This is a genomic window from Mycobacterium innocens, assembly GCF_900566055.1.
In the GTDB taxonomy this organism is placed as follows: Bacteria; Actinomycetota; Actinomycetes; order Mycobacteriales; family Mycobacteriaceae; genus Mycobacterium; species Mycobacterium innocens.
The window spans coordinates 1-50,097 of sequence record NZ_UPHQ01000070.1; the positions used below are offsets into that span (position 1 = coordinate 1).

Here is a 50,097-nt window from a genome sequence, read left to right on the forward strand (position 1 = left end):
GGATAGGCGCCGCCATTGCCGAACAGGCCGATAGCGTGGCCGCCCGCCCCGCCGTTGCCGCCCAGGGCGGCGCCTATCCCTGCGGGACCTCCGTCGCCGCCGGCCCCGCCGGAGCCGAAGATCACCCCACCGGTACCGCCGACGCCCCCGGCGCCGCCGGCGTTGTGGCCGGCCCCACCGGCGCCGCCACTACCGCCGGAGCCGAACAGCCCGCCGGCGCCACCGGCGCCACCGGCCCCGCCCGTCTGGGCCAGCGAGGCTCCACCGGTGCCGCCGGCACCACCGGGACCGAACAATCCGCCGGCGCCGCCGGCGCCGCCGGCCCCACTGTTGCCCGGGGAGCCGACCACTCCGAGGCCACCGGCACCGCCGGACCCGGCGGTGCCGAAGAGGCCGGCCGCCCCGCCGGCGCCGCCGGCACCTCCGTTGAGGCCGAAGCCGCCGGTGCCGCCGGTCCCGCCGGTGCCGAACAGCCCGCCGGCTCCGCCGTTTCCGCCGTCACCGGCGATGACGGTTGCCGAGCCGCCGCCGTTGCCGCCGTTGCCGCCATTGCCGAACAACAGCCCGGCGGCCCCGCCGTTGCCGCCTCGCTGGCCGACGGCGCCGGAGCCGCCGGCGCCGCCGCTGCCGACCAGCAGTCCGCCGTCCTGTCCGTTTGCCCCGGAGCCCGGGGCGCCGGCGGCCCCGTTACCGATCAGCGGGCGGCCCAACAGGGTCAGCGTGGGCGCATTGATGACGCCGAGCAGGTTCTGTTGAACGTTGGCGGCCTCAGCAGCGGCATACGCGGCGCCGCCCGTCGTCAAGGCGCGGACGAACTGGTCGTGAAACGTCGCCGCGTGGGCGCTGAGCGTCTGATAGGCGCGGGCGTGCGCGGAAAACAGGGCCGCAACGCCGGCCGACACCTCGTCGGCGCCCGCAGCCAGCACCTCGAGGGTGGCGGGCGCGGCCGCCGCGTTGGCAGACGTGATCGTCGAGCCGATGCCGGATACGCTCGAGGCTGCGGCGAGGATCGTGTCCGGAGCGACGATCAGGTAGGACATGTGCACCTCGCGTTGCGTCGTGGCGATCTGCAGATTCGCCGCACCCAAGCCGCACCCAAGCCTCACCTAAGCCGCACCGATAAAGCCGAAGCCGCGACCGATGGATCGTATCGCGATCGCGTTGGCGGGACCGGGTGTTTGCCGACGATGCAGCCGGCTCGCCGGGCCGCACCGGCCCGGTAACGGAGGTAAGTTGCGAGGGTGAGGCGACGACAGAACGATCAGGAAAGGTCATGACGGACAGCGGTGGGGACATGGTGGCTCCAATGACACTGCGGGTGTCGGACGCCGACCGCAACGGCACCATGCGGCGGTTGCACAACGCCGTCGCGCTCGGGTTGATCGATATCAACGAATTCGAGCAACGCTCGTCTCGCGTGTCCTTCGCGCGTACCCACAGCGAACTGGAGGGGCTGGTCTGCGACCTGCCCGGGCCAGGCGCGATCGTCACGTCCGCAGCCGACCGGGTGCAACTGCGCGGCTGGGCCGGGTCGTTGAAGCGCCATGGCGAATGGATGGTGCCCACCCGGCTGGCGCTGGTGCGCCGCTTGGGTTCGATCGATCTCGATCTCACCAAGGCCCGTTTCGCCGGGCCGGTGGTGGTCATCGAGCTCGACATGAAGTTCGGTTCACTGGACCTGCGGCTGCCCGAGGGCGCCAGCGCCTCGATCGACGACGTCGAGGTATATGTGGGCAGCGCCAGCGACCGCCGCAAAGAGGCACCGGCGGAGGGAACGCCGCATGTGGTGTTGACCGGCCGGGTGGTCTGCGGTTCGGTGGTGATTCGGGGCCCACGCCGGGCGTTGCTGCGCCGCCATCAGGCTTGATCGCGCCACGTTGGGTCACAGTGGCAGCGGCTGTTCCGGTTGGTGCACCGCACGCCTCGCCGGTGTCGCTGAGATGTGGGCACGTCCCTGGGGCGGCGGCCGGTGCGGCGCAAGTGACGGGCTCGTCGCACGGCCCCGACTAAGCTAGCGGGATGCCTGCTCGCACCGCGCTTTCTCCCGGCGCCCTGTCCCCGACGCGGCCGGTGCCCAAGTGGATCGCGCGCCCCGAATACGTCGGCAAGCCGACGGCCAAGGAGGGGACCGAACCGTGGGTGCAAACGCCGGAGGTAATCGAGAAGATGCACGTCGCCGGCCGGATCGCGGCCGGCGCCCTCGCCGAGGCCGGTAAGGCCGTGGCGCCGGGGGTGGCCACCGATGAACTGGACCGGATCGCCCACGAGTACATGGTCGACCACGGTGCATATCCGTCGACGCTGGGCTACAAGGGGTTCCCGAAGTCGTGCTGCACATCGCTCAACGAGGTCATCTGCCACGGAATCCCCGACTCGACGGTGATCGCCGACGGCGACATCGTCAACATCGATGTCACCGCTTACTTCGACGGTGTCCACGGCGACACCAATGCGACCTTCCTGGCCGGCGACGTCACCGAAGAACACCGCCTGCTCGTGGAGCGGACCCGCGAGGCGACGATGCGGGCGATCAACGCCGTCAAACCCGGACGCGCGTTGTCGATCATCGGGCGGGTTATCGAGTCCTACGCAAATCGGTTCGGCTACAACGTGGTTCGCGACTTTACCGGTCACGGCATCGGTACCACGTTCCACAACGGGTTGGTCGTGCTGCATTACGACCAGCCCGCGGTGGAAACGATCATGCAGCCGGGCATGACCTTCACCATCGAGCCGATGATCAACCTGGGCGCCCTCGACTACGAGATTTGGGACGACGGCTGGACGGTGGTCACCAAAGACCGCAAGTGGACCGCGCAGTTCGAGCACACGCTGCTGGTCACCGACACCGGCGTCGAAATCCTCACGTTGCCGTGAACTTTCCGGCGCGAGCAGTCGCAAACTCGCATGATCGCCGCCGCAACGGTGCGAGTCTGTGTCTGCTCGCCACCACACGGTGAGTGGCGCGCTGCTGGTCGCCGGGACCAGTTCCGATGCCGGCAAGTCCGTGGTGGTCGCGGGCCTGTGCCGGTTGCTGGCCCGCAGCGGTGTCCGGGTGGCGCCGTTCAAGGCGCAGAACATGTCCAACAATTCAGCCGTCGCCGTGGAAGGCGGTGAGATCGGCCGTGTCCAGGCCATCCAGGCTCGCGCGGCGGGGTTGGAGCCCAGCGTGCGATTCAACCCCATCCTGCTCAAGCCGGGCAGCGACCGGACCTCGCAACTGGTCATCCGGGGCCGAGTCGCCGATAGCGTCACGGCGGCCGGCTACCTGCAGCATCGCGATCGGCTAGCCGGTGTCGTGCTCGATGAATTAGCAAGTCTGCGAGCCGAGTTCGACGCAGTGATCTGCGAGGGAGCCGGATCTGCAGCCGAAACAAACTTGCGGGCAACGGATTTGGCAAATATGGGGCTGGCGCGCGCGGCCAACCTACCGGTGGTCGTGGTCGGCGACATCGACCGCGGCGGCTTGCTGGCCCATCTGTTCGGGACGGTCGCGGTGCTCGACCCCGACGACCAGGCACACATTGCGGGCTTCATTGTCAACAAGTTTCGCGGTGACCCCGCGCTGCTGGAGCCGGGGCTGCAGCAGCTGCTGGAGTCGACGGGCCGGCCGACCTACGGAGTGTTGCCCTACACCGACGAGCTCTGGCTCGACGCCGAGGACTCGCTGTCGGTGGTGGCGCACCGCGTCGTCGGCACGCCCGAGCCGCCCCGCGGCGACCAGTGGCTGCGGGTGGCGGCGGTGCGGATGCCGCGGATCTCCAACTCCACCGATGTCGAGGCGCTGGCGTGTGAGCCCGGCGTGCTGGTGCGCTGGATCACCGACCCCGCCGACCTGGCCGACGCCGACCTGATCGTGCTGCCCGGCAGCAAGGCCACGGTCGCAGATCTGTCGTGGCTACGCGACCGTGGCCTGGCCGGCGGCATCGTCGACCACGCGCGGGCCGGCAGGCCGGTGCTGGGAATCTGCGGCGGCTTCCAAATGCTGTGCCGCAGCATCGAAGACACCGTTGAGTCGGGGGCCGGGGCGGTGGCCGGGCTGGGATTGCTGGACGCCGACATCGTGTTCGCCGCGGACAAGAGGCTGCGGCGCTGGCAGTCGCCGTTGACCGGTTATGAAATCCATCACGGGCGACTGGCCCGCTGCGCCGAGACGGGTTGGTTCGACATCGACTCCGAGGTACAGGGCGTGCGGTGCGGCGCGGTTTTCGGCACCCACTGGCACGGCCTGCTCGACAACGACGACTTCCGTCGCGCCTGGCTCAACCAGGTGGCCGCCGCCGCCGGCCGGAGCGGATTCGTCATCGCCGACGGCGTCAACGTGACGGCGCGACGCGACGCTCAGCTGGATCTGATGGCTGATCTGTTGGCGTCGCATGTCGACGTGAAGGCGGTGCTCGGCCTGCTTGCCGGGCCGCCGCCGCAGCGGCCCTATCTGGTCAGCGAACTGCGGGTTTAGGCCGAGACCGGGGTCTGCACCACTCCGGCGGAGCCGTCGACAGAGCCGGGCATACCGGCTGGGCCGTCATTTGCTGAAGTGCCGATATCGCGGGGGCGTTTGCTGTAGCTTTCTGGGATCACGACGATTGCCGGTGCTTGGTGCTTGGAGGCGCGCATGTGCGTGGCGGCGCGAATCTTGCTGCCGAAAGGGGTGCGGGGGGTCGGCGGCCTGCGGCCGCGCGGGTAAGGCTGGAAGAAGGCCCTCGATGAATTTCTTGGTGTTGCCGCCAGAAGTCAACTCGGCGCGGATGTTTTCCGGCGTCGGGTCGGGCCCAATGCTGGCGGCGGCGGCGGCCTGGGACGGGTTGGCCTTCGAATTGGCCTCGGCGGCAGCGGCTTTCGGTTCGGTGACGTCAGGACTGGCGAACGAATCGTGGCAGGGCCCTGCGGCGGCGGCGATGGCCGGAGCGGCCGCCCCCTATCTGGGTTGGCTGAATGCGGCTGCGTCACAGGCCGAGGAGGCCGCGGGCCAGGCCCGCGTCGCAGCCGGCGCATTCGAGGCGGCTAAGGCCGCGACGGTACATCCGGCTGCGTTGGTGGCCAACCGGGGTCGGCTGCTGTCGCTGGTGTTCTCAAACCTGTTCGGGCAGAACGCCCCGGCGATCGCGGCCGCCGAGGCCGACTACGAGCGGATGTGGGCCCAGGATGCGGCGGCCATGTCGGGCTACTATTCCGGGGTCTCGGCCGCGGCTGGCCAGCTGACGCCGTGGCAACGTTCGCTGCACAACCTGGCCGGCCCACTACGCGGCCTTCTCGGCGGCCCCGGACGTGCCCCGGCTGCCGGCGCTGCGGGTAACGGCGACGCCGTCACCACGAAGGCCGCCTCTTCCGGTGCTACCGCGATGACCGGCAATTCCGCCCAGGCCGTCACCCCGGCTGGCGATCCGGCCACGGCAGCACGCGCGACAAGCGTGAATGCTGCTGCGGCGCTGGCGCTTCCGGGCAGCGGCAACCAGGGCAGCGGAAACACCGGCAACGGCAACATCGGCAACAACAACTCCGGCAGCGGCAACCAGGGCAACGGCAACCAGGGCAACGGCAACCTGGGCAGCGGCAACCAGGGCAGCGGCAACCAGGGCGACAACAACCCCGGCAACGGCAACATCGGCAACAACAACCCGGGCAACGGCAACCAGGGCAGCGGCAACCAGGGCGACGGCAACATCGGCGCCAACAACGTCGGTAGCGGTAACACCGGCAGCGGTAACCAGGGTAACGGCAACCAGGGCACCGGCAACCCCGGCGACGGCAACCGAGGCAGCAACAATCCGGGCAGCGGCAACACCGGCAACTTCAACGCCGGTGACGGCAACCGGGGCAACGGAAACCAGGGCGACGGCAACATCGGCGCCAATAACCCGGGTAGCGGCAACACCGGTGACGGCAACGGCGGCAACGGTAATCAGGGCACCGGTAATGCCGGCGACGGCAACCGCGGCAACAACAACGTGGGCAGTGGCAACACGGGCAACAACAACGACGGTGACGGAAATATCGGCAACAACAACTCCGGCGATGGCAACAACAACAGCGGCAACCCAGCCGTCGGCAACCCGGGCGACGGCAACATCGGCAGCGGCAACTCCGGCGACGGGAACAAGGGCGACAACAACTCCGGCAATGGAAACCTCGGCAACGGAAATATCGGCGACGGCAACAAAGGCTTCAACAACTCCGGCGACGGCAACCTGGGGCTGGCCAACAGCGGAGACGGCAACAAGGGCGACAACAACTCCGGTGACGGCAACCTGGGCAGCGGCAACACCGGCAACGCCAACAACGGCGACACCAATTCCGGCAATGGCAATCTGGGCAGCACCAACGTCGGCGACGGCAACAAGGGCGACACGAACACCGGCGACGGCAACCTGGGCAACACCAACGCCGGCGACGGCAACAAGGGCGACAACAACCGCGGCACCGGCAACGTAGGCAGCGGGAATACCGGTGACGGCAACAAAGGCGACACCAACTCCGGCTTCGGCAACGCGGGCCACAACAACACCGGCGACGGAAACCTCGGCAACGGCAACTGCGGCTTCGGCAACAAGGGCGATAACAACCAGGGCAACGGGAATTCCGGCAACAACAACACCGGCAACGGAAACTTCGGCGACACCAATTCCGGACTGGGCAACCGCGGCAACAACAACACCGGCGACGGCAACTTCGGCAGCGGCAACTCCGGCTACGGCAACAGGGGCGACAACAACCCGGGCTCCGGAAACCTGGGTAGCGGCAACATCGGCAGCGGCAACATCGGCAACAACAACATCGGTAGCGGCAACATCGGCAGCGGTAATTCCGGTAGCGGCAACCAGAATCCCTTCGGCGGCGGTGCGACCAACAACTCCGGCAGCGGCAACATCGGCAACGACAACTCCGGTAACGGCAACATCGGCAGCGGCAACTCCGGCAGCGGCAATCGGGGCATCGGACTGCTCTCGACCGGCGACAACAACCAGGGCAGCGGCAACCAGGGCAGCAATAACGTCGGTCATGGCAACATCGGCAACAACAACTCGGGCAGCGGCAATACCGGGACCGGCAACTCCGGCAGCGGCAACCTCGGCAACACCAACCAGGGCGCCGGTAACTACGGCACCGGAAATACCGGCCAGGGAAACCGGGGTGACGGCAATACCGGCAGCGGCAACCTGGGCAACAACAATCCCGGCATGGGTAACATCGGCAACGCCAATCAGGGCGGTGGAAACAACGGCAGCAACAACGTTGGCTGGGGCAACACCGGAAACAACGACATCGGCTTCGGCAACCGCGGCAACAACAACTTCGGTCTGGGGCTTACCGGCGACAACCAGGTGGGTATCGGCGGGCTGAATTCAGGATGGTTCAACCTCGGCCTCGGGAATTCCGGAAACTTCAACATCGGGTTCGGTAACTCGGGCAGCGGAAACATCGGCTTCGGGAATTCAGGTAATTACAACATCGGCTTCGGTAACTCGGGTAACGGGAACACCGGCTGGTGGAATTCCGGCGTCGGGAACACGCTGGCGTCGAACTCCGGCAACTACAACACGGGTTTCTGGAACTCCGGCAACTTCAACACCGGTTTATTGAATTCGGGCAACACCAACACCGGTCTGTACAACTCGGGCCACACGAACACCGGCCTGTTCAACTCCGGCAACACCAACACCGGCCTGTACAACTCCGGCAGCACCAACACCGGCCTGTTCAACTCCGGCAGCACAAACACCGGCAACTTCAATTCGGGTGGCACCAACACCGGCAGCTACAACTCGGGCGGCACCAACACCGGCAGCTACAACGCCGGCGGCACCAACACCGGTGACTACAACGCCGGCGGCACCAACACCGGCAGCTACAACGCCGGCGGCACCAACACCGGTGACTACAACGCCGGCGGCACCAACTACGGCAATTACAACGCCGGCGGCACCAACACCGGTGACTACAACGCCGGCGGCACCAACACCGGCAACTACAACTCGGGCGGCACCAACTACGGTGACTACAACTCCGGTGGCACCAACACCGGCAGCTACAACTCGGGCGGCACCAACACGGGCCTGTACAATTCCGGCGGTACCAATACCGGCAATTACAACTCGGGTGGCACCAACACCGGCAATTACAATTCCGGTGGCACCAACACCGGCAACTACAACTCGGGTGGCACCAATACCGGCGACCTCAACTCGGGCAACACCAACACCGGTAACCAGAACTCCGGCAACACCAACACCGGTAACCAGAACTCCGGCAACACCAACACCGGCAATCAAAACTCCGGCAACACCAACACCGGCAATCAAAACTCCGGCAATACCAACACCGGCAATCTGAACTCCGGGAATACCAACACGTACGGGGACGCAAGTCGCCCCGACGGATACAACTCGGGCAACACCAATACCGGCAGCTACAACTCGGGCAACACCAACACCGGCAATCAAAATTCGGGTAACACCAACACCGGCAACCTGAACTCCGGCAACACCAACACCGGAAACCTGAACTCCGGCAACACCAACACTTACGGTGATCCCAGCCGGCCCGATGGGTACAACTCCGGCAACACCAACACCGGCAGTTACAACTCGGGCAACACCAATACCGGCGACTACAACTCGGGCAACACCAACACCGGCAACCACAACTCGGGCAAGACCAATACCGGCAACTTCAATTCGGGCAACACCAACACCTATGGTGATCCCAGCCGGCCGGATGGGTACAACTCGGGCAACACCAACACCGGCAGCTACAACTCGGGCAACACCAATACCGGCAACTACAACTCGGGCTTCACCGACACCGGCGACCGCAACTCGGGCAACACCAACACCGGCAACGCCAACTCGGGCAACACCAACACCGGCGACAAGAACTCGGGCTTCACCAACACCGGTAATGCGAACTCCGGCAACACCAACCGATTCGACTTCAACTCAGGTAACACCAACACCGGCAGCAAGAACTCCGGCTTCACCAACACCGGCGACGGCAACTCGGGAAACACCAACACCGGGAACAACAACAGCGGCAACACCAACACCGGCAGCGGGAACAGCGGCAGGACGAACACCGGTGATAACAACTCCGGCGCCACCAATACCGGCAACGGAAACCGGGGTAACACCAACACCGGCGACTTCAACTCCGGAAACACCAACACCGGCAACGGAAACAGCGGTAGCACCAACACCGGCAATAACAACTCGGGCAGCACCAACACGGGTGACGGAAACACCGGTAGCACCAACACCGGCAACAATAATTCCGGGAACTTGAACACCGGCGACAACAATTCGGGCAACTACAACGTCGGTAACGGCAACAGCGGCGATGGCCCCCTGGTGCTGGCTTCGGGTACGGGCAACCTCGCAGGTTCGTCCGGCTTGAACAACCTATCCTTCGGCTCATCGGGTCAGGACAACAATGGCCTGGGCGGCGGGTGGTCCGGCTCGAACAACGGTGGCGCGGGCGGAGGGAACTCGGGGTCCGACAACGGTGGCGTAGGCGGCGGAAACTCGGGGTCCAACAACGGTGGTGCCGGCAGTTCTGGCAATTCCGGCAAAAACAATGGCGGCTTCGCCAACGGCGGAAACTCAGGTGAAAACAACAGCAGTCCCGGTGGTGGTAACTCCGGTTTCAGCAATAACGTTGCCGGCGGCGGGAATTCAGGTTCCTTCAACGGCGGCGCCGGCGGCGGAAATTCGGGTGACCACAACGGTACGGCCGGTGGTGGCAACGCCGGTAGCAACAACACCGGCGGCAATGGAACTTCGGGTGTTGGCAACTCGGCGGCCGGCGGGAACTCGGGCTTCGGCAACAGCGGTAGCGCCGGCCAGTCGGGTACCGGCAACAGCGGAGGCGCCGGGAATTCGGGCACCAACAACAACGGGTCCTCCGGAAGTTCTGGGCGCAACAACGGTGGGGCCGGCGGAAACTCCGGCAACGGCAACAGCGGCAGCGCGGGCAACTCGGGCAGCGGCAACTCCGGAAGTGCCGGCAACTCCGGCCAAAACAACAGCGGGAGCGCGGGTAACTCGGGCAGCAACAACACCGGAGTCACCTTCGGAAGCTCTGGCTCCGGCAATTTCGCGGCCGGCGGCAATTCGGGCACCGGCAATTCGGGCAGCGGCGGCAACTCGGGTTTCGGCAACGCCGGAAGCGCGGGCAACTCCGGCCAGAGCAACAGCGGCAGCGGCGGCAACTCGGGCAGCAACAACACCGGGGCCTCCTTCGGAAGCTCGGGCAGCGCCAATGCCGCGGCCGGGGGAAGTTCGGGCACCGGCAACAACGGCAGCGCCGGCAACTCGGGCTTCAACAACACCGGCAGCGGCGGGCAGTCGGGCACCGGAAACAACGGTGGCGCAGGGACTTCGGGCTCGGACAACAACGCCTCCGGCGGCAGCTCCGGCTCGGGCAACAACGGAACCGCCGGCAATTCCGGCAGGAACAACAACGGCAGCGGCGGCAACTCGGGCACCGGCAACAACGGCAGCGCGGGCAACTCGGGCACCGGCAACAATGCGGTGACGTTCGGCAGCTCGGGGACCGGCAACATCGCGGCGCAGGGCAGCTCGGGTTCGGGCAACTCGGGTACCGGCGGGGACTCGGGCAAGGACAACGCGGGAAGCGCGGGAAGTTCGGGCTTCAACAACAACGGGTCGGCCGGCAGCTCGGGCCGCAGCAACATCGGCGGCGGTAATGCCGGCACTGGCAACATCGGCTTCGGCAGTTCCGGCACGACCAACATCGGGGCCGGCAGTTCGGGCACCAACAATCCGGGTGCCGGTAACGCGGGCACCGGCAATGTCGGCGCCGGCAGCTCGGGCACCAACAACCCGGGCGCGGGCAGCTCCGGCAACCAGAACCTGGGCTTCGGCAGTTCCGGGAGCTACAACCCCGGCGCCGGAAACTCGGGGACGCTGAACCCGGGCGCGGGCAGCTCGGGGCTGCTCAACATCTACGCCGGGGACTCCGGCTACCTGGCGTTCGGCCTGGGCAACTCGGGCTTGCTGACGCCGGGTGCGGGGAACTCGGGCCTGTTGACACCGGGCGCGGGAAACTCGGGTGGCCTGCTGGCCGGTTTCGGGAACTCCGGAGCGCTGAATCTCGGCGCAGGGGTTTCGGGCTTGCTGGACTTCGGTGCGACCAACTCCGGCCTGCTCAACTTCGGCACCTTGTTGTCCGGGGTCAAGAACCTGGGGATCTACACCTCGGGAACCGAGGACATCGGTTATGTGCCGCGCGCGCTCTACGTCGCCAACCTCATCTTCGGTGCGCTGACGGGTCTGTGAACAGGCCGCACAAGCGTCTGGAACCGGTGCGCACCCAGCCCAAACCCCTGTACTTTGGCGTAAGTGTCCGCGATGATGACCACACTCGACGGATTTCCGGTTCCGGTAGCGGTATCGGGTCCGGCAACGGGCGTCGTCGTCACCATTTTGGGTGCCGAACAGCGGGCAGTCGCTGCCTACGGCGCCATTTCTGAGCGCCTGCACACCGCATCGCTTCGGACCGTTGTTATCGGCGCTGACCCGCGGCTGACCGCCAAGTCCGTGATGGGCATCCTCGACGTCCTGGCGATCGGTTGGGCGGTGGTGGTCGGTGACCGCGCCGGCGGCGAGCTCGCCTGGGAACTGGCGGCGACCAGGCTGGGGCGATTCGCCGGTCTGGTGGCCATAGATCGCGGGCATCCGCGCGTGGCAGATGTCAACGGCGTGGTCCGCGACGACCACTGCCCGCCGGTGGAGATCAGCACCACCGTGCTGGTGAGTTCTCCGGCCGCGCGCAAAGTTGCCCGCGACAGCCAGCGACTGGTCTACGCCGATTGCCGCGTCGTGGACCTTCCGGCGAGGCGCAACGCACACGACTCGACCGCGCAGCTGGCCACCGAGATCGTCCTGCGCACCAGCGGCTGGTAGCGCGGCGTCGGCCAGCATGCCTTGACGTCGAGTTCGACGAAGGTGGACGTGCCCGGTGCAGCGGTCCGCGTTCGGCCCGGTTATCATGTCCCACAATGCTTTCCGCCTACTGCTCGCCACCGGCAGCCGAGCGAGCGGTTGCAGCGGTGCCTGCGGTGCCTGCGGTACCCGCGGCGCCGGCCGCCGGCGACACAGCAGGCCGGCGAGGATCCGTCGTGCACCACAATTCTCGGGTGAAGCTCGCCGCGTTCAAAGCGGCGGTGATCGATTGGGGAGCCAGCGTGGTTTCGAACACCTCTAGGGGCCGGCGGCCGGTGATCGGTCTGACGACGTATCGGGAGCAGGTGCAGACCGGCATCTGGGACGTACCCGCGAGCTACCTGCCTGCCGACTACTCCGACGCCATCATCATGGCCGGTGGTAACGCGGTACTGCTGCCGCCGCAGCCGGTGGACCCGGAGAATGCCGACCGGGTGCTGGATGGCCTGCATGCTTTGGTGATCACCGGCGGCTATGACGTCGATCCCGCCACATACGGCCAGCACCCGCATCCGGTCACCGACCGGCCGCGAGCCGACCGCGACGCCTGGGAATTCGCGCTGCTGAAGGGTGCGCTGGCCCGCGAGCTGCCGGTGTTCGGGATCTGTCGTGGCGTGCAGCTGCTCAACGTCGCGCTCGGCGGCACGCTGCATCAGCACCTTCCCGACGTCATCGGCCACGGCGGGCATTGCGCGGGCAACGCCGTTTTCACGCCGTTGCCGGTCCGCACCGTGCCGGGCACTCGACTGGCCGGGCTGATCGGCGAGTCCGCCGACGTACCGTGCTATCACCACCAAGCGGTCGGCGAAGTCGCTGCGGGCCTGGTGGTCAGCGCGACGGACGCCGACGGTGTGGTCGAAGCGCTGGAATTGCCGGGAAACGGGTTTGTGCTTGCGGTGCAATGGCATCCGGAGAAGTCCCTGGACGACTTGCGGTTGTTCGCCGGACTGGTAGCGGCGGCCCGCGCGTACGCGGACCGGTAGCTGCCGGTGCAGCTGGGCACGCGACAGTGCCGTTGGGCCCGCTTTCGGCTTGTGAAGATTTGAACCGGTTTTCGCCCGCTGTCCGGCTGCTATCCGGCGGCCGGGGGATGCACCATCACGATTGGCCGGAACCCGTAGCGGGGGGCTTCGGCAAAGCTGCGCGCGCCCAGGCCGCTCAACGGCATCCCGCCGAGCATGCTGGGCGTTGCTCCCGTAATCGCCGGTGCGGTCGCGGCGGCGTTCGACGGCAACGCCGACGCAGCGGCACCGAGCGACGACGTCGCGGTCCAGGCCGGCGGCACTGACAGCGGGCCGATCGTCGCCGCATTCCCCACTCCCGCCGACACCGCGCCACCGACTCTGCCCGCGGCGGCGCCGAGCTCGCTCGCGGCGGCTTCGGCGGCGCCGGTAGCCGCCTCCTCGACCGCCTCGGCGCCATGCAATCCGACAGCGTCGGCCAGCGTCCCCAAGAAGTTGCCGGGCGTATAGAAACCGGACGACAGGGCGTTGAAGTAGACGCTGCTGAGGGCGACGCCAAGTGGCGAGCCATCGGTTCCGGACAAGAAAGCGAGAATTCCTGCGGGGCTGGATAGGTCGGCTCCGCTGAGGCCGATCCAATCCTGGATGCCGGACCCCAGCAATCCGAACAGATCGGCACCGGTGGTGCTTGCCCCGGCGGGGGAGGCCAGGCCCTGCAGTGCGACGGGGACTGTCTGCATGACTTGCGACAGCGCGCCCTGGCTCGCCGTGCTGGTAGCCGAGCCAGCCTGGACAAGGGCGCCCGCGTCGCCGCTGGTGGTCATGGGTGCATCGGCGAGCAGGTCCAATTGTGTTGCCGCGGCTGAGGAGGCGGCGTAGCCGTACATGGCTGCGGCATCTTGAGCCCACATCTGGCCGTAGAGCGCCTCGGTGGCAGCGATCGCCGGAGTGTTTTGGCCGAACAGATTGGTTGCGACCAGGGATGGCAACTGGGCACGGTTGGCCGCGATCACCGCCGGGGGCACCGTCATGGCGAACGCAACTTCGTATGCCGCCGCGGCGGCTTTGGCTTGGGCCGACGCCTGAAGTGCCTGCGAAGCGGTGGTCGCCAGCCACGCGATATAGGGTCCGACGGCCGCGGCCATGGCTGACGATGCCGGCCCCCGCCACGGGCCGCTTGTCATACCGGCGATAACTGTCCCGTATTCCTGTGCGGCGGCGCTTAATTCACTGGACAAGCTGTCCCAGGCCAGGGCGGCGGCCAGCATCGGGCCGCAGCCCGGACCGGTGTACATGCGTGCCGAGTTGACTTCCGGTGGCAGCGCTGCGTAATCCATTGCGACACCTCCTCATGCGGCGACGGCTGCGTTGGCCCCGAGTGATTGCGCTGCCGCGGGCAGTGTTTCAGGTAGTATGTGGACGAATGGCATGGGTTGCTTCCTTCCGATGTGGTTGCGGTTCGTGGGGCGCCGGCGTCTGCGCGCACGGCCGCAGCGCACGACAACGACAGGTTGACGCGCGTGAAAGATGGCGCACTGAAAGATGTTTCAGCTCAGCAGGCAGATGAGGCCAACTCATCCCGCAGCGGGTCAACGTGTCCGTTCAGCGGGTTCCTGCCTGAAGGGTCCTGGTGTGCAACGGTTGCCAGGTCAACGTGTCGTCAAACCGGCGACAGCGCGGTGGTGATCGCGGCTTGAGACATACCCAAGCCGTTTGGTCGACACCGGTCAGCCGAGGCATCCGGACGGGGCCGCCCACTGCTCTAGGATCTGGCCGTCGTTGCGGATTGGCAACCGGCGCAGCGGGTTACCCAAGGACCCTGGCAAGCGCCGGCGCGGCGGGCGCCGGCGAAACCAAGCACCGGCCATGACTTCACCTCAAGTCTCGGAAGCATGTTCTTAGAAATCACATAACTACAGTCGCCGTCCAGATGCAATCAGTTCGCAGGAAAAATTTGGCGAATGGTTGTCGGCAGGGAGTCAGACCCCGAAGGCAATCAGCGGGATGGCCATCTCGGCGTCCGTGGCCGCACCGTGAAAACCGATGAGCCGGGCCGCTTCCGGAGGCTCGTGGCCGGTTGCCAGCACGGCCGTTTCGCCGCCGCAGATCACCACGACGTCGCCGATCCGCGGCAGGTGCCGCGGGGTCACCGGGCCGAACAGTCCCGTCGCCACCGCATCCTCGCGGCTGTGCACATCCGCCCGGCCGGCCAGCAGTTCTCTCCAGGTGGCCAGCACATCGGCGGTGGCGCCGGGTTGGGTGTGCAGGTAGCGTGCCCGCGGTTCGCCGGCCACCACCCGGATTCCCGCCGTCAGCCGCGGGTCGGCATCGAGGTCGAGCCGCGCACCCGCGGGCACGTTGAGGCCGCCGTGGTCGGCGGTCACCAGCAGCGCCGCATCCGTGGGCAGCGCCTCCACCAGCCGGGTCAGCAGGTTGTCGACGATACTCGCCGCGGCGTGCCATTGCTTCGAACCGATGCCGAATAGGTGCGCCGCAGTGTCGAGTTCGGCGGTGTAGCCGTAGACCAGCCCGGGCGCCAAAGCCAGCTCGTCGGCTATCTGCTCGACGTAGTCCTGGTCCTGATACGCGGCGCGAAGTTGCGCCCCCCGGTACGCCGCGGCGGTCAGCCCGCTGCCGAGTAACCACTGCGGCAGCACCGCGCGCACCTTGACGCCGGCTCCGGTGAGGCGCTCGAACCAGGTGGGCAGCGGTTGCCATTGGGTGTGCGGCGGATCATCGCGCCACCGGATGTGATTGAGCACCGTGTCGGTGCCCGGGATGTTGAGCGTGAAGCCCAGGATGCCATGCTCGCCGGGCTGGGCCGCGGTGGTCAACGAGACCAGGTTGGTGGGTGTGGTGGACGGGAACGCGCAGACGAGCTGGCGAAGCCGCCCGGTGGCACCGGCCAGGACGGCGGCGAGAAGCGGTGCGTCGCCGGCCAATTCGGGCAGCAGGTGCCAGCCCAACCCGTCGACGAGGATCACCAGGACGCGATCGACACGGCCGGCGCGGTCCGCAATGCCCAGCTTGTCGATCGCTCCGGAGACCCCGAGCAGCGCGGCCGCGGCGGGCAGCACGTCGCAGATCGAACCGGGCAGCACGCTACACACGCGCCAGGCGCCGGCTGGTCACCCGCAGTTGTCGGTCGGTGCTGTCGGCCAGCGCGCGCACCTGGTGCGGCCGTAGCCGCCCGCACAGCCGGCCCCAGTGCACGGCGACGTCCTCGCCGGCGGCGACGTCGGGAACGGCGCTGTACCCGTCGGCCCAGACGTCGAGCACCCGTGCCGAGGGCTCGGACAAACCCAGCGTCGCGCCGTCCCAAACCAGCCTTCGGCAGCGGATTTCGACGGCATCGCCGGTGCGGGAAAGGACTGTGCCCCAGGTGATCCGGCAGTTGTCCAAGACACTCAACGGGTGCTCGTCCATGCCCCGGCCCAGAAACCGGGTCCATGGATATACGCCGAAGACATGAAAGCAGTGATTGGCGGCGGCCTCGTCGGCCAGCTGCGGTGTGAGGTGCGTCCAGTAGCGTCCCGCTTGCGGCCCGATGATGGCCAGCAGTTCCTCGAAGAGCCGGCCGGGATCGAGGTCGGCGCCCACGCCGCCGCCGAGCCAATACGATTCGACCAGCCGGTAGTCCAGCGGGTCGGTGATGCCGGTCAGACGTGACAGCAGCCGCAGGTACGGCCAGGCCCCGGAGAACTTCGTCGCCGCGACACGCACGTCGTCGGCCGAGCCGTCGCGCAGGGTGGCTCCCAGCGGGGGACCGCAATAGCCCAGCGCGTTGGGGGCATAGGCATACCGGGCGAACATCTCGATGCCCGGCTCGAGATCGTGGCTGATCGCGTCGGCCACCGTCACCCCCGCCCCGAAGACCCCACCAGCTTGACGGCGTCACGGTGCATACGGCCGAAGTTGTAGTAGGCCGCACATGCTCCCTCCGGGGACACCATGCAGGTCCCGATCGGTGTCTCCGGAGTGCACGCGGTGCCGAAAACCTTGCATTCCCAAGGCTTGAGCACACCCTTGAGCACCTCACCGCACTGGCACGCCTTCGGGTCGGCTACCCGCACGCCGGGCATCGCGAACCGCAGTTCGGCGTCGAAGTCGGCGAAATCGTCGTGCAGCCGCAGCGCGCTCTGCGAGATGAAACCCAGCCCGCGCCACTCGAAATGCGGGCGCAACGCGAACACCTTGCCCATCAGCGCCAGTGCGGCCGGATTGCCATGTTCGGGCACTACCCGCTTGTATTGGTTTTCCACCTCGCAGCGGCCCTCACGGATCTGGCGCAGCAGCATCGCGACCGACGCCAGGATGTCCAGCGGCTCAAACCCGGAGACCACCAACGGCTTTCCGTACACCTGCGGCACGAACCGGTACGGCCGGTTGCCGACAACGGTCGAAACATGGCCGGGGCCAATGAAACCCGACAGCCGCAGGTCCGGTGATTCCAGGATGGCCTTGATCGGCGGCACGATCGTCACGTGGTTGCAGAACACACTGAAGTTTGGCAACCCCAGGTCGCGGGCCCGCACCAGCGTGACCGCCGTCGACGGCGCGGTGGTCTCGAAGCCGATCGCGAAGAACACCACCTGCTTGTCCGGGTTGTCGACCGCGATCTTGAGCGCGTCCAACGGCGAATAGACGAAGCGCACGTCGGCGCCGCGAGCCTTGGCGTCCAGCAGGCTGCCGGCCGAGCCGGGCACTCGCATCATGTCGCCGAAGCAGGTGAAGACGACGTCGGGCTGGCCGGCCAGCCACATGGCGTCGTCGATGCGGCCCATCGGGATCACGCACACCGGGCAACCGGGGCCATGCACCAGTTCGACGTTGTCGGGCAGCAGATGTTCGATCCCGTGCCGATAGATGGTGTGGGTGTGCCCGCCACAGACCTCCATGAACTTGAAGTGTTCGGGGCCGGAGCCGGCCAGATGCTCGATCACCGTCAGCAGTTTGCGCGCCGCAGCCGGGTCGCGGAATTCGTCAACGAATTTCATGGTGTGGCACCCCTGTTCAGATGATCGCCGACGAATCGAAGGCTTCCATTTCGGTCGTGTAGGCGTCGCCCAGCTTCTGGATCGCGTCCAGGGTGAGCAGCGCCTCGGTCTCGTCGATCTTGGCCATCGCGAAACCGACGTGGATGAGCACCCAGTCGTCCGGTTGCGGCATGTCCTCGTCGAGTAGCCGCACGCTGATCGTCCGCTGCACTCCGCTGACGTCGACTTTCGCCAGATAGTTTGCCGGGTCGGTGATCTCGACGATCCGCCCCGGAATGCCCAAGCACATATCGGCTCCTTCAGGTCAGCAGATTCGCGGCAACGGATCGCCGACCAGCATGTCGACGATCCGGGTACCGCCGAATCCGGTACGCAGTACTACGGTTTCGGCTGGTTCGGCGACGATTTCGCCCACTTCGGCCGCATCGGTGCCCAGCGGATGCGAGCGCACCGCGGCCAGCCCGGCTTCGGCTTCCTCGGGTGCGACGACGGCGACGAACTTGCCTTCGTTGGCGACGTAGAGCGGGTCGATGCCCAGCAGCTCACATGCGCCGTTGACCATCGCCGCCACCGGAATCCGTTGTTCTTCCAGCAGCACCCCCAGCCCGCAGGCCTGGGCCAGTTCGTTGCAGACGGTGCCCACTCCGCCGCGGGTGGCATCGCGCAGCCAGCGAGTCGACGGCGCGGCCGCCAGCAGCAGTTCCACCAGCGGGCTGAGCGAGGCGGTGTCGGAACGGATGTCGGCCTCGATGGCCAGATCGCCGCGGGCCAGCATGACGGCCATGCCGTGATCGCCCATCGACCCCGACAGCAGCACCTTGTCGCCGGCGCGCACCGCGTCGGCGGACAGCCGCCGCCCGGCGGGAATGATCCCGGTTCCGGTGGTGGTGATGAACAGGCCGTCGGCGGCGCCCCTGGGCACCACCTTGGTGTCGCCGGTGACGATCTGGACCCCGGCCTCGGCTGCTGCGGCCGCCATGTCGGCGACGATTTCTTTGAGCTCGGCGATCGGGAAGCCTTCTTCGAGCACGAAGGCCGCCGAAATCCAGGACGGCACGGCGCCGGCCATCGCCAGGTCGTTGCAGGTTCCGTGCACGGCCAGCGCGCCGACCGAGCCGCCAGGAAAACGCCTGGGCGCCACCACGAATGAATCGGTGGACAGGGCGACCCGCTCGCCGCCGGGCAACGCGAGCACCGCGGCGTCGCCCAGCGACTCCAGCATCGGGTTGCGGAACGCCTCCAGGAACACCGCATCGACCAGCGCCGCCGAGGCCTTGCCCCCGGCTCCGTGGGCCAGGGTGACGTGGTCGTCGAGCAGCCGGGGCCGTCGCCGGCGGAACGACTCGATGCGCTCGATGACCTCGCCCTCGGCGAAGCGTGGCCCCGACGAGAGGTATTCGCTTGCTGCCGTGCTCACTGCGCCGCTCCTCCGCATCGCTTGTCCCCCGCAGGCGGGTGGTGCCCCCACTGCATCGTCGCCGGCGCGGCTCATGCGGCCCCCAGATCCCGTTCGTCCCGTTCGTGGACCGCCACCCACAGTTGATAGCCCAGCAGCGCTTGGGATTCCTGGATCCGGTGCACGCTTTGTGACCGAACGATGAAGCAGGCGTCCACATTCGGGTTGTCGGCGAAGGCGCCGCCGTCGTATCCGGCGAAGCCGATGGTGTACAGGCCCCGCTGGCGCGCCTCGGCGAGCGCGGCCAGCAGATTGGGCGAATTGCCGCTGGTCGACATGGCGATCGCGATGTCGCCGTCGCGTGCGCGCGCGATCAGCTGGCGGGCGAACACCAGGTCGAATCCGACGTCGTTACCCAGGGCGGTGAGTATCGCCTGGTCGGCGGTCAACGACCAGGCCGGTAGCGGCGTGCCGATCGGCGGCCGGGCGAAAAGCCGCGCCAGGGTGGTGGAATCGGTGCAGCTGCCGCCGTTTCCGAAGGTGAACAGCCGCCCGCCCGCCGCAAATCGGCCCGCCATTTCGGTGGCGGCTGCCGCCAATCGGTCGGCGTTGGCTTCCAGGGTGGCGCGGCGCAGGGCCAGGCTTTCGGCGGCCTTCGCCTGCGCCGACGCGGCCAGATCGGCCAGCAGCGATTCGGGGTTTTCCTCCTGCGCGTCGATGAACGGATACAGGAAGTTGGTCGGCTCGTCGCTCATCAGGTGTCCTCCTCGAGCCGGCTGAGGGCCGTGCCCGCGTGCACCAGCACCAGATCTCCGGTCGCGACTGGGCCGACCAGACTAGTCACGACATCCTCGACGCCGCGCGCGGTGCGCACGGCGGCCAGCCCGTCAGCCGAAGCGGTCACCACCTCGCCGAGGCGCCCCTCGTCGCTACAGGTGACGCAAACCTCGTCTGCGCATTCAAGTTTGAGTAATCCTGGATGCTCGAAACACACATGCGTCAGCTCCCACAACACGTGGTAGAAGAGCACGAAGCCACCGGTTGCGGGCACCCGCGGGTCGGGGTCGTCCAGCCACAACACGTGGTCGGCGGCACCAGTTTTCGGGCGCTCACCGCTACCGATCCACAGCGTGGTGGCACCCCAGGCAGGACTGCGTCGCATGATCGAGCGTACGTCCGGCTGCTCGGCGCCGGCGACCGCGACGACGATGTCGCCGGGCCGCACCGATACCCGCACCAGATCCACCAGGTCGGGTCCGGTCAGCGCCACCGCGGGCAGGGCGCGTTTGCCCATGATCACCGGATGGACGAACTCGACCGCGATGTGCAGGGCATGCGGTTCCCACGACGGTGCGATCGACCACATGGTGGCTCCCGCCGCAAACCGCTTGGCCAGCGTGAAAGCGGTGGCTGCCAGGTCGGCGGCCAACTCGGCACTGAGTCCGCGGTCGATGGCAGTGAGCGCTGTCACCGGGATCCCTCCTCCAAGCCGGTGAGCATCGAAATCACGGCCTGACCGAGCGCCAACCCGCCGTCGTTAGGCGGCACCGTACAGTGGGACAGCACTTCGAAACCCATGTGCTGCAACCGTTCCCGGCACGCACGCAGCAGCAGGACGTTCTGGAACACCCCGCCGGTCAGGCCGACCAGCCGCACACCGCCGGCCACTTGGGCGACCACCGTGGCGACGGCGTCGGCGACCGCCTGGTGGAAACATGCGGCCAGCAGCGCCGGTTGGGTGCCGGCGCGCAGGGCCGACACCAGGGTTTGCACCATGGTGGCCGGATCGATGACCCCGTCGGCCCGTACCGTCAAGGGCAGCGACGGCCCGGGCCGGTCACCCGCCGTCTCGGCCAGCGCTTCCAGTTCGATGGCGGCCTGGCCTTCGTAGTCGATCCGGTGGCGCACCCCGAGTATCGACGCGACCGCGTCGAACAACCGGCCCATGCTCGAACACGGCACACAGCCGGTGCCGCTCTCCAATTGCGAACGGATGAGCCGCAATTCGTCGGGTGTCGCGGCGGTGACCGGCGCCAGATCCGGGGTCCAGTCGAGGTCGGCCAGCCGCAGCTGCGACAGCGCCATCCGCCAGGGATTGCGCACCGCGGCGTCGCCTCCGGGCAGCGGCACCGGCAAGAGGTGCCCGGCCCGGACGAAGCGGTGGCTGTCGCGGCCGAGGACCAGGATCTCCCCGCCCCAGATGGTGGCATCGCAGCCGTAACCGGTGCCGTCGAAGGAGACTCCGACGACGGGTTCGCCGAGGCGCCCGTGTTCGGCCAGCAGCGACACCACGTGCGCATGGTGGTGCTGCACCACATCGAGCGGCCGATCGCCGGCGTGGCGCTCCGCCCAACCCCGGGTGTGATACCCCGGATGCAGGTCGGCGGCCAATCGCTGTGGCGCACCCCTTATTTCGCTGAGCTGGCGCACCGCGCGCTCGAACGCGCGCAGCGTCTCCCAGGTGCCCATGTCGCCGATATGGGCGGACAGGTACGCGCGACGGCCATCGGTGAGGCAGAACGTGTTCTTCAGTTCTCCGCCCACCGCCAGGACGGCCGGGCCGTCGCAGCCGAGCTCGACCGGCAGCGGCGCGTAGCCGCGGGAGCGGCGGATCGGCAGCTCGCGCCCCGACCCTCCCTCGCTGACCACCCGCACCACCGAGTCGTCACAGGGCACATGGATGGGACGGTCATGGTCGAGCACCGCATCGCAGAGCGGCGAAAGTCGCTGCGCCGCATCGGTGTCGGTGAAACAGATGGGCTCGTCGGACCGGTTGGCGCTGGTCAGCACCAGCGCTTCGGGTACCGGGCCGCGGGCACCGGGCACCGGCGCCAGCAGCAGGTGATGGATGGGGGAGTAGGGCAACATCAGCCCGAGCAGCGGACTGCCGGGCGCAACCGAGTCGGCGACCGCGGCGGTGTCACGCCGGCGCAGCAACACGATGGGCCGGGCCGGACCGGACAACACCGCCGCCTCGGTGTCGTCGACGTAGGCGTAGCGGCGGGCGACGTCCAGATCGCGCACCAGCATGGCAAACGGCTTGGCGCCCCGCGCCTTTCGTGACCGCAGCGAGCGCACCACCGCGTCGTCGTCGACCGCGCAGGCCAGGTGGTAACCGCCGATCCCCTTGATGGCGACCACCGCACCGGTTGCCAGCGCCTGTTGGGTGGCCGCCAGCGCGGCGTCGGAGCCGCGAACCCGCCCGGCTGCTGACCGAAACCACAGCGACGGCCCGCAGTCCGGGCAGGCGATCGGCTGCGCGTGGAACCGGCGATCGGAAGGGTTGTGGTATTCGGCGGCGCAGCGCTCGCACATGGCAAACCCCGCCATGGTGGTACCCGGGCGGTCATAGGGCAGCGTGCGGATGACGGTGAACCGTGGCCCGCAGTTGGTGCAGGTGATGAATGGGTGCCGGTAGCGGCGGTCCCGGGGGTCGAACAATTCTGCGATGCAGTCGTCGCACACCGCGACATCGGGCGGAATCGGCGTCGTGGCACCCCCCACCGTCTGGCTGGCCACGATCCGGAATCCGGATGTGCTTGTCTCGGTTGCGATCTCGGTCACCGAAACCGAGCTGATCCGAGCCAGCGGCGGCGCCTCGGCACGCAACCGGCGGGCGAACTCGTCGAGCTGGGCGCGCCCACCCTGCACCTCCACGAAGACCGCGCCGGAATCGTTGCCGACGAACCCGGCCAGGCCCAGCTCGGTGGCCAGCACGTGGACGAACGGACGAAAACCGACCCCTTGGACGACACCGGTGACGGTGATGCGCCGCCGAAGATCGTCGGAGCGCAGCAACAAGGACGTGTCGGTCATGTCAATCGCCATCGGGATTGCGGCCCCGCCCCATCAGCTCCAGGCCGGCCATCGCCTGCTCGGCTCCGGCCCGGTCGGTCTTCTCGACCACGAAGCCCATGTGAATGATCACCCAGTCACCGGGTGCGAACGTCTCCTCCGGAAGCATGCCCACGTTGACTTTGCGCTGCTCGCCGGTGACATCGACCAGTGCCAGCTGCCCCTCGTAGCCGTCGAGCATCCTGATCACCTGACCGGGTATACCCAGACACATGATCAGCACTCCTCTCGGATCGCTTCCGGGGCCGAGGTTGTTCGCAACGCCGCGACAATCTCCTCGACCGCGCGGGCGGCACGGGGGACGGCCTTGGCGACGGGTTCGCTGAGCCCCATGCCTTCTTCGACGCTACCCGCCTCGCACCCGACGACGACGGTGTAGGGCGGCGTGCCCCCCAGCGCTCTCAGGTTGGCGAAGACGGTGGCCGGGTCCATGTTGTGCGCGTCCAGGCTCGTCGGGTCGGACCACCGGTCATGATCGGCCTGGAAGACGTGTAAGGCGCCCGGATTGCCGCGGCTGGGCACCGCGTCGACCAGCACCAGGGTGTCCCAGCCGTCGAGCAGGTCGTAGGCCAGATGCATGCCGCGGATGCCGTAGTCGATGACGCGCACCAGCGAACCGTCCTGCGGAATCTCGGCGTGGCGCAGCACCTCGGAGCCGAAACCGTCGTCCCCCAGGAAGATGTTGCCGATTCCGGCGACCAGGATGCGCGCTGTCATGGGTTGACCCGGGCCCGGCTACATCCGCCGCAGCTTCAGGTAGCGGCGGGCATCCGGGAGTGATGCCACACCCAAGGCCACCGCGACGGCCACCACCAGCGCGATGAGGGCAATGAACACCCAACCTAAGACGTCCATGGCGAACTCCTTTCACATGTTTTGAGTTTGTAGCGGTTCCACCTCGTCAGGGGAGAAGTACAGGTAGCGGCCGTACCACTCGTGCAGTTCGGCGGCCGGATCGTCGTCGACGACCACGGCGACGTGGGTGTTGCCGTCGACGTCCTGGTGCACCGACGCGACGCGGGCGGTCTTGCCGGCGACGAAGATGTCCTGCGCGTCGGCGTTGCGCCTCGGCCGTAACCGGACTCGGCTGCCCCGGGCGATCCGGACCCCGTTCACCAGCACCGCGTCGATCTCGGGACGAACCGCGTCGTCGGCCAGCGGATCCCACCAGTCGAGCCCCACGGGTATCTCCGGCACCAACCCGGCAACCCCGTGCGGATCCCGCAGCACCCCGTGCAACCGGGCCATGTCCTGCGCCGACATGGCCTCACATCGGTCGATGATCCGGGCGGCCCGCGGATCGGTGGCCCGCGCCTGAGCCTTTTCTTCGTCGGTCATGGTCATCACGCGCAGCGTCAGGATCTCGTCGATCTCGGTGCAGTCATACAGCTCGGTGCTGCTCTGTTCGGCGACCTCGGGGTGGTCGTAGAGGATGATCGGCGAAATCAGCAACAGGTCATGGCTGCCCGGTGGCCCGGCCAGCACGGGGAAGCACCGGTGCTGGGTGCACCGCGACACCGCCCCGGATGCGGCCGGCGGTGGTTCGAGTAACGAAACAAACTGGCCGCCAACGACTTCGACGATGACATGGGTGCCGATCAGAGACCGCGCAATCGCATCGTTCTTGTCGCAAGGGCTGGGACCGACGTTGGCGATACGCACCGAGACCCGGCGCAGCTCACCGTCGGGTTCGCTGGAGACGGTGAGCTCGCCACGCACCTCCCGGCGGTGGCGAACCAGACGGCCGCCGTCGACGGATTCGACGTCGGTCGCCTCCTGCGCCAGCACCGGCAGCGTCCACGGCTGGTCCTCGAATGCCAACGGGCCGAAGGAGGTTTCACATTCGACGGCTTCGTCCCAGGACAGCCACGATCCCGACGCCGTGGTCAGTTCGGCGACGGGTTCAAAGCCGCCGCCGGCACGTGCCCGCTCGGCGCGGCGGTGCTGCAGCTGCAGGAATCTCACCACCAGGGTGATCGCCCGGGCGTCGTCGACCAGGAACTGCGCCGCCATCGTGTCGTCTTCGCCCAGCCCGGCGCCGGCCGCGCCAGGTGGTCCCAGAACGCCGAACTGCCAACGGGATTGGTTCTTGCTCGACGTCCCGCGGTACGGGTAGAGCAGATAGCCCTCGTAGAGCACCGCGTCGGCGACGGCGCGGGCGCGGTCCCAGCTGGAGGTCACGGGCTTGCCTCCCGCTGCGATGCGTCGGCCAACAGCGCGGTGAGAGCGTGGTCGAGGTCGAGCAGGCCGCGCGCCGACTTGTAGTGGGCCAGCGCGCTGATGGTGTCATGACTGAGCCGCAGCCACCCGGTGTTCGGGTAGTGCTGGGCCATCAGCTCGCGCCAGGCCGCGACCGGCATGTCGTAGCGGTCCTCGCAGTCCCAGGACACGTGCTGCACCGAGAAACCGCGCTCGGATTTGACGAAAACCGTTCCGCTGAACAGGAATTGGAGGGGGATCGCGCCGCTGCTCAGCGCGTGCAGGTACTTGGCCGCGGCCACCTCGAAGTCGTAGGTGCAGTCCAAGGGCAGCGCCGCGGTGGTGTGGCCGGTGAAACCCGGCACCATGGCGGTGCAATGCTGCCACAGGAAGGTGCGTTGGGTGTTCGCCCAGCGTTCCCGGGGTCCGAACAAGTCGAGCAGTCCGGCGGCTTCGTCGTCGGAGTAGGAACGCCGCAGCGGTTCGATGCGGATCTGGCAGCGCAGCGCGATGGCGTGCACCGGGTCGTCGCCGCTGGCGGCGACGCCGATACGGGCGGTCAGCACCGGGCTGACGGTGTACGGCTCCGGCGCCACGTCGAGTACGGCGAACGTCAGGTCCATCGGCTGGGTCACCGCGGCGTCTCCCGTGCCTGCGCGGCGACCTGGGCGAAGAAGCCGTCGATGAATTCCCGCGCCCGGTGGCCGCCGTCGAAGCCGCGCCACAGCAACCGCAACCGGCCGACGAATTCGTAGCAGGCGTCGATTGGCACCAGAAAGCTTTGCGGCGGGCCGGATTCAGGGACCCGCACCAAGAGCGCCTCCACATCGTCGGCGACTAGGCGAAGCCGGGGGTCGGCCCCGCCGAGGGCGTTCCAGGCGTCGAGATCCAGTTCCGATTCGGTAGCGCCGGCCGGACCCGGGTAGAAGGCGACGGTGCGGCCCAGGTCGGAGTTGGTGAAGAAGAAGGCCACCCCGACCGGAATCTGCAGGGCCTCCCAGGTGCGCCGGTCCAGCGCGAAATCGGGGAACGCCAGATACCGGTCGGGTACGGCGCGGTAGCGCAGCTCGGCTTCGGAGTCGGTGAACAGCAGATAGCAGGCGCGGCAGACGCACATCAGTTGCCGTCCAGCCACATTCACCACATGCTGATGCTCGTCGGGTATCGGCTCCGAGCACATCTCACATCGTTCGTCGGCCGGCGCGGGGGCCCGCTGGTCGGTCCTGATCCGGGCCAGAACGTCATAGGGACTCGTCATGCCGAAGCTCCCAGGGCTTCGGGTAGTGCCACCGAGAGCACCCCGTCGCGGGGCAGCAGCGGCAACGGGTCGAGATGGGCCCCGTTCGCACCGGCACCCGCGCGCACCACGTCGAATCCGGTGTCGCAGCGTGGGCAGCGCAGCAGCGCGTCGCACAGTTCCGCGCCGGCCAGCGTGTCGTCACACACCGGACAGTGGTCGCGATAGGCGAACGTCTGGTCGCCGACCCGGCACGCCAGCAACGTTGTTCCGTCGACCAGGAAACCGCCGACCTCGCCGGGCGCCAGGTCGTCCAGCTCCGGCACCGGGTGCCAGGAGGTGGCGTCATGGCCGTTGGAATGCACTCGCGCCAAGAGGGTTTCGGCCGGAATGACGGTGCCGGACTTGGCATTGGCGACCAGTTCGATCGAACAGATCTCCGGGGCGGCCGCCCGGATGGCGTCCTGCACCGCCAGCTCGAGTGTCACCGCCGACGACGGGCAACTCTTGCAGCTGCCGGTGAACGCCAGCCGGACGACGGTATCGGTGACCTCGATCAGGTCGACGTCGCCACCGTGGGAACCCAGGTAGGGCCGCACCCGCGCCAGCGCGTCGGTCACCCGCCGGTGCACGTCATGCGGATGCAGGCCGTGTACCAGGAGCAGGCTGGCCACCAGGTCGTCGGTGGCCAGCCGCTCGGCCAAACCGGGGTCGTCCAGCGATCGCATAATCCGTTCCAGCCCGGCTCCGTAAAGCCCGACCACCTCGCGGACCAGCTGTTGGGCGCGTTCGTGCGCGGTCGTCCCGGCCGCCGCGCAGGAATCCAGCAAGGTCTGGATTCGATCGCCCGCGGTGCGCCAATGTGTGTCGTTCTCGGGGGTATCCGGGCGATCGGCCATGCGTCACTCCCCGGCGGGTGACTGCGTTGGCGTGTGCAGTCTCTCCAGCGTCTTGCCCTTGCCCAGGTACATGTGCACGCCGCAGGGCAGGCACGGATCGAAGCTGCGCACCGTGCGCATCACGTCGATGCCCTTGAAGTTCTCCCGGCTATTCTCCTCGAAGATCGGCTGACCCTGCACCGCATCCTCGTAGGGGCCCGGCGTGCCGTAGCTGTCGCGCGGGTTGGCGTTCCACGGGGTGGGCGGATACGGGTGATAGTTGGCGATCTTGCCGTCACGGATCACCATGTGGTGGCTGAGCACGCCGCGGACCGCCTCGGTGAAGCCGCAGCCGATGGCCTCGTCGGGCACCTCGAAGCGCTCCCAGGTCTTGGTTCGTCCGGCGCGGATTTCCGCCAACGCCTTCTCGGCGAAGTGCAGCGCGCATGCGGCCGCGTAGGCCTGGAAGTAGGTGCGGGCCCGGTCACGTTCGATGGTGTTGCTGCCGTGCCTGGGCACCTTCCACTCGAATTCGACCGGCCCCTTCAGGGCGGTCTTGGGCAGGTTGATCTTGACGCTGTTGCCGGTCGCCTTGACGTAGCCGATGTCGACCAGGCCGGCCAGCGCCGTGGCCCACAGTCGGGCCAGCGGGCCGCCGCCGGTGTCCAGCGCCAGATGGTCCTTGCCGTCGAACCAACGTGGCGACATCACCCAGCTGTATTTGCCGCCGTCCATATCCCGCTTCTGCGGATGCGGGTTGGTGTGCTGGTTCCACGGGTGCCGCCGGTCCACGGCGTTGCCCAGCGGATCGGTCTTGACGAACATCTCCTGGTCGGTCCAGTCGTCGTAATAGGAGCTGCCCAACAGGATTCGGATGCCGAGGTTGATGTCCACCAGCGAGTGGGTGACCAGTTTGCCATCGACCACCACGCCCGGGCTGACGAACATCGCGTTACCCCAGCGCTCCATGTCTTTGTAGGCGAAGTTGCACACCTCGGGGTCCTGGAAGGAACCCCAGCAGCCCAGCAGCGTGCGGCGCAGGCCCACCTTCTCGTAACCGGGTAGCGCGTCGTAGAAGAAGTCGAACAGGTCGTCGTGCATCGGGACGACCTTCTTCATGAACTCGACATAGCGCATCAGCCGGGTCATGTAATCGGTCATCAGCTGCACTGTCGCGGTGGTCCCGATGCCACCCGGGTACAGGGTGGACGGGTGCACGTGGCGACCCTCCATGAGGCAGAACATCTCCCGGGTCCAGCGGCTGACTTGCAAGGCCTCCCGGTAGAACTCGCCGCTGAACGGGTTGAGCGAGCGCATGATCTCGGCGATGGTCTTGTAGCCGTGCGCATCGGCGTGCGGCGCCGCGGTGTTCTCCGCCTTGGCCAGCACCCCCGGATTGGTCTCGGCGACCATCTTCTCGCAGAAGTCCACGCCGACCAGATTCTCCTGAAAGATGTTGTGGTCGAACATGTATTCGGCGGCCTCGCCGAGGTTGATCAGCCATTCGCCGAGGTGCGGCGGCTTGACCCCGTAGGCCATGTTCTGGGTGTAGCAGGAACACGTGGCGTGGTTGTCGCCGCAGATGCCGCAGATGCGGCTGGTTATGAAGTGGGCGTCGCGGGGATCCTTGCCCTTCATGAAGATCGAGTAGCCGCGGAAGATCGACGAGGTGCTGTGGCACTCGACGACTTCTTTGTTCTCGAAGTCGATCTTGGTGTAGATGCCGAGGCTGCCCACGATCCGGGTGATCGGATCCCAGGACATTTCGACGAGCTGGCCGGGTTCGCGCTTGGCGGTGGTCGGCTCGGGGACGATAGTGGTCATCGAATTCTCTCCGTCCGAGATGCTGAGCTGAGGTTGCGGCGCCGCGCCTACCAGGTACTCACCAGGTTCTCTGGGCGCCGGTGGTGAGTTGGGTGCCCTTGTGGCGCCAGCGTGGTTCCTTGTCGACGGTGCGCGCCGTGATACCCCGCAGGTTGCGAATCACGGTTCCGTAAAGACCCGACGCGGTGGTGGACACCTTGCCGCCCGGTGGCTCGTCCATGAACGGCATGAACTTGTCCGGGAAGCCCGGCATCGTGCAGCCGATGCAGATGCCCCCGACGTTCGGACACCCGCCGACACCGTTGATCCAGCCGCGCTTGGGCACGTTGCATTTCACAACCGGACCCCAACAGCCAAGTTTTACAATGCATTTCGGCGAACCGTATTCGGTGGCGAAGTCGCCCTGCTCGTAATAGCCGGCTCGGTCACAGCCCTCGTGCACGGTTTGGCCGAACAACCACGTGGGCCGCAGCGCGTCGTCGAGCGGAATCATCGGCGCCTGGCCGGTCGCCATGTAGAGCAGATAGGTCAGCGTCTCGGCGAGGTTGTCGGGATGGATCGGGCAGCCGGGCACGCAGACGATCGGGATGCCGGCCTTGCTCTTCCATTCCCAGCCGAGGTAGTCGGGAACACCCATGGCGCCGGTGGGGTTACCGGCCATCGCGTGGATGCCGCCATAGGTGGCGCAGGTCCCGACGGCGACGACGGCGGTGGCCTTGGGTGCCAGCCGGTCGAGCCACTCGCTGGTGGTGATCGGCTGGCCGGTCGCCGGATCATTGCCGAACCCGCACCAATAGCCCTCGTCCTTGATCTTTTCGTTGGGTATCGACCCTTCGACGACCAGCACGAAGGGCTCCAACTCGCCGCGATCGGCTTTGAAGAACCAGGCGAGGAAGTCGTCGGCCCCGCCGGCGGGTCCGCATTCGAAATCGATCAACGGCCAGTGGACGGCGACCTTGGGGAGGCCGGGAAGCGCTCCTAGGGCGATTTCCTCGACGCTGGGCTGGGTGGCGGCAGTCAACGCCACCGAATCGCCGTCACAGCTGAGACCTGCGTTGATCCACAGAACGTGAATCAACGCTTCTTCTGCTTTGACTGCTGCTTCTGTTGGCATATTGCAGCTTTCCGGGGTGAGCTGAAACCCCTGACGCTGCCGGAGTCGACCGCCGGCCCACTTGCGCAGCGCTATTTTTGGGTCTACTCCGTGTCGTTGTACCTTGTCAATGGTTCGCAGGTGGCAACCGATGCGGCATTCGGTGGCCGCCTGTTGCCTAGCCTGTCTTTGTCCTTTACCGTCAGTGTCAGAACAGAATTCGCAATCCGGCTATGCCCGTGATCATTGCAAATAGTTTGCAGTTGACGATTCGTCAACGCGTTAGGCTTCCCTCTCCAGGGGGCAAGCCGCGGGCGAACCGACGTAGCCAACCGAACCAGGCAGCCATACCCGCACCCGTGCGCGCACTGACCGGCAAGATCGCCGCGGTGGCATTCACTTGGCGGACATGGGCGATGTAGGCCTCCACATCGGCGTCCAGGTAGGGCACCAGATCAATCTTGTTGAGCAGCACCACATCCACGGAGCGAAACATCACCGGATACTTCAGCGGTTTGTCCTCGCCTTCGGTGACGGAATAGACCATGGCTTTCGCGTGCTCGCCGACGTCGAATTCGGCCGGGCACACCAGGTTGCCGACGTTTTCGATGATTACCAGGTCCAGACCGGGCAGGTCCAGACCCGGCAGGGCGCGGTTGACCATGGGCGCGTCCAGATGGCATTCGCCGCCAAACCCGTTGCTGGTGTTGAGCAGCGACACCTGGGCGCCGCGGCCGCTGAGTTTCGCGGCATCCAGGTCGGTGGCGATGTCGCCCTCGATGATCCCGATTGCGAACTCGCCGGCGAGCTCATCGAGCGTGGCTTGCAGCACGGTGGTCTTTCCCGACCCGGGGGAGCTCATCAGGTTGAGCGCGCGGATGCCGTTGCTGTCGAATGCCGCCCGGTTGATAGTGGCGCGCGCGTCGTTCTCGGCGAAGATGTCTTCGAGGACGTCGATGCGTGCAGCGCCGGTCTGGTAACCGGTGTGGTCCCCGTGGTCGTGGCTGTGGTCGTGGTCGCCGTGCTCATGCTTGTGGATGTGCCCAGTGCCGTCGTCGTGGCGGTGAAACCTACCCATTTCCAACACCTTTCACGAGACATCGAGCGACGTTACCAGGAATTCGTTGCCGCGTAGCACCTCGACGTCGGGACTGTCGCAGTGCGGACACCAGATCGACCAGGCCGACGTGATTTCCGACTGCCGGCCGCAGGCACCGCAGCGGACCTCGGCGGTGACGCATTCCAGTTCCAGCTCGGCGTCCGGCATGTCCGCCGAGTCGCGGACCAGCGTCCAGCAAAACGACAGCGACTCCGGGACCACCTGCCGAAGCGCGCCGACCCGCACGCGGACAACGTCGACGTGGCGTCCGTCGGCATGCGTCTTGACCACGCCGGCGATCGCCTCGCACAGGGCGAGCTCATGCATGATCGTGCCCCGCGCAGCGTCGATGGGTGGGCCGAAGCACCAGGGTGCTCATGAGCATGTTCTACACCGTCTACGGTCGATAGAGCTATCGCCGATGGCGAGGACCGGCTTTCAGATCGACGCTGACGCCATGAGCGACAACACGTACCGCAACGGATTTCCGCCTAGTCAATGACCTGCTAGGCCGCCTCGCCGAGCCGCATCGATCCAACAAGCTCGTCGCTATTTCTCCCGATTGTGGTGTGGGTTGTCTGTCCCGTTGTCCGCCTTGGCATTCCAGGTCGCGGGGATCATCGGCAGCTGCGCGCCGTCGCCGAGGCCGCTGCCGTCAAGCGTGGCGAAACCCGCCGCTTCGACGAGTGTCTGGGTGCGTGCCGCGCCGCGGGATCCCAGCGGCCCCGCACCCCACGCCGACTCACCCGAAACCTGCTGTTCGTCGGGTCGGGGAGCGGCCAGGTCCCCGTCGAGCTCCATCTCGGCGAACTCGTCGCGATGTCCCCGTTCTTTGGTCGGCGTCCGTCGGCGCCGACGAGCGCGGGCCTCCCGCCGATCCGATGCCTGCGCGGCCGCGGCGGCCGCGGCCGAATCAGAAGCTGGCTCCTTCGTCTGGGCACGGGTCGCAAGTCGCGAATCTGACCCGATGCTTGGGCCGCCGACGACGAAGGGTGGAAACCCTTCGATACCGGCCGCTGGTGTCGGCGCGAGGGTTGACGCGGCGGTGCCGGCAGCGGGCGCCGGCGCCGAGGCGGGAGCCGTTGCCGAGGCGGTGGCCGTCGGAAGCGTTGGAGCTATCCCAGCGACCGGCAATGTCATCGGTAGCACCGGCTCCGGACCGGGTACCGGGATCGCGGCAACCTGGGTGGCAGTCAGGCCGGCAAGTCCGGCGAAGCCCGTTGCCGCCCCCAGGGTGGCGATGGTTTGGCCGAGCGCAACCGCCAACAGCTGCGGGGACTGGGCTAGCCAGGTGACGATCTGCATGATGTGGGTCGGCAAATCGAACACCAAGATGCTGAACAGGAACTCAAACGCCGCCAGCGGATTGGTGAAGAGGAGCCGCCAAAATTCCTCGCCGTCCTGAAAGAATTCGAGGGCGCGAGCTAACCACCAGATTGGTTGTCCGGGGTTCGTGTACGCGTCGTAGGGCAACCCGTTGAGGGTGCCGTTCGCGGGGTCCCAAATGATGCGGCCGCCGCTGATGACCTTCAGTATTTCGGCGATGAGGTTGTCTATCGGGGTGGCGTGGCCTGAGTCGCCGGCCTTCCCGGACTCCTGGGCCGGTGTGTTCGATTTCAGGATCGGCGGGGCGGGCCCAGTCTGTGGGATCGATGTCACCGCGCTTCCGGATATTGTTTGATAGGTCGCCATCGTCGTCGCGGCCTGAATCCACATGCGCACATAGTCGGCCTCATTGAGCGCAATGGGGATGGTGTTGATCCCGAAGAAATTCGTCGCCACCAAACCCGCGTGACTGGCATGATTGGCGGCTAATTCAGGCAGAGTTGGCATGGCCGCCAACGCGGCCGTGTATGCCGCGGCCAAGGTCTCGTGCCGGGCGGCCGCTGTCGCGCTGTCGGCACTGGCCTGTGTCAACCAGGCCAGGTAGGGACCGTAGGCGGCCACGAATGCGCCGGCACTGGGCCCCCGCCACACCCCGGCCTGCGCCGCGGCCAACAACGTTCCCAGTTCTGCTGCTACCGCGGCATATTCGTCGCTCAGTGAGGACCATCCCGCCGCGGCTGTCAGCAACGGTTCTGGACCCGGGCCGCTAGTCAGCAAAGCTGAATGCACCTCCGGAGGTGAGGCCAGCCACACCGGCGCGGTCATAGTCCAGCACTGAGGTAGGAAGCGGCCGCCAGCGCGTCGCCGGTTGCGTAAGTGGTAGCGGACTCAGCTACCGCGACACCTGAGCGGCCGAGATCCTCGACGCCCTGGGCCGCCACGGCAGCGTGGGCGCTGCCACGAACACCGGCCTCGACTGCGCTTTGCACCGACACCGGATCTGCAGCCGGCGGGGCCACCACGGTGATCAGCGGAAGCGCAGCTGCATGCGCGGCTGCCAGCCGTGTGGTCAATGCTTCGATGGCCGCGCTCGCGGCGATCAGCCCTTCCGGAACGACGCTCAACGTCACGACGGTCCCTCCATCTTCGCGCTTCAACATCGCGTAGCCTACTATTGAACATGAAAATCATAACCATATAGTTCCCGGGTTAGTCGTGCCCCACGGTGGATCTGCGTTCCCCGATGCGGGGACGCCTGCGAGCCGGACCACGGCAGGGTGAGCTGCGAGGCGCACGGGGCCCGGCCGGGCCGCCACGGCTCCGCATCCACCGGACGGGCCGGACCGTGCCACGGCCCAGGGTTTAGCGAGTGGACGCTCGGTGATGCGCCAACAAGACGGTGTTTGCCGTCAGTTTCCGACTCCCCATGGTCTACGACAGACCTGCAAAGCTGGGTCGGAACTCGGGACGCAGTGTGCATGATCGACGTCTGCTCGGATTGGCCGCAGTGCCGCCGGCACCACAACACAAATGGGAATCACGTTGCACTGCTGGCCGCGGTGGTCCACCGCTGTTCGATGCGGCCGAGGCGCCATACCAGCAGGGCGACGGCCCAGGTGATCACGAACATGGCGACGACCGCGACGCCGACCATGTTCAGGTCCAGCCCGGCGATCCACCTCCAGAACGGGCCCCGCCAGCCGAATTCACCGGCGAACAGGCCGAGCAGTTCGACGCTGCCGATCAGCAACGCGACCGCCACCGACAGGGCGGTGATGGTGATGTTGTAGTAGATCTTGCGCACCGGATTGGAAAATGCCCAACCGTAGGCGAAGTTCATGAACGAACCGTCGATGGTGTCCAGCAGGCACATGCCCGCGGTGAACAACACCGGCAGGCACAGGATGGCGTACCAGGGCAGCCCGGCTGCCGCGCTGGTGCTCGCCAGGACCAGCAGCGCGATTTCGGTGGCGGTGTCGAAGCCCAGCCCGAACAGCAACCCCACCGGATACATATGCCAGGACTTGGTAATCGCCTTGGTGAACCGCCCGAGGAATCGGTTGATCAGTCCTCGATTGTCCAGCTGTTGCTCCAGCTCGGCTTCGTTGAACTCGCCACGACGCAACCGGGCGAACACGCGCAGGATGCCGGCCAGGACAATGACGTTGAGCACGGCGATCAGATACAGGAACACTCCGGAGACGCCGGTGCCGATCAGGCCGGTGTAGTGGTGCAACGACGAGGAGTCTTGTTGAACCGGTCCGACGATGGCTTTGACTCCGGTTGCCAGTAATACCGCCAGAGCAAAGACGACGGTGGAGTGGCCCAGCGAGAAGAAGAACCCAGCGGCCAGCGGCCGCTGGCCGTCGTTCATCAGCTTGCGGGTGGTGTTGTCGATGGCGGCGATGTGGTCGGCATCGAAGGCGTGCCGCATGCCGAGCGTGTATGCGGTCAAGCCGATACCGATGCCAAATGCCTTGCCGCCCACGGCGAGTTGCGCGGGCTCCACCAGAGCGATGAGGGTGATCCAGCCAACCAGGTGCAGCGCGACGATGACGGCCAACATCGAACCCAGGCGCCACCATTCCGCTGGCGCCAAGACGCCGAGCACCCGGGAGATACCTGTCAACTGCGAGGGATGTGACGGGCGCCGGTCAAGTTCTCTACGGGCCATGTTGGTCCTTGCAGCGGCGGGCGGAACGCAACAGGCACGACTGTAGGTTGCATCACGAGTTATTGCAAGTCACTTGCAGAAGCACCGCGGTTTGCTGCCGGCAAACACCGCGTTGCATGCTACGCGCTGGCGGCGCCCGTCCCGGGCGCCGCGGTGCGGTGGTTGCGCCGGGCGGAGATGAAGGCCGCCCAGGACTTCACGTCGGGATGCTGCTTGAGGAGGGCACGACGCTGGCGTTCCGTCAGCCCGCCCCAGATCCCGTACTCGACGCGGTTGTCGAGCGCATCGGCGGCGCACTCGAGAATCACCGGGCAGTTACGGCAGACCGCCGCCGCTTCTCGCTGGGCGGAGCCGCGCACGAACAATTCCTCAGGGTCGATGGTGCGACACCGGGCTTTGGACACCCACGCGGCGCGGGCCTCGGCGTCCCGGCCGTAGAAAAGGCGGTGAACTGAAGTAATGGCGCCGGTTTGCGCGGCGTTCCGGATTTTTGGCACGAGATTCCCCCAAGGCTGCGGCCGGCGTTGAACAGGTCAACTTTTCGAACGGCCTGTTTTGCCCGCGGTCAAGTGCGCGCCTGCGCCAGATTTGCCGGCGGCTCAACCCCTGTCATGCCTATCCCGCTGGTGCGGGGATAGAGCGGTATCAAACAGGCGTCTGCGGCGACAGTACGCAAGGCGGCCAGGTAGCGCCTAGGGCCTATTGTCACCACCGGAGATGCTTCAAATCCTTTGTGGCTGTGACCATCGTCCTTGCCTGGCACCGCGCCGGATCTGCCCCGCGGGTCCGGGTGCGCGGCCCCGCCGAGCGTGCCGGCGCCCGGCAGTCGGCGTCGGCATGGGGCCAAGCCGGGGCCGTGGTGGCGGGTCCGCCCGGCGCACGGGCGGCGTCGCAGTCAGCTGACTGCTCGCCACCCCGAGCCGGACGGGATACTGGCGAACCCGGCCTTGCGGCGCGACACTGAACAGGTGACGTCAAAGCCGTCGGGCCTGGACCCGGCCGTCACTGAACGGATCGGTCGGCTCCTGCGTGCCCACGGCCTGCGGCGGATGCCCTCGCGGATTCAGGTGCTGGCGGTCCTCGAACCGGTCAACGGCCATTTGTCGGTGGCCGAGATTCATCAGCGGCTGACTGCCTGCCTGTCCGCCCAGGCTCAGCCGCCCGACCTGGCCACCGTCTACCGCACCGTGACCACCCTGGTCGACCAGGGAGTGTTGCATGCGTTGACCCTCGATGGGGGGGTTACCACTTACGGGCTGGCCACCGCGCCGCACCACCATGCGGTGTGCACCCAGTGCGGGGCGATCATCGAAGTGCCCGCGCGGCAGCTGAGCTCGGCGCTGGAGCACGCGATGGCGGGCAGCTCGTTCGCGCTGTCGGAGCGGGCCGGTCTGACGCTGCGTGGCCTGTGCCCGGCGTGTCAGGACAGCATGCAGGATCTCGGCGACGCCACCGATCCGCGCCCTCCCCGGCGACGCGATCCTGCGCAGCGCCGCCGCTGACGTCAGCGCAGGTTCAGCAGTGCGTTTTCGACCACCTCGGGCAGTGCCGGGTGAATCCAGTACTGGCCGCGGGCCATCTCGGCTGCGGTGAGCCCAAAGCTCATCGCCTGGATCAGCGGCTGGATGATCGACGACGCCTGGTGGCCCATGATGTGCGCGCCCAGCAGGCGCCCGCTGCCGCGTTCGGCGATCAGCTTGAGGAACCCGGTGGTGTCTTCCATCGCCCAGCCATAACCGACGTCGCCGTACTCCTGTATCGCGACGCAAATATCGAAACCTCTTGCTACGGATTCATTTTCGGTTAATCCCACAGCGGCCAGCTGGGGATCGGTGAACACCGCCGCCGGTACGTAGCGATGGTCGGTAACGGCCATCGACGCGGTATCGTCCCAGTCGCACAGCAGGTTATGTTGCACGACACGGGCTTCGTGGTTGGCGACGTGCTTGAGCTGATACGGCGACGAGACGTCACCGAGCGCGAAAACACTACGCGCGGAAGTCCTTTGGTATTCATCGACTACCACCCGGTCGTCGGCCATGTCGACGCCGGCCCGGTCGGCGTCCAACAGGTCGGCGTTGGATCTCCGGCCGGTCGCCACCAGCAGCAGATCCGCGTCGATGGTGGACCCGTCGTCGAGCGTGAGCGACAGGCCGGTTGCGCCGTTTTCCCCGGCCACGACATTGCGATAGGTGCGCAGTTCCCATTTCGTCGACGCGATGCGGGTAAACCGTTCGCACAGCGTGTCGTCGCAATGCCGCAGCATGCAGCCGCCGCGGATCACCAACGTCACGCGAACCCCGAACGCCGAGAAGACGTGCGCGAATTCTGCTGCCACGAAACCACTTCCGACGATTACCAGATGCTTCGGCAACTCGGCGATCCGCATGACGGTGTCGCTGGTGTGGTACCTGACGCCGCAGGCCAGGATCGCCGGCGGAATCACCGGCCGCGAGCCGGCCGCGATCACCACCTGATCGGCGGTGAACTCGTCACCACCGTCGGTGCGCAACAGATAGCGTCCGTCGGCCTGGACACCGCCGAACCGGGTATGGGCGGGGTACACGTCGATGTTGCGGGCCGAGCGCCGATACTGCTCGCCGCCCATCGCGATCGGATCGATGCGTCCGAAAACCCGGGAGACGATATCGTCCCAGCGCACCCCGTCGATGTGCGCGTCGACGCCGTACCGGCTGGCACACCGGATGGTTTTGGCCACGTCGGCGGCGTAGACGAACATCTTCGTCGGCAGGCACCCGACGTTGAGGCAGGTGCCGCCGAAGGTGCCCTGCTCGCAGATCGCCACCCGTTTGTTTGCATAGCGGTCGTCGAGAATGCTGTTGCCCGAACCGGTTCCGATGATCGCCAGGTCGTAGGTTTCCATTGAGGCGCTCACCCTTTCCCCGACGATGCCGAGGCGCCGGTGTCATCCAGTGTGCCGAGGTAGTGGTCCAACCAGTTGTCCAGGTGGCGATAGGCTATCCGGCGCGGCTCCGGCAGCGACAAGAACACGTCGTGTTTGGCGTCCGGCACCGGAATGATGGTGCTGCGGTTGCCGATACAACCCGCCCAGCGGGCGATATGGGTGACGTCGAGCACCGCGTCGCCGCGTTGCAGGGCTGCCGGATCGGCGTTTTCGCGCACGGTGTGATCGGAACGAAGGATCAGGTTGGGCACGCCGACGTCGAGCCCGCGATGTAGCCGTGCCTGACCGCGACGGGTGGCATGCACCCAGCCGAAGGTGATCGGGAAGCCGCCCACGGGTTTCCACTGCAGGTTGTAGTCGAACTCGCCGTAATAGTCGCGGTGCAGGCTGGTGCCGTATCCTCGCTCACGCGGCGCGCGGACCACCCCCTTGGGCCGCATTCGCGATATCGCGGCGACCGCGGCCGCGGTCAGGCCGGAACGCAGAATCGCCGGGCCGTGCAGGTCCAGGAAAGGGCTGTTGAGTACCAGCCCGCCGACGGCGGCGTGCGCTGTCGTGCTGCGCCGGCGTAACCGGTCCAGCCACAGCGAGACGATCAGCCCGCCGGCGGAATGGGCGTACACCAGAATTCGCGCCGTGTCCGTTTGCTCGCCGATGACCCGCAGGGCGTGTTGCAGTTCGGCGTCATAGTGAGCCAGATCGGTGGTGAAGTGCGGGGTCTGGCCGTCCTGCCGGGAGCGGCCGCACTTGCGGAGGTCCAGCGCATAGAAGGCGAACCCGCGGCGCGCGAAGTGATCGGCCAGTTCGGTGTGGAAGAAGTAGTCGGTATAGCCGTGTACTGCCAGGACGGCGTGATTGGTCTGGACGGGATCTCCGCGGCGGATCAGGGTCGCAACGAGGTCGCCTTCACCGTCGGGGTCCGGTCCGAGCGGGATCGGGTGCTGCCAATAGCCGGGCAGGAAGTCGGGCATCCAGCCAGTCACCGGGCCAGCTTAGAGTGTGGTCAGCCCCGACGTCGTGCGGTGCTGGACGGGCGGGTCCAGCGCGCAGTGCCACCTCGACAGCCCGGGGGCGAGGATCGGTCAGCGCGGAAACCCCGGCAGTGTCGGTGTTGTCAGGTCAGCCCGCTTGCAGGAGCTGACAAAGCCTCCGCTTTCCGGTCCTGGTGGCTAGGATCCGCTTACCGATCCGGGTCGCCCGCCAACCCGCTCGCCGACCTGCCCGCCAACCCGCCCAGGTGAGGATCACCACTTGTGACTGTGTTCACCGACGCCGAGATCGAGTATCTGGCCAGCCAACGTCTCGGCAGGCTTGCGACGCTCGCCCCCAAAGGCTCACCCCAGGTGCGGCCGGTCCGCTTCCAGTACAACGCGGAGCTGGGCACCATCGACATCGGCGGCCGCGCGATGGCCGGCAGCCGCAAGCTTCGCAACGTCCAGAATGATGCCCGGGTGTCCTTCGTCATCGATGACCTCGCCTCCATCGATCCGTGGCGCCCTCGAGGGATCGAGATTCGCGGGCGGGCCGAGGCGCTGTCGGTGGACGGCGCCCAGGAGGGGTCCGGCGGTGCCCTGATCCGCATTCATCCCCGGCGGATCCTGGTGTGGGGAGTGGATAGCGAATCCCCGGCTCTGCACGCACGCAACGTGACGAAAGACTGACCAGCGTCCACCGCTCCGACTCCGCGCCGTATTCCTGCGGAACGGTGCACGCGGAAAGGATTGCGCGCCAGTCGCTGTGGCCTCGTGAGCCGCGGCGAGTCGACGCAGCCTTCCGGCCATGACGCCAGGCGGCACCCGTCGCCGGACGGAGGGGACGTCGTTGAGCCCGGCCGTCGGGATAACCTTGGACCGGCACACCCGAGAAAGGACCAACAATCCGGTGGCAAAGCTGGCCAGGGCTGCTGATGTCGTGCTGGTGGGCGCGGGCATCATGAGCGCGACGCTGGGGGCGTTGCTCAAACGACTGGAGTCCGACTGGTCGATCACCGTGGTCGAACGGCTCGATGCCGTTGGCGCCGAGAGCAGCAGTCCGTGGAACAATGCCGCCACCGGCCATGCGGGGCTATGCGAAATGAACTACACCCCAGCCGGTCCCGGCGGCACGATCGACGTCACCAAAGCGGTCGTGATCAACGAGCAATTCCAGGTAACCCGCCAGTTCTGGGCCTACGCCGCGGAAAACGGCATGTTGACCGACGTACGTGGCTTTCTCAATCCCGTCCCGCACGTGAGTTTCGTGCACGGCGCCGACCGCGTGGATTACCTGCGGCGCCGCCACGATGCGCTGGCCGGTAACCCATTGTTCTCCGGCACCGAACTGATCGACGACCCGGACGAGTTCGCTGGCCGGCTGCCCTTCATGGCCGCAAAACGCGACTTCTCCGAGCCGGTCGCGCTCAACTGGGCTCCGAACGGCACCGACGTCGACTTCGGCGCATTGTCTCGCCAGCTCATCGGCTATTGCGTACGCAACGGCACCACCGCGCTGTTCGGCCACGAGGTCCGTGATCTGCGTCGCCAGCCCGACGGCAGTTGGACATTGACCGTCAGCAACCGCCGTAGCGGTCAAAAGCACACGCTGAAAGCCAGGTTCGTCTTCGTCGGCGCCGGTGGGGACGCGCTCCTGTTGTTACAGAGGTCCGGCATCAAGGAGATCAAGGGCTTTGCCGGTTTTCCCATCGGCGGCCGATTTCTGCGCAGCGACAACCCGGCGCTCACCGCCGCGCACCGGGCCAAGGTCTATGGATTTCCATCGCCGGGCGCGCCGCCTCTGGGAGCGCTGCATCTCGACCTGAGGTTCGTCAACGGTAAGCCCTGGCTGGTGTTCGGGCCGTACCCGGGCTGGTCGCCAAAGTTCTTAAAACACGGCCACTTCAGCGATCTGCCCCGGTCGATCCGGCGCGACAATCTGCTGTCGCTGCTCGGCGTCGGCGTGACCGAACTGACCTTGCTGAACTATTTGATCGGTCAGCTGCTGCTCTCGGCACCGGATCGCATCGACGCGCTGCATGAATTCTCCCCCAGCGCAGTGGATTCCGACTGGGAGCTGACCGTGGCCGGTCAGCGGGTGCAGGTGATCCGGCGCGACAAGCGCAAAGGTGGGGTGCTCGAGTTCAACACCACACTGGTCGGCGCCGCCGACGGAAGCATCGCCGGGCTGCTGGGAGGTTCGCCGGGCGCCTCGACGGCGGTGCCCATCATGCTCGAGGTTCTGCAGCGCTGCTTTGGCCACCGGTATCAGTCGTGGCTGCCCGCCCTCAAAGAGATGGTACCGTCACTGGGAGCCAAGCTCTCCCAAGAGCCCGCGCTGTATGACGAAGTGTGGTCCTGGACCACCAGGGCGCTGCAGCTGGACCCCGCATGACCCACGCCGGCGACGTTGCAGTGGGGGTACGCCCACCCGGTTGCAGGGAAGAGCGGCGCTCATGACCGAAGCCTTGCGCCGAGCCTGGTCGAAAGACCTTGACGCGCCAACCCTTTACGAACTGCTCAAGCTGCGGGTGGAGGTTTTCGTGGTCGAACAGGCCTGCCCATATCCCGAGCTGGACGGCCGCGATCTGCTCGCCGAGACACGACACTTCTGGCTGGAAAACCCTGACGGTGAGGTGATCTGCACATTGCGACTGATGGAGGAGCACGCCGGAGGCGAGAAGACGTTCCGGATCGGCCGGCTATGCACCAGACGTGACGTCCGCGGTCAGGGGCATAGCACCAGGCTGCTGCGTGCCGCCTTGGCCGAGGTTGGTGACTACCCATGCCGGATTGACGCGCAGGTATATCTGGCAGATATGTACGCGCAGCACGGATTTGTCCGCGACGGTGACGATTTCATCGACGACGGTATCCCGCATGTGCCGATGTTGCGGCCCGCATCCGGTCCGGCGGCCCACTCGTGAAACCGTATCCGTTCAGTGCGATCGTCGGACACGACCACATGCGTCTTGCGTTGCTGTTGTGCGCCATTCGCCCGGAGATTGGCGGGGTGCTGGTTCGCGGAGAGAAAGGCACCGCGAAATCGACGGCCGTGCGCGGGCTTGCGGCGCTGCTGTCGGCGGCGACCGGGGGCGCCGGCGCCGGGCTCGTCGAGATGCCATTGGGGGCCACCGAGGACCGGGTGGTGGGTTCGCTGGATTTGCAGCGGGTCCTGCGTGACGGTGAGCACGCGTTTTCACCGGGCCTGCTGGCCCGTGCTCACGGCGGAGTGCTCTACGTCGACGAAGTCAACCTGCTGCATGACCATCTGGTCGACATATTGCTCGACGCCGCCGCGATGGGACGGGTACATGTCGAACGCGACGGTATATCGCATTCGCATGAGTCCCGTTTCGTCCTGATCGGCACCATGAATCCCGAAGAAGGCGAACTTCGTCCGCAACTGCTGGACCGCTTCGGTCTCACCGTCGACGTGCAGGCGTCGCGAGACGTCGACGTGCGCGTGGAGGTGATCCGGCAACGGATGGCATACGAGGCCAATCCCGATGCATTCGCCGAACGCTACGTCGAAGCCGACGCCGAACTGGCCCGCCAGATCGCCGCGGCACGCGCTCTCGTCGACAAGGTTGTATTGCCGGACAATGAATTACGGCGCATCGCCGCGTTATGCGCGGCCTTCGACGTCGACGGCATGCGGGCCGATCTGGTGGTGGCCCGAACGGCAGCGGCCCACACCGCCTGGCGCGGCGCACGCACCGTCGGGGAACAGGACATCCGGGTGGCCGCCGAACTGGCATTGCCGCATCGGCGCCGCCGGGACCCGTTCGACGATCACGGTATCGACCCAGACCGGCTGAACGAGGCGCTGGCGCAAGCCGGTGCCGACCCGGAGCCGGAGCCGGACCCGGATCCCGGCCCGCCCGGGGGCGCTCAGCCGGCTGAGGACGCTGTTGTGCAAACGAACTCACGATCGAAGTCGCCACAGCCGGGTACCCCGCGCCCCAGCGCACCGCCGTCGAAAATGTTTCGTACCCGCGCCCTGACTGTTCCGGGCGTCGGCAAGGGCTCGCCCGGACGACGGTCGCGGGCCCGCAACGCATCTGGCAGCGTGGTCGCGGCCGCCGAGGGCTGCGACGCCGGCGCCCATGGATTGCACCTGTTCGCCACCCTGCTTTCCGCGGCAGAGCATGCGTCGAGCGCAGGGCCCCTGCGGCTGCAGCCGGACGACGTGCGCCGCGCGGTCCGTGAGGGACGCGAGGGCAACCTGGTGATCTTCGTCGTCGACGCTTCGGGATCGATGGCCGCCCGCGATCGTATGGCCGCGGTCAGCGGCGCGACCATGTCGCTGCTGCGCGACGCCTATCAGCGGCGTGACAAGGTCGCGGTGATCACATTCCGGCAGCACGAGGCCGGGTTGTTGCTGCCGCCCACGTCGTCGGCGCACATCGCCGGCCGGCGGCTGGCCCGGTTCGACACCGGCGGCAAAACCCCGCTCGCGGAAGGTCTGTTGGCAGCGCGCGAGCTGGTCGTCCGGGAGAAGGCCCGTGACCTCGCTCGCCGTGCCCTGGTGGTGGTGCTTACCGACGGACGGGCTACATCCGGGCTAGACCCATTGGGCCGCAGTAGAATTGCCGCAGCACGACTGGCCGCTGAGGGCGTGGCCGCCGTGGTCGTAGACTGTGAAACTTCGTACGTACGGCTAGGATTGGCCGGGCGGCTGGCCCGTCAGCTGGGAGCGCCGGCCATTCGGCTCGAGCAGCTGCACGCCGAACACTTGACGCGGGCCGTCCGTAACGTGGCTTGAAGCCGGGACTTGAGGCCGGAAAGGTAACCGCTTATGCCGCAGGGAAATCCGACTTACATCCCCGATGACGGTCTGACAACCAGGGCCCGGCGCAATCTGCCGGTGCTGGCGGTACATACCGGTGACGGCAAGGGAAAATCAACGGCAGCCTTCGGAATGGCGCTGCGCGCGTGGAATGTCGGGCTCGAGGTCGCGGTATTCCAGTTCGTCAAGAGTGCCAAATGGAAAGTGGGCGAAGAAGCGGCCTTCCATCAGCTCGGTCGGCTCCACGACGAACATGGGATCGGCGGAGCCGTCGAATGGCACAAGATGGGAGCGGGCTGGTCGTGGACGCGTAAATCGCGCAAGGCCGGCAGCGACGTTGATCACGCCGCCGCGGCGGCGGACGGTTGGGCCGAGATCGCACGCCGACTGGCGGAGCAACGCCACCAGTTTTATGTGTTGGATGAGTTCACCTACCCGTTGAAGTGGGGTTGGCTTGACGTCGACGACGTGGTGGAGGTGTTGTTGGCACGGCCCGGCCACCAACATGTCGTGATCACCGGACGCGACGCACCACCTCGATTGATCGAGGCAGCCGATTTGGTGACTGAGATGACCAAGGTCAAACACCCGATGGATGTGGGCCGCAAGGGTCAGCAGGGCATCGAGTGGTGAGACCGTGACCTCGACACCGGCCCTGGTGATCGCCGCACCCGCTTCGGGCAGCGGAAAGACCACCGTCGCAACGGGTTTGATGGGGGCCCTGCGCCAAGCCGGTCACCGGGTCGCGCCCTTCAAGGTCGGTCCCGACTTCATCGATTCCGGTTACCACACCCTCGCCTCAGGGCGGGCCGGTCGCAACCTGGACCCGGTATTGGTGGGGGAGCAGCTCATCGGCGGGCTCTACGCGCACGGCACCGTCGGCGCCGACATCGCGGTGGTCGAAGGTGTGATGGGCCTGTTCGACGGGCGCATCGGTAAAGCGGTGAGCGGTCCTGCGGCAGGGTCCACCGCGCACGTCGCAGGCTTGCTGGGAGCGCCGGTGGTCCTGGTGGTCGACGCGCGGGGCCAGAGCCACAGCGTTGCCGCGCTGGTGCACGGCTTCACCACCTTCGACTCAGCAACCCGCATTGTCGGCGTCATCCTCAACCGGGTCGGGACGGCCAGGCATGAGCATGTGCTGCGACAGGCGTGCGAGCAGGCCGGTGTCCCCGTGCTGGGCGCCATCCCCCGCACCGCTGAATTAGAGCTTCCGACAAGGTATCTGGGTCTCGTCACCGCCGTTGAGTATGGTCGCCGGGCCCGGCTGGCAGTCGAGGCGATGACGGCATTGGTCGCTCGGCACATCGATCTGAGCGCAATGGTCGCGGCCGCCGCAAGCCGCGTCGGCGCACCGCCGTGGGACCCGGTGACGGCCGTCGGCGGGCCAATGGGCGGGCGCCCGACCGTTGCGATGGCGGCGGGCAAGGCCTTCAGCTTCGCCTACGCCGAACATGCCGAGCTGTTGCGGGCCGTCGGGGCCGATGTCGTCGAGTTCGACCCGCTCAATCAGGCACTGCCGGAAGGGACGAACGCCGTGCTGCTGCCGGGTGGATTCCCTGAGCAATTCGCGGCGGAGCTCTCCGCCAATGAGCTGGTCCGCGGCCAGCTCCAACACTTGGCGGCCGCGGGCGCCCCGGTACACGCCGAATGCGCAGGACTGATCTATCTGGTATCCGAACTGGATGGATACCCGATGTGCGGCGTGCTGGCCGGTTCGGCACGCTTTACCCAGCGCCTCACACTGGGATACCGCGACGCCGTCGCGGTCGCCGATTCGCCGCTGTATTCGGTCGGCCGGCGGGTAGCCGGGCACGAATTCCACCGCACCACCGTCACGTTCACCGACAGCTACCAGCCGGCGTGGGTGTATCGCGGCTCCGGGCGTGACGGCCACCCCGTGCGAGACGGCGTCGTGCATGGCGGGGTGCATGCGTCCTACCTGCATACGCATCCGGCCGCGACGCCGGAAGCGGTAGCGCGCTTCGTCGCACATGCCGCCGCCCGGTCGTAGCGGCCCGCGAACCGCAGATTCGCCGTGGCGTTACATTCGCGGCTCGGCGACACCCGCTGCGCCCGGCTCCGCCGGGCTGGCGATCACCGCGGTGTTCGACGGTGGTGATGCGCTGCGCCCGGCTCCGCCGGGCGGGCGCGACCACTAAGCTTGGCGGGTGACCGAGAGCCCTTACCTCGTCGGATTGCGACTGGCCGGCAAGAAGGTGGTCGTGGTCGGCGGGGGCAGTGTCGCCCAACGCCGTCTACCCCTTCTCATCTCGAGCGGCGCAGACGTGCACGTGATCTCCCGTAGCGCCACCCGCGCTGTCGAGGCGATGGAAGGCATCACGTTGTCGCTGCGCGAATACCGCGACGGTGACCTCGAACAGGCCTGGTACGCGGTAGCGGCCACCGACGACGCGGAGGTGAATGCGAGCGTGGTCGCCGAAGCCGATCGCCGGCAGATCTTCTGCGTCCGTGCCGACATCGCCGTCGAAGGAAGTGCAGTTACCCCGGCGACATTCAGCTATGCAGGGCTGTCGGTGGGCGTGCTGGCCGGCGGCGAGCACCGCCGTTCGGCTGCCATCCGGTCGGCGATCCGAGAGGCGTTGCAACGTGGCGTCATTACCGTGGAAAGCCCCGTAAGCTCCGACGTTGTCCGCGGTGGGGTAGCGCTGGTCGGCGGCGGACCCGGCGACCCCGAATTGATCACCGTCCGCGGTCGTCGCCTGCTTGCCCAGGCCGATGTCGTGATCGCCGACCGCCTGGCACCACCGGAGTTGCTCGCCGAGCTTCCCCCGTATGTGGAAGTCATCGACGCCGCCAAAATCCCCTACGGGCGGGCCATGGCCCAGGACGCAATCCACGCCGCCATGATCGAACGGGCCAAGTCCGGCAGCTTTGTCGTACGCCTCAAGGGCGGTGACCCCTTCGTGTTCGCCCGGGGCTATGAGGAAGTACTGGCATGCGCCGATGCCGGCATTCCGGTGACTGTGGTGCCAGGTGTGACGAGTGCCATAGCAGTTCCTGCTTCCGCGGGCGTTCCGGTCACGCATCGGGCCACAAATCACGAGTTTGTCGTGGTCAGCGGCCATCTGCCGCCCGGTCATCCCGAATCGTTAGTGAATTGGAATGCTTTGGCAGCACTGTCCGGCACCATTGTTTTGCTGATGGCGGTGGAGCGAATCGAACTTTTCGTCGACGCGCTATTGAAAGGCGGCCGACCTGCGGAAACGCCGGTGCTGGTGGTTCAGCACGGAACGACGCCGGCGCAGCACACGTTGCGGGCCACCCTCGCCGACACGCCGGAAAAGGTCCGCGCAGAGGGGATCCGACCTCCCGCGATCGTCGTCATCGGGGCTGTTGCAGGCCTCGGTGCCGTTCGGGGTTTAAACAATTCTTAAGATTACTGTAAGGTAACCCGTTATGACGGCTCTCAACGACACAGAGCGGGCTGCCCACAATTGGACGTCCGGACGGCAGGAGCGTCCGGCGTCGGCTCGCCCGGCGCGCTCGGCGGAGACCGCCTCGCAGCGCATCACCAGGTATTACCCGACCTGGCTGCCATCCCGTCGCTTCATCGCCGCTGTCATCGCCATCGGCGGGATGCAGCTCTTGGCGACCATGGACAGCACCGTCGCCATCGTCGCGCTTCCTAAGATCCAGAACGAACTCAGCCTGTCCGACGCCGGCCGTAGCTGGGTGATCACCGCTTACGTGCTGACCTTCGGCGGGCTGATGCTGCTCGGGGGGCGCCTCGGCGACACCATCGGGCGCAAGCGGACCTTCATTGTCGGCGTCGCGCTGTTCACCATCTCCTCGGTGCTGTGCGCGGTCGCCTGGGACGAGGCCACGTTGGTCATCGCGCGACTGTCTCAGGGCGTGGGGTCGGCCATCGCCTCACCGACCGGTCTGGCGCTGGTGGCGACCACGTTCCCGAAGGGACCGGCGCGTAACGCCGCCACGGCGGTGTTCGCGGCGATGACGGCGATCGGTTCGGTGATGGGCCTGGTGGTCGGCGGAGCGCTGACCGAGGTTTCGTGGCGGCTGGCGTTCCTGGTGAATGTGCCGATCGGCCTGGTGATGATCTACCTGGCCCGCACCGCACTGCGGGAAACCAACCGTGAGCGGATGAAGCTCGACGCGGCCGGCGCCATGCTGGCCACACTGGCATGCACCGCTGCCGTCTTCGCCTTCTCGATGGGGCCGGAAAAGGGCTGGATCTCGGTGACCACCATCGGTTCGGGTGCGGTGGCTTTGGCCGCCGCACTCGCGTTCGTCGTGGTGGAACGCACCGCCGAAAACCCCGTCGTGCCGTTCCACCTGTTCCGCGACCGCAACCGGCTGGTCACCTTTATTGCGATCTTCCTGGCCGGCGGCGTCATGTTCACGCTGACGGTGAGCATCGGCCTGTACGTGCAGGACATCCTGGGCTACAGCGCGCTGCGCGCCGGTGTCGGCTTCATCCCGTTCGTCATCGCGATGGGTATCGGCCTGGGCATTTCCTCGCAGTTGGTGTCGCGGTTTTCGCCCCGGGTGCTGACGATCGCCGGGGGATATTTACTAGTTCTGGCCATGCTGTACGGCTGGTTGTTCATGCACCGTGGCGTGGCCTACTTCCCCAACCTGGTAGTGCCCATCGTCGTAGGTGGGGTCGGCATCGGCATGGCGGTTGTGCCGCTGACCCTGTCGGCGATCGCCGGCGTGGGTTTTGACCAGATCGGCCCGGTGTCGGCGATGACGCTCATGCTGCAGAGCCTCGGCGGGCCGCTGGTGCTGGCCGTCGTCCAGGCCGTGATCACCTCGCGCACGCTGTACCTCGGTGGTACCACCGGCCCGGTGAAGTTCATGAACGACGCTCAGCTGGCCGCGCTCGACCATGGCTACACCTATGGCCTGCTGTGGATCGCCGGAGCGGCCGTCATCGTCGGCGGGGCTGCGGTGTTAATCGGCTACACCCCGGCGCAGGTCGCCCACGCGCAGGAGGTCAAGGAAGCCATCGACGCCGGAGAACTCTGACTCTCCCGACGTCAGCGCAGCGGCGACACGAGCTGGCGCAGATAGCCGTCGGGTTGGTCATCGTCGATGCCATACTCGGCGGGCCAGCGGCCCGTAGGTAGATACAGGGTGCCGAACAGCGCATCGACGATGGGGAATTCCGCGGCGTAGTTGGTGTTGTAAGCCTGGGGCTGGCGTGCGTGGTGCCAGTGGTGAGACCGCGGTGTGGCAATCAGCCATCGCAGTTGGGCCGCACGTCATTCGCACGTTGGCGTGGATGAAGATGTCCTGAAACGTCAGCAGGATGACGATCGGTTGTCAGGAACGCAGCCTGATATGACCTAGATCACCATATAATTGCTGTCTTACCGTGCGCGTGGCGACGGGTCTGTGCGCCTGATGACCAGGATGCAGAGGTGGCCTGTGATGTCGTTTTTGATTGCGGCTCCAGAGGAGCTGGCGGCGGCGGCTTCGGACCTGTCGGGTATTGGTGGGGCGATCAATGCGGCCAACGCGGCGGCGGCTGGCCAGACCCTGGGAATACTCGCGGCCGGCGCCGACGAGGTGTCGGCGGCCGTTGCGGCCCTGTTCGGCGCGTATGCCCAGCAATATCAGGCGCTGAGCGCCCAGGCGACAAATTTTCATGACCAATTTGTGCAGGCCTTGAGCGCTGGCGGGCTCTCATATGTCGCCGCCGAGGCCGCCAATGCTCAGCAAGCTTTACTCACTGTGGTCAATGCCCCCACCCAGACGCTGTTGGGGCGGCCGTTGATTGGTAACGGCACCGATGGGGCGCCGGGGCAGCCAGGTGGAGTTGGCGGTTTGTTGTGGGGCAATGGTGGGGCCGGTGGGGCTGGTGCGGCGGCCGGTCAGGCCGGTGGTCGGGGTGGCGACGCGGGGTTATGGGGCAGTGGTGGAG

The 50,097-nt window shown here is 66.9% G+C and carries 42 protein-coding genes and 1 pseudogene; 16 read left to right on the forward strand and 27 right to left on the reverse strand.

The genetic code is table 11. From position 1 onward, the window contains the following. The coding region (locus tag EET03_RS08495; RefSeq protein ID WP_136625663.1) for a PE family protein at window positions 1-1,040 on the reverse strand (1,040 nt) is incomplete at its 3' end. A gap of 233 nt (window positions 1,041-1,273) precedes the next feature. On the opposite strand from EET03_RS08495, the gene EET03_RS08500 reads away from it, so the two are divergent. The 6 genes and pseudogenes from EET03_RS08500 (at window position 1,274) to EET03_RS08530 (ending at window position 12,943) form a co-directional block, all read left to right on the forward strand. Then, window positions 1,274-1,867 carry a DUF1707 SHOCT-like domain-containing protein gene (locus tag EET03_RS08500; RefSeq protein ID WP_075540882.1) on the forward strand — a complete coding sequence of 198 codons (594 nt, stop codon included), beginning with the start codon at window positions 1,274-1,276 and terminating at the stop codon, window positions 1,865-1,867. A 152-nt stretch (window positions 1,868-2,019) separates the two neighbouring features. Continuing rightward, window positions 2,020-2,877: a type I methionyl aminopeptidase gene (map, locus tag EET03_RS08505; RefSeq protein WP_075540872.1), complete on the forward strand. Its 858-nt coding sequence runs from the start codon at window positions 2,020-2,022 to the stop codon at window positions 2,875-2,877. Between the two features lie 79 nt (window positions 2,878-2,956). After that, window positions 2,957-4,459, forward strand: coding sequence for a cobyric acid synthase (locus tag EET03_RS08510; RefSeq protein ID WP_075540871.1), 1,503 nt, complete (start codon window positions 2,957-2,959; stop codon window positions 4,457-4,459). A gap of 247 nt (window positions 4,460-4,706) precedes the next feature. Continuing rightward, on the forward strand, window positions 4,707-11,294 hold the full coding sequence (locus tag EET03_RS08515) for a PPE family protein (RefSeq protein WP_122508747.1): 6,588 nt from the start codon (window positions 4,707-4,709) through the stop codon (window positions 11,292-11,294). Between the two features lie 72 nt (window positions 11,295-11,366). Further along, window positions 11,367-11,921 (forward strand): alpha/beta hydrolase, encoded by a 555-nt coding sequence (locus EET03_RS08520; RefSeq protein WP_075543575.1) that lies wholly within the window; start codon window positions 11,367-11,369, stop codon window positions 11,919-11,921. A gap of 267 nt (window positions 11,922-12,188) precedes the next feature. Beyond that, window positions 12,189-12,943 (forward strand): annotated as a pseudogene (locus tag EET03_RS08530) (gamma-glutamyl-gamma-aminobutyrate hydrolase family protein). Window positions 12,944-13,032: 89 nt separating this feature from the next. Here the strand turns inward: EET03_RS08530 and EET03_RS08535 are convergent. From EET03_RS08535 to EET03_RS08645, 24 genes are all read right to left on the reverse strand, one after another. Beyond that, complete coding sequence (locus tag EET03_RS08535) at window positions 13,033-14,259, reverse strand: PPE family protein (RefSeq protein WP_099194072.1); 1,227 nt, start codon at window positions 14,257-14,259, stop codon at window positions 13,033-13,035. Window positions 14,260-14,901: 642 nt separating this feature from the next. Continuing rightward, window positions 14,902-16,020 (reverse strand): alkaline phosphatase family protein, encoded by a 1,119-nt coding sequence (locus tag EET03_RS08540; protein WP_075543583.1) that lies wholly within the window; start codon window positions 16,018-16,020, stop codon window positions 14,902-14,904. 4 nt (window positions 16,021-16,024) lie between these two features. Beyond that, a complete protein-coding gene (locus EET03_RS08545) occupies window positions 16,025-16,783 on the reverse strand; it encodes a DUF6390 family protein (RefSeq protein WP_075543573.1) in 759 nt (252 codons plus the stop codon). Next, window positions 16,780-17,919 (reverse strand): hydrogenase formation protein HypD, encoded by a 1,140-nt coding sequence (gene hypD / locus EET03_RS08550; protein WP_075543572.1) that lies wholly within the window; start codon window positions 17,917-17,919, stop codon window positions 16,780-16,782. The genes EET03_RS08545 and hypD overlap by 4 nt, the downstream gene beginning before the upstream one ends. 16 nt (window positions 17,920-17,935) lie before the next feature. Continuing rightward, on the reverse strand, window positions 17,936-18,208 hold the full coding sequence (locus EET03_RS08555) for a HypC/HybG/HupF family hydrogenase formation chaperone (protein WP_063472502.1): 273 nt from the start codon (window positions 18,206-18,208) through the stop codon (window positions 17,936-17,938). A 15-nt stretch (window positions 18,209-18,223) separates the two neighbouring features. Next, entirely contained in the window at window positions 18,224-19,336 is a 1,113-nt protein-coding gene (hypE, locus tag EET03_RS08560) for a hydrogenase expression/formation protein HypE (protein ID WP_082274735.1), read from the reverse strand. 71 nt (window positions 19,337-19,407) lie between these two features. Then, the gene (locus tag EET03_RS08565) at window positions 19,408-20,070 is read right to left on the reverse strand and encodes a D-sedoheptulose-7-phosphate isomerase (RefSeq protein ID WP_075543571.1); all 663 of its coding nucleotides are present in this window, start codon (window positions 20,068-20,070) and stop codon (window positions 19,408-19,410) included. Then, window positions 20,070-20,786 (reverse strand): HypC/HybG/HupF family hydrogenase formation chaperone, encoded by a 717-nt coding sequence (locus EET03_RS08570; protein ID WP_063472504.1) that lies wholly within the window; start codon window positions 20,784-20,786, stop codon window positions 20,070-20,072. The genes EET03_RS08565 and EET03_RS08570 overlap by 1 nt, the downstream gene beginning before the upstream one ends. Next, window positions 20,783-23,131, reverse strand: coding sequence for a carbamoyltransferase HypF (gene hypF, locus EET03_RS08575; protein WP_075543570.1), 2,349 nt, complete (start codon window positions 23,129-23,131; stop codon window positions 20,783-20,785). The genes EET03_RS08570 and hypF overlap by 4 nt, the downstream gene beginning before the upstream one ends. Before the next feature lies 1 nt (window position 23,132). Further along, window positions 23,133-23,384: a HypC/HybG/HupF family hydrogenase formation chaperone gene (locus tag EET03_RS08580; protein ID WP_075543581.1), complete on the reverse strand. Its 252-nt coding sequence runs from the start codon at window positions 23,382-23,384 to the stop codon at window positions 23,133-23,135. Window positions 23,385-23,386: 2 nt separating this feature from the next. Then, window positions 23,387-23,887: a hydrogenase maturation protease gene (locus EET03_RS08585; protein ID WP_075543569.1), complete on the reverse strand. Its 501-nt coding sequence runs from the start codon at window positions 23,885-23,887 to the stop codon at window positions 23,387-23,389. An 18-nt stretch (window positions 23,888-23,905) separates the two neighbouring features. Next, window positions 23,906-24,025: a DUF6893 family small protein gene (locus EET03_RS32955; RefSeq protein WP_023372388.1), complete on the reverse strand. Its 120-nt coding sequence runs from the start codon at window positions 24,023-24,025 to the stop codon at window positions 23,906-23,908. Between the two features lie 12 nt (window positions 24,026-24,037). Beyond that, entirely contained in the window at window positions 24,038-25,351 is a 1,314-nt protein-coding gene (locus EET03_RS08590; protein WP_075543568.1) for a hypothetical protein, read from the reverse strand. Next, window positions 25,348-25,992 carry a DUF6084 family protein gene (locus EET03_RS08595; protein WP_075543580.1) on the reverse strand — a complete coding sequence of 215 codons (645 nt, stop codon included), beginning with the start codon at window positions 25,990-25,992 and terminating at the stop codon, window positions 25,348-25,350. Before EET03_RS08595 ends, EET03_RS08590 begins: the two co-directional genes overlap by 4 nt. Before the next feature lie 8 nt (window positions 25,993-26,000). After that, window positions 26,001-26,627: a DUF5947 family protein gene (locus EET03_RS08600; protein ID WP_099194074.1), complete on the reverse strand. Its 627-nt coding sequence runs from the start codon at window positions 26,625-26,627 to the stop codon at window positions 26,001-26,003. Beyond that, window positions 26,624-27,505 (reverse strand): NifU family protein, encoded by an 882-nt coding sequence (locus tag EET03_RS08605; protein ID WP_075543566.1) that lies wholly within the window; start codon window positions 27,503-27,505, stop codon window positions 26,624-26,626. Before EET03_RS08605 ends, EET03_RS08600 begins: the two co-directional genes overlap by 4 nt. Window positions 27,506-27,508: 3 nt before the next feature. Beyond that, the gene (locus EET03_RS08610) at window positions 27,509-29,308 is read right to left on the reverse strand and encodes a nickel-dependent hydrogenase large subunit (protein WP_075543565.1); all 1,800 of its coding nucleotides are present in this window, start codon (window positions 29,306-29,308) and stop codon (window positions 27,509-27,511) included. A 58-nt stretch (window positions 29,309-29,366) separates the two neighbouring features. Then, window positions 29,367-30,422 (reverse strand): NADH-quinone oxidoreductase subunit B family protein, encoded by a 1,056-nt coding sequence (locus EET03_RS08615; RefSeq protein WP_075543564.1) that lies wholly within the window; start codon window positions 30,420-30,422, stop codon window positions 29,367-29,369. A gap of 253 nt (window positions 30,423-30,675) precedes the next feature. After that, window positions 30,676-31,479, reverse strand: coding sequence for a hydrogenase nickel incorporation protein HypB (gene hypB / locus EET03_RS08620; RefSeq protein WP_075543563.1), 804 nt, complete (start codon window positions 31,477-31,479; stop codon window positions 30,676-30,678). Window positions 31,480-31,491: 12 nt separating this feature from the next. Next, complete coding sequence (locus EET03_RS08625) at window positions 31,492-31,827, reverse strand: hydrogenase maturation nickel metallochaperone HypA (protein WP_063472513.1); 336 nt, start codon at window positions 31,825-31,827, stop codon at window positions 31,492-31,494. Between the two features lie 222 nt (window positions 31,828-32,049). Continuing rightward, a complete protein-coding gene (locus tag EET03_RS08630; protein WP_075543561.1) occupies window positions 32,050-33,651 on the reverse strand; it encodes a PPE family protein in 1,602 nt (533 codons plus the stop codon). Further along, a complete protein-coding gene (locus tag EET03_RS08635) occupies window positions 33,648-33,956 on the reverse strand; it encodes a PE family protein (RefSeq protein ID WP_075543579.1) in 309 nt (102 codons plus the stop codon). The genes EET03_RS08630 and EET03_RS08635 overlap by 4 nt, the downstream gene beginning before the upstream one ends. Before the next feature lie 407 nt (window positions 33,957-34,363). Continuing rightward, window positions 34,364-35,500, reverse strand: coding sequence for a Nickel transporter NicT (gene nicT / locus EET03_RS08640; RefSeq protein WP_075543560.1), 1,137 nt, complete (start codon window positions 35,498-35,500; stop codon window positions 34,364-34,366). Window positions 35,501-35,619: 119 nt separating this feature from the next. Further along, on the reverse strand, window positions 35,620-35,961 hold the full coding sequence (locus EET03_RS08645) for a WhiB family transcriptional regulator (RefSeq protein WP_167470610.1): 342 nt from the start codon (window positions 35,959-35,961) through the stop codon (window positions 35,620-35,622). A gap of 507 nt (window positions 35,962-36,468) precedes the next feature. On the opposite strand from EET03_RS08645, the gene EET03_RS08650 reads away from it, so the two are divergent. Then, window positions 36,469-37,002, forward strand: coding sequence for a Fur family transcriptional regulator (locus tag EET03_RS08650; RefSeq protein ID WP_075543559.1), 534 nt, complete (start codon window positions 36,469-36,471; stop codon window positions 37,000-37,002). Between the two features lie 2 nt (window positions 37,003-37,004). Here EET03_RS08650 and mtr read toward each other — a convergent pair whose 3' ends face one another. Then, window positions 37,005-38,384 (reverse strand): mycothione reductase, encoded by a 1,380-nt coding sequence (gene mtr, locus EET03_RS08655; protein WP_075543558.1) that lies wholly within the window; start codon window positions 38,382-38,384, stop codon window positions 37,005-37,007. Between the two features lie 8 nt (window positions 38,385-38,392). Continuing rightward, the gene (locus tag EET03_RS08660; RefSeq protein WP_099194076.1) at window positions 38,393-39,409 is read right to left on the reverse strand and encodes an alpha/beta hydrolase; all 1,017 of its coding nucleotides are present in this window, start codon (window positions 39,407-39,409) and stop codon (window positions 38,393-38,395) included. A gap of 270 nt (window positions 39,410-39,679) precedes the next feature. Here EET03_RS08660 and EET03_RS08665 point away from each other — a divergent pair, with 270 nt between their 5' ends. The 9 genes from EET03_RS08665 to EET03_RS08705 form a co-directional block, all read left to right on the forward strand. Continuing rightward, complete coding sequence (locus EET03_RS08665; RefSeq protein WP_075543556.1) at window positions 39,680-40,087, forward strand: PPOX class F420-dependent oxidoreductase; 408 nt, start codon at window positions 39,680-39,682, stop codon at window positions 40,085-40,087. Window positions 40,088-40,307: 220 nt separating this feature from the next. Then, window positions 40,308-41,792, forward strand: a complete 1,485-nt coding sequence (gene mqo / locus EET03_RS08670) for a malate dehydrogenase (quinone) (protein WP_075543577.1) — start codon at window positions 40,308-40,310, stop codon at window positions 41,790-41,792. Between the two features lie 61 nt (window positions 41,793-41,853). Next, entirely contained in the window at window positions 41,854-42,324 is a 471-nt protein-coding gene (locus tag EET03_RS08675; RefSeq protein ID WP_075543555.1) for a GNAT family N-acetyltransferase, read from the forward strand. Next, the gene (locus EET03_RS08680) at window positions 42,321-44,165 is read left to right on the forward strand and encodes a magnesium chelatase subunit D family protein (protein ID WP_075543554.1); all 1,845 of its coding nucleotides are present in this window, start codon (window positions 42,321-42,323) and stop codon (window positions 44,163-44,165) included. Before EET03_RS08675 ends, EET03_RS08680 begins: the two co-directional genes overlap by 4 nt. 33 nt (window positions 44,166-44,198) lie before the next feature. Further along, complete coding sequence (gene cobO / locus EET03_RS08685; protein ID WP_099194077.1) at window positions 44,199-44,822, forward strand: cob(I)yrinic acid a,c-diamide adenosyltransferase; 624 nt, start codon at window positions 44,199-44,201, stop codon at window positions 44,820-44,822. A gap of 4 nt (window positions 44,823-44,826) precedes the next feature. Next, window positions 44,827-46,200 carry a cobyrinic acid a,c-diamide synthase CobB gene (locus EET03_RS08690; RefSeq protein ID WP_244232284.1) on the forward strand — a complete coding sequence of 458 codons (1,374 nt, stop codon included), beginning with the start codon at window positions 44,827-44,829 and terminating at the stop codon, window positions 46,198-46,200. 157 nt (window positions 46,201-46,357) lie between these two features. Beyond that, window positions 46,358-47,584 (forward strand): uroporphyrinogen-III C-methyltransferase, encoded by a 1,227-nt coding sequence (cobA, locus tag EET03_RS08695; RefSeq protein WP_075543551.1) that lies wholly within the window; start codon window positions 46,358-46,360, stop codon window positions 47,582-47,584. 22 nt (window positions 47,585-47,606) lie between these two features. Further along, on the forward strand, window positions 47,607-49,199 hold the full coding sequence (locus tag EET03_RS08700) for an MFS transporter (RefSeq protein ID WP_075543550.1): 1,593 nt from the start codon (window positions 47,607-47,609) through the stop codon (window positions 49,197-49,199). 405 nt (window positions 49,200-49,604) lie between these two features. After that, on the forward strand, window positions 49,605-50,097 hold a 493-nt coding region (locus EET03_RS08705; RefSeq protein ID WP_136625662.1), incomplete at its 3' end, for a PE family protein.

Bases quoted from the DNA above. Each gene is read 5' to 3' on its own strand.
- EET03_RS08625 (WP_063472513.1), bottom strand. From the start codon at position 31,827: ATGCATGAGCTCGCCCTGTGCGAGGCGATCGCCGGCGTGGTCAAGACG.
- nicT (WP_075543560.1), bottom strand. From the start codon at position 35,500: ATGGCCCGTAGAGAACTTGACCGGCGCCCGTCACATCCCTCGCAGTTG.
- EET03_RS08535 (WP_099194072.1), bottom strand. From the start codon at position 14,259: ATGGATTACGCAGCGCTGCCACCGGAAGTCAACTCGGCACGCATGTAC.
- EET03_RS08610 (WP_075543565.1), bottom strand. From the start codon at position 29,308: ATGACCACTATCGTCCCCGAGCCGACCACCGCCAAGCGCGAACCCGGC.
- hypD (WP_075543572.1), bottom strand. From the start codon at position 17,919: ATGAAATTCGTTGACGAATTCCGCGACCCGGCTGCGGCGCGCAAACTG.
- map (WP_075540872.1), top strand. From the start codon at position 2,020: ATGCCTGCTCGCACCGCGCTTTCTCCCGGCGCCCTGTCCCCGACGCGG.
- EET03_RS08605 (WP_075543566.1), bottom strand. From the start codon at position 27,505: ATGGCCGATCGCCCGGATACCCCCGAGAACGACACACATTGGCGCACC.
- EET03_RS08600 (WP_099194074.1), bottom strand. From the start codon at position 26,627: ATGACGAGTCCCTATGACGTTCTGGCCCGGATCAGGACCGACCAGCGG.
- hypB (WP_075543563.1), bottom strand. From the start codon at position 31,479: ATGGGTAGGTTTCACCGCCACGACGACGGCACTGGGCACATCCACAAG.
- EET03_RS08700 (WP_075543550.1), top strand. From the start codon at position 47,607: ATGACGGCTCTCAACGACACAGAGCGGGCTGCCCACAATTGGACGTCC.
- EET03_RS32955 (WP_023372388.1), bottom strand. From the start codon at position 24,025: ATGGACGTCTTAGGTTGGGTGTTCATTGCCCTCATCGCGCTGGTGGTG.
- EET03_RS08630 (WP_075543561.1), bottom strand. From the start codon at position 33,651: ATGACCGCGCCGGTGTGGCTGGCCTCACCTCCGGAGGTGCATTCAGCT.
- mtr (WP_075543558.1), bottom strand. From the start codon at position 38,384: ATGGAAACCTACGACCTGGCGATCATCGGAACCGGTTCGGGCAACAGC.
- EET03_RS08565 (WP_075543571.1), bottom strand. From the start codon at position 20,070: ATGAGCGACGAGCCGACCAACTTCCTGTATCCGTTCATCGACGCGCAG.
- EET03_RS08615 (WP_075543564.1), bottom strand. From the start codon at position 30,422: ATGCCAACAGAAGCAGCAGTCAAAGCAGAAGAAGCGTTGATTCACGTT.
- EET03_RS08580 (WP_075543581.1), bottom strand. From the start codon at position 23,384: ATGTGTCTGGGTATACCCGGTCAGGTGATCAGGATGCTCGACGGCTAC.
- EET03_RS08520 (WP_075543575.1), top strand. From the start codon at position 11,367: ATGATGACCACACTCGACGGATTTCCGGTTCCGGTAGCGGTATCGGGT.
- EET03_RS08675 (WP_075543555.1), top strand. From the start codon at position 41,854: ATGACCGAAGCCTTGCGCCGAGCCTGGTCGAAAGACCTTGACGCGCCA.
- EET03_RS08515 (WP_122508747.1), top strand. From the start codon at position 4,707: ATGAATTTCTTGGTGTTGCCGCCAGAAGTCAACTCGGCGCGGATGTTT.
- EET03_RS08555 (WP_063472502.1), bottom strand. From the start codon at position 18,208: ATGTGCTTGGGCATTCCGGGGCGGATCGTCGAGATCACCGACCCGGCA.
- EET03_RS08585 (WP_075543569.1), bottom strand. From the start codon at position 23,887: ATGACAGCGCGCATCCTGGTCGCCGGAATCGGCAACATCTTCCTGGGG.
- EET03_RS08500 (WP_075540882.1), top strand. From the start codon at position 1,274: ATGACGGACAGCGGTGGGGACATGGTGGCTCCAATGACACTGCGGGTG.
- cobO (WP_099194077.1), top strand. From the start codon at position 44,199: ATGCCGCAGGGAAATCCGACTTACATCCCCGATGACGGTCTGACAACC.
- EET03_RS08595 (WP_075543580.1), bottom strand. From the start codon at position 25,992: ATGGACCTGACGTTCGCCGTACTCGACGTGGCGCCGGAGCCGTACACC.
- hypF (WP_075543570.1), bottom strand. From the start codon at position 23,131: ATGACCGACACGTCCTTGTTGCTGCGCTCCGACGATCTTCGGCGGCGC.